This window comes from Prauserella aidingensis, from assembly GCF_024171865.1.
Classification (GTDB): Bacteria; Actinomycetota; Actinomycetes; order Mycobacteriales; family Pseudonocardiaceae; genus Prauserella; species Prauserella aidingensis.
This window is the reverse complement of the sequence record NZ_JAMTCN010000014.1, coordinates 56,261-113,461: the sequence shown is the minus strand read 5'-3', so window position 1 is coordinate 113,461 and position 57,201 is coordinate 56,261. Positions and strand designations below refer to the sequence as shown.

Genomic DNA, 57,201 nt, shown 5'->3' with positions numbered 1-57,201 from the left:
CCGTGAAACGGCGGAAGTTCCTCGCGCACGCGGCCCAGGTCACGATGGGCGCCGCGGTCTTCGGATCGTCGGCGGAGGCCTGGGCGGCGAGCCCCGCAAGGACACCCGCGCCGGGCCGCATCGGAGTCACCGATGTCCGGCAGGTCGAAGCCGCCACCAGGGCTTTGCGTGCGCTCGACTACCAGTACGGCGGCGGTTTCTGCCGTGACGCCGTCGTGGCGCAGCTGTCCTGGGGGCAGCAGATGATGCAGGCCAGCACCACCGACGGGGTCAGATCGCGGCTGTTCGTCGCGCTGGCCGACCTGCACAGCCTCGCCGGCTGGACGTCGTTCGACACCGGGCTGATCGACTCGGCCCGCGGTCACTTCGCGAACGCGCTCAACCTGGCGAAACAGGGCGACAACCACCCGCTCGTCGCGAACATCCTGTACCGCATGGGACGCGTGTACCTGCACCAGGAGGCCCCGAACGACGCGCTGAAGCTGTTCCAGCTGGGGCAGATCGCGGCGCAGGAGTCGGGCTCGGAACTGGCCGTGGCCGTGCTGTGCGCCAACGAGGCGTGGGCGTACGCGATGATGGGCAACTCCGACCAGGCCGTGAAACTGCTGGGCAGGACGCGGGACGAGTTCGCACGCGCCGATCTCGTCAACGCCGAGTCGTGGGTCAAGTTCTTCACGGAGACGGACGTGCACGCGATGGTCGGCACGGTGCACACGGAGCTGGCGCAGTCGGCCGACCCAATGCACACCAAGTACGCCATCCCTGCGCTGAGCAGGGCCATCGACGCCTACAACGACGACATGGCCCGCAGCAAGGTGTTCAACCTGGGCATGCTCGCCACGAACCACATGATCGACGGCGACATCGACCAGGGCGTGCGCACCGGCGGCAAGGCGCTCGACTCGGCGGAGGGGCTCAAGTCCGCTCGCGTCGAGCAGCGCATGCAGCCGCTGAAGACGGAGGCCGCGCGCCGGTCGAACAACCCGGACGCCAGGGACTTCGTCGAACGGATGAACGCATTCTTCGCCTAGTCGGAGGCCCGCTCGACAACGTCCTGGAGGCCGTCTGCGCGCGACTGGGGGCCGATCCCCGCGGCGCCACGTTGCTGCGGTTCACGAACAACGCGGTGTACGCGCTGGCCGATCGGCCGCTCGTCGTGCGCATCGTGGGTACGCCCGCGCTGCGTCATCGCGCACCGAAGGTCGTTCGGCTGGCGCGTCACCTGCAGCGATGTGGCGTACCGGCGGTGAGGCTCGCCGCAGGCATCGACCAGCCGGTGCGAGTGGGCGAACACCTGGCGACGGTGTGGGAGCGGGTCCCTGACACGGACGGGCGCGCTACCCCCGGTGAGCTGGCGGAACTGCTGCGCAGGCTGCACGCCGCCGGCATCCCGGACGACGGGTTCCCGGAGAACGGCGCGGGTGCGTGGGCGCCGCTGGACGACGTCCGGGCACGGGTGGCGGCGGGATCGGACGAGCTGACAGCCGCCGACCGCCGGTTCCTCCTCGACCGGTGCGACGAACTCGAAGCGCAGGCGGCGGAACTCGAGTTTCCGCTGGCCAGGACGTTGATTCACGGCGACGCGCACGTCGGCAACGTGATCGTCGGCCCGGACGGGCCCGTGTTGTGCGACTTCGACTCGGCCTGCCACGGCCCGCCGGAATGGGACCTGGTCCCGGCGGCCGTGGGACGGGAACGGTTCGGCGACCCGCCGTCGCGGTACGCGGAACTCGCGGACCGCTACGGCTTCGACGTCACCGCGTGGGACGGCTTCGAGGTGCTGCGCGGAATGCGGGAACTCAAGCTGGCCACGAGCGTGTTGCCCACGGCCGACCGTGCCCCCCGGGTACGCACCGAGGCGCACCGCCGGATCGCGGATCTGAAGGCGGGGAACCTCCACCGTCGGTGGGCGCGTTACCGCGCAGGGTGACAACCGCCCGTCGTTCAACGACAGAAAGCAACCGTTCGGCGTTTGGCCCGAAAGGCGGTGTTTGTCGTCGACATTTCGGTGGGACCGATCGCGCGTCGGGGCTTGCGACGCGGGACACCGCTCAGCCGAGCGGCGTGCGGCTGAGCGCGACCGCGAACCCGAACGCCAGGCCGAGGACCGTCAGTTCGACGGCCGCCCACGTGGCGAGCGCGGTCCGCCGGTGACGCAGCACCTGCGGCAGCAGCTTCCTCCGCAGGTGCGCGCCGAGCGCGGCGGCTCCGGCCAGGCATCCGGCCTTCACCAGCACGAGCACGCCGTACGCCGTGCCGAACAGCGCGGCGGGCAGCGACAGCTCCGGGTGGCCGCCGAGTTCGACGACCGCGTTGAATACGCCGGTCACCGCGACGCAGGCCAGACACACGGTGGCGAGCGTCGAGAACCGGGGCAGGGCCGTGGCCAGCAACGTGCGGTTGGCGCCCAGGACGGCGGCGACGGCGGCGAGCCCTCCGGCCCAGGTCACGGCGGCGAGGACGTGCAGTTCGACCGAGATCGACGCGTAGTCGTGCAGCGACCACCCCGTCGCGTGCCCGGTGACCGGCAGCGGAAGCAACGCGAACAGTCCGAGCCCGACGCGCACCTCGGCGGGCACGGCGTCCGGCCTGCGCAGCGCCACGACGTTCAGTGCGGCCAGGCCGAGCGCCAGCACCGCGACCAGTACCAGCGCCTTGCCCGCCGCGACGTCGGTGACGTAGCCGGTGACGTCGAGTGTCGCGGGCCGGTACTCGACCGCCTGCAGCACGAGCGCCGCAGCGGCCGCCACGGTCCACAGCAGCGACGCCGCCACCGCGACGGGTTGGGCGGACGCCAGCACGGGGCGTGTCAGCTTCTCCCGTGCTCCGCCCAGCAGTACCGGCAGCAGGGCCATCCCGACGGTGACGACCGCGGCGACGTTCATCACCGCCCTCGCCACCGGGATGCCGGCCGAGACCACCTCGTTCGCCGCCGCGATACCCCGGACGGGGCCGGTCGCCGCGACCGCGAAGCCGATCAGCGCGCCCGCCACCGCGGCGGTGGCCAGGCCGGTCAGCGTGTCGACGCGGGGACGCGAGGTGGTCTCGGCGCGGCTCACGACCGGTCCGACCCGGTGCGCAGCGCGACCGTCACGCCCGCGCCGAGCAGCACGACGGCCGCGACGATCCACACCCACACGGGGATGCCGCCGCCGGCATCGCCGCCGTCGGCGGAGGGCGCCTCGTCGGTGTTCTCCGCGGACGGACCGGCGGTCTGCCCGCCGGGCGGGGTGTCGCCGCCCGGTCCGTGGGAGGTCAGCGTGAACCGGAGCTCCTCGCTGACGGGGTGACCGTCGGCCGAGAGGACCCGGAACCCGACGACGTACTCACCGGCGGGTCCCAGCGGGTGCAGCGGAGCGGAAACGCTCGTCCCGTCGACCTGCACGTCGCCCTTCGTCCATCGGCCGCCGTCAGGCCCGGTGACGGCGATCTGGTTGACGCCCTCGCCCGCACCGCGCTGCACCGGCTGGTCGAACGTCAGCGTGATCCGCTCCGGCGCCTCGTCGAGCGATGCGCCGTCGGCGGGGTTCGATTCGATCAGCTGGTTGTGCGCCGCTGCGGGTGTCGCCGTGACCAGCAGTGCGACGAGCGTGGTGAGCGCCAGGGCGACGGCGCGGAGCCGCCGGGAGGGGCGCCTGCCGGGGTCGATGTCCGCGGTCACGAGTCCACCTTCCCGTTCTTGCGTGCGCGCAGCGTGGCGCCCGCGCCGACACCGACGCCGAGCGCGCCGACCAGCAGGCCCGCGCCGCCGAGCCAGCGTGCCGTCTCGTCGGTACCGCCGTCGGCTGCGTGCCGGTCGGCCGCCCCGGCCTCGCCCGAGGCATTCTCGCCCTCGCCGTGCGAGGTGTGCGCGCCGTGGCCGTCCGACGACTCGGCGAGCGGGACCACCGGCGCCGGACTCTCCGGCTCGGCGTCGCCTTCCTGCGGCTGGTTCCAGTTCGACACGGTGCCGTCCGAGTAGGTCTGTTTCGTCGGCAGCATGAGCTCGTCGGTGTCGTCCGGCAAGGCGCCGAGCTGCACGCCGAACTCCTGGTACGACTCGAGGCCCGCCGGGATGCCCTCGCCGTCCGCCGTCCAGGTGACCTTGGTGACGACGTCGGAGCCGTTCGTGGTGACCTCGGAGGTCCAGCCGGGGACCGGCTGGGTGCGCGCGCTGGAGATCTCGTACTTCTCGGGGACGGTCATCTCCAACTTCGTGGTGCCGGCCTTCTCCTCCTCGTTGGGCACGCGGAGGGTGATCGCGCCGTAGCCGCCCTTCTCGGGGGCATCGCCGTAGATGTTGGCCGTGACGTGCGCGGACGCGGCCGGAGCGCCGAGCACGGCACCGGCGGTGAGGGCGACGCCGAGCGTCGTGGTGAGCGCGGCGCCGCGGGCGTGACGCCGGGTGCGGGAGCGCGGGACGCGGCGGGTGGGGCGGGATGTCGACATGGTGATTCCTCCTGATGGGTCTGACGATGGTGTGACCGCGGCGGCGACGCCGGCGGGCGCGCTGGCGCCTGCGGTCGCCGCGGCGACGTGCCCGCGCGGATGTGCGCGCGGGGTCGACGAACTTCTCGATCAGGAGACGGCGGGCGGACCGCGGCGGCCGTGCACGCGGCGGAGCAGGACCTCGACGACGGTGGTCGCCGCGTCGGGGAGCGCGAGCGGCGGGTGGGCGGCGACGTGCTGCGGCCGCCGGCACGGCCGCCATCGCCACGTGACCACCGGCAGGATCGCGCGGACGGCCGTGCTTGCGCGCGCGAGCACGGCCTCGGCGTGGGCGAGGACGCACGCGGTCGCGACGGTGGCCAGCGCGTGACCGGCGAGCATGGCGGGCCCTTCGCCGCCGTGGCCGGACAGCGTGGTCAACAGGACGTGTGCGGCGAGCTGACCCGATCCGAGGAACAGCAGGATGCCGCGGATGCCGCGCGCACGATGTGCCGTGGCCGTGGCGACCCATCCGGTGAGTGACGACACGACGACCGTTGTCGCCGGATGGGGAAGTCCGCCGCCTGCCGCACCGTGTGCGGTCACCGACAGTGCCGCGGACGTCGCCGCGAGTAGAACACCGCGGACGGCCGGCATGAGGCGTCCGGGCGGCGTTCGTGTGCGCACGCCGTCAGCCTATCGGCCGCAGTGATCGCGTCCCGTTTGGTCGTCGATGCCGGAAGCGCAGGTGAAACATTCCGCGAGAACAGCGAAAACCGTTGCCCATCGGGGCTCGATCCGCAACGGTGCACCGTGCGGGCACGCCCCGTCACGTCATGCGATGTGCTTACGATGCTGCTCCGAACGAGCGAACACGACCTCGTGCGCAGGAAGGTTGGCTCGCGACCAGGAAGGAGAGCGCGTCCGTCGTGCTCGGACGGGCGTGTGCCTATGTCCACACGATCCGGCAAGGACGGCGCGGCGGGTGAAGGCCCGGACGCGCCCGGCGACCCCACCGCAGAGCAGACAGCGGGCAACGGCAAGCGGAACGGTCACGGGGGTTCGGCGACGTCGGACGGCCCCTCGACGTCCGGTGGCCGTGCGGCCGCGGCCGCGAATCCGCCTGAAGCGGCCGGTCCCGGAGGTGTCGACCCCGCAGCCCCCGTCGACGGCACCGTCGCGGCGCCCGGCGAACCGGCCCTGTCCGCCGCCGACCGGGAGGCCGTCACCGACCGGCCGGTGTTCGTCATCGCGGCGATCCTCGCCCTCGCGATCATCGTCTGGGGCGTGCTGAGCCCCGACAGTCTGCTGTCGGTGTCCGAGGCGCTGCTGTTCGACGCCGTGATCCCGTACGGCGGGTGGGTGTTCGTACTCACGGCCAGTGGTTTCGTCGTGTTCGCGATCGCACTCGCGATCAGCCGTTACGGCCGGATCAAGCTCGGTCGGGACAAGGAGCGGCCCGAGTTCCGCACCTCGTCGTGGGTGGCGATGATGTTCAGCGCCGGTATGGGCATCGGACTGATGTTCTTCGGCGCCACCGAACCCGTGACGTTCCTCGCCTCGCCGCCACCCGGCACCGGGCTCGCGCCGAACTCCGACGAGGCGCTGCACACGGCCATGGCGACGACGCTGTTCCACTGGACGGTGCATCCGTGGGCGATCTACGCCGTCGTCGGCCTCGCGATCGCCTACAGCGCGTTCCGTCGGGGGCGGAGTCAGCTGCTCAGCTCGGTGTTCTGGCCCCTGCTCGGCGGGCGGCACACCGGAGGGCCGTTGGGCAAGGCCATCGACGTCATGGCGATCTTCGCGACGCTGTTCGGCTCGGCCGCCTCGCTCGGCCTGGGCGCGCTGCAGGTCGGCGGTGGTCTCGGTGCGGTCGACTGGATCGACAGTCCCGGTAGCGGACTGCTCGTCGGCATCATCGCCGTGCTGACGGTGTGCTTCATCGCCTCGGCCGTGTCCGGGGTGGCCAAGGGCATCCAGTGGCTGTCGAACATCAACATGGTGCTGGCCGCCGTGCTCGCCGTGTTCATCCTGGTCGTCGGGCCGACGGTGATGATCCTGAACCTCGTCCCCAACGCCATCGGTGACTTCGTACGCGAGCTGCCGGAGATGGCGGGCCGCACCGGCGCCACCGGCGGTCAGGCCATGCAGGACTGGCTCTCCAGCTGGACGATCTTCTACTGGGCCTGGTGGATCTCGTGGACGCCCTTCGTGGGCATGTTCATCGCGCGCATATCCCGCGGCAGGACGATCCGCCAGTTCATCGTCGGCGTGATCGCCGTGCCCAGTGCCGTGAGCCTCGTCTGGTTCGCGATCTTCGGCGGCGCCGCGATGGACATCCAACAGCGCGGCACCGACGGTGTCCCCGGCAACGGCGGCGCCGACCTGTACCAGGGCGGGGACGTCTCGTCCGAGGTCGTCACGTTCACGATGCTCGAGAACCTGCCGTGGTTCCTGCCCGCGGCGATCATCGTGATGATCCTCGTGTCGATCTTCTTCGTCTCCGGCGCCGACGCCGCGTCGGTCGTGATGGGCACGCTGTCGCAGAAGGGGTCGGTCGAGCCCAAGCGCAACGTCGTCATCTTCTGGGGCGTGATCATGGGTGCGGTCGCCGCGGTGATGCTCATCGCCGGTGGCGAGACCGGCCTCGACGGGCTGCAATACCTGACGATCCTGATCGCCGTACCGTTCGTGTTCGTCATGGTGGGGCTGTGCGTGTCGCTGTGGAAGGACCTGCGCAGCGACCCGCTGATCCTCAAGGAGGACGAGATGCGCAGGTCACTCGAGGAGATCCATGACGAACGCATCGAAGAGCGCCGGGCGCGGCGCCGTGGACTGAGGGCGCGGCGCCGGTGACCCTGTTCGACTCCATCGCGAGACGGAGTTCGCAGGCCGCCCGGACGGCATGCCGGGCGTGACGGAGACGTACGGCCTCCCCGTGACGACGAAGCCGTTCGGCATGCGACCTACGCGGCGTGGCGTGAGCGGCGCGTGGGTCGCGCCGTTCACGCCACGCCGAGGCGGCGCAGCAGCTCGGACTCGAGGTTGTCGAGCTCGGAGGCGATGGCCTTGTGAGCGGCCTTGCGACGGGTCGACGGCATGTGTTCCGCGGCGCGCACCGAGGCGGTGAGCTGTTCGAGGGTGCCCTGGGCGTGCTGGGCGAACGAGATGTCGTCGTCGGTGACCTGCGGTGCCCGCCGCAGTTCCGCCAGCCCGTCCGCTGCGCCGGCGATGCGGGCGAGCAAGCCGCCGCCGTGGCCGCTGTACTCGGACAGCTGCTCGACCGGGACGCCGATCCTGCGTGCCTGGTAGCGGTCGTACGCTTCGCGAACGGTGCCCGCGGCGCGCACAGCCAGCGGCACCAGGGCGGGGCCGACCGCGGGGATGACGATCTTCGCCACCTTGACCGCGTTCTTTGCCTTCTGCGGCGTCAGGCCCGACTCGTGCTCGTCGACCTTGGCAGCCTTCTTCGCTGCCTTCCGCTCCTTCCTGGCCGCCTTCTTCGACTTGGCCGGCGCGAGCTCGGAGACATCCGAGAACGCGGAGGACTCCGAGGACTCGGACAACGCGTCGTCCTCGTGGCCTGTGTTGCGGGATGTGCGGGCCATCGCCGTTCCTCGCCTCCGGTTGCGGTCGGTTACGTGGTGCCACGGGCTCCCGCCGTCGGGATCGTGAACCCCGGCAGCACCGTGATCGTGTTGACGGTTGAGGCAGAACTTACTGCTCATACCGGGCCGGGAGCACGTCGCCTCCGGGAGTGTCGGGGCCTTCTCATAAAGTGAACACCATGGTTGACGAGGTGTTGCTCGACGCGGGCGTGGTCACACGGTGTCGTCGGCGGGTTCATCTCGACAACGACCCCACGATGGTAGGGACGCCACTCGCACCGCCCGACCCTTCGGCCGAGCAGCGGATCGCTGATGCGGAGGCGCACCGGATCGACGTCTCGGAGCGACTACAGGCGGCTACTGCCCCGATCAGTGGCGACGAGGACCCGGCGGCCCTGGACGTGACGAGTGCTGACTCGGCCGGGGCGGCGTGGGCCGTTATCCCCGCCGACCTGTCTCCTGCAGATCGTGCTGGGCTCACGCTCACTGCGCTCGAAGAAGGGGTCGCTTACATCTGGGGTGGGTTGTTGCCGCGCGATCGGGAGGCCGGGCGTCGCGGTGGCATTCAGCTGCTCGTCCGAACCGTCGACGGGTACGTTCCGGTGCTCGTCGTACGGCACCGCATCACGGACCCCGGCGAGGGCGCGCGGACGACCGAGCTGACGGACCTCGACCCGGGCAATGCGTCGACCGATCCGGACCGGAAGGTGCGATCGCACCCGCGGGACCAGCTGCGCCTCGCTCACACGTACCGGCTTCTCCAGGCCGCAGGGTTCGCCGAGCCGGATCGGGCGATCGGAGGTGTCATCGGGCTCGATGCGGATGTGGTGCTGTGGCACGACCTGGAAGCCGGAACGTGGCCCGGCGGTCGGACCGCGCTCGAAGAGTACGACAGCCGGTTCGCCGATCGCCTCGCTGTGGCGCGTGCTGCCGCTGCGGGAGAGGAACCCCTGGCTGAGCCGTCGCGAATCCTCGAATGCAAGGGCTGCCCGTGGTGGTCGACGTGCGAGGCAGAACTCACGAGGGTGCGTGATGTCAGCCTGGTGGTGCGGGGCGAGGACGCAATGGAGCTTCGTCGTGCCGGCATCGCGACGGTGGACAAGCTCGCCGCACTCGACATCCACGACGAACCGCCGATTCAGTGGACGGGTGTGTCGTTCTCGGATGCCGTGTCGCTTGCGAAGGCGTGGCTTGCGGACCTGACGATGGTGCGGCGGGTCCCGGAAGTGACGGTGCCGCGTGGTGACGTCGAGGTCGACATAGACATGGAGAGTTTCGGCGACTCCGGCGCGTATCTCTGGGGATGCCTGCTCAACGGGGCGGATATCGGGGTCGAGCACGGCTATCACTCGTTCGCCACGTGGGAGCCGTTGCCGACGGACGACGAGGCGCGGTCGTTCGCTGCGTTCTGGGCGTGGCTGACCGACGTACGCCGGCGCACAGCCGCCGCGGGGTTGCAGTTCCGTGCGTATTGCTACAACGCGTTGGCGGAGAACCGTTGGCTGTACGCCTCCGCTGAGCGGTTCGCCGGGCTGCCCGGCGTGCCGTCGGCGGCGGAGGTGCGGGCGTTCGTCGATTCGGACGAGTGGGTTGACCTGTTTCGAAGCGTGTCCGACCAGTTCTTGTGTTCGCACGGCAAGGGGCTCAAGGTCGTCGCGCCGGTGGCCGGTTTCGCCTGGCGTGATTCGGAGGCGGGCGGCGAAGCGTCGATGCGGTGGTATCGCGACGCGGTCGGCATGGACGGTGCGGAACCCGATGTGGCGCAGCGTTCCCGGTTGCTCCGATACAACGAGGACGACGTGCTTGCCACGTACGCCTTGCGTTTGTGGATCAGTGAGCGGGCCATGACCGAGGTTCCGTTCATGGATGACCTGTGACGCTCGGCGTGCCGTGAGCGCTGCCCTATCCGGTGCGGGCGCGATTGCCGGTGGCACCATGGTTGGTCCGGTTCCTGTTGCGGCGGTTGCCGCGACGCCGACGCCGTTTCCGTTCCGCACCCTTTGGCCGGTCGGTGGCGTTCTCGAGATGGATCGGTTTTCCGGTGCGGACGGTTCCCTCCGGTGTCGTAATGCGGAGTGAGCCGTCGGCTTCGAGTTCGAATTCCCATCCGGGTGTGTGCTTGACGATATGGTGCCGCCGGCAGAGCCCGACAAGGTTGCCCTCGCACGTCGTTCCATCGCATCCATGGGGTCGCACGTGGTCGAGGTCGGCGAACTCGGCCGGACGGTGGCAGCCGGGGAATCGGCATTCGCGGTCTCGAACTTTCACGAAGTCGGCGGTCACGGCCGGTGGCCGGTATCGCTTCCTTCCGACGTCCAACGGGGCTCCCGTGTGCGGGTCGGTGATGATTCGCCGCCACGTCGACGTCCGGTCGGACGCGATCCGCTTCGCCACTTCCGCGGGGATCGGACCGTGTCCGGACAGCTGCGCCGGGTCGTCACGGATGCCGATGAGCGTGTCGAAGTCGATGTGGATGTAAATCTCGGCTTTGCCCGTCCGGCCTTTTCGGTAGAAGTCTCGCGGATGACCGTGGGTCGCCGGATTCCTCACGACGTCCGCAGGAACAGTCGGCCAGCAGGAGGTCGGCGAGCATGTCGGCGCGCAACTGGTCCGTCGTCCGCTCTTCGGCGCGGCTGCGCATGGCGCGTGCACTTCGGTCGATCCGGGCGTATACGGCCGAAGCCTGTTCGGCAGGTAGATAGGCGGAAACCGTCGCCATCGCGTCCTCGCGATGGCGTAGCGCCACCTTTCGTTCCGTACGTCGCTGACGTGCTCGTGCTGCGGCGCCGTCGGGGTCCACACGGTGTACCGCGTTGTAGGCGATCCGGCGAACCGATGCAGCGCTGCGGTCCTTCAACTTGTCGGCGACGATGGTGTCCACTCGACCCGCGTTCGTTGTGGACAGTGGTTTCGTCTGGTTCACCACTTTGGACGCCTTGGTTAGGTCGATGTCGCCACGGGCGAGCGCGGCCAAGGTGTTGGGCAGCCGGGATGTCAGCTGACGGGCCCATTCGAGTTCTCGTCGAACCACGTGTTCGGACTCGCCTCGTGCAAGTGCCAGCTCGGCGGTCACATCGGTGGTTCTCGCGTGCTCTTCCGAAAACGCGGCAAGTGTTCTCAGATATTTCGCCTGTGCCTCGCCGATTCGGCGCCAGGCATGCACGACATCGGTGGTTTTCATGGATCCCCCTCGGTTTGTGGGCCGCAACGTTACACACGAAGCCGAGGTTTAGGCAAACCTGTGTTCGAACCACTCGATCAGGTGACACGGGATTGTCTTAGTCCGTGCCACACTCGGACCCGGACCCGCGCAACGACCGTGGTCGCGAGCGTGGGACCGGGTCCGCGAGGTGCCCGTGGGTACAGCGTCATCAGTACAGCGCCACTCGAACTCGTAGGTCAGCCCGAAGTGCAGGCCAGACCTCAGTCACGGTGGCTCCCGTTCAGCCGAGTGTTCGTCTCATCAGCCCCGCAGCGATCGCGACGCTGCGAAGCGGACCTTTCCCGCAGATGTGATGAGGAAGGGACATTCGTTGACGTTGTGGCGTTCGTGTGCCTCCGTGTTCGGGGCACCAGGAACTGTCTGTCGAACATGTGGCATGAACGGTGAGAGACGCACGTCATTTCGCTGGCGAGAACGCGTTGCGCCCCCGAAGCCACGTGGTTTCGGGGGCGCAACGCAGCCCTGTGAACGGCGGCGCGTCGTAACCGACGCGCGAGGCGCCGACGTAACACCGGTATGGAGGCCGAGCAGTCGAGCGCGAGCCGTGAGCGGTCGACCGCCGGTGTCAGCGCGGGGCCATGCGAAGGGAACCGTCGAGGCGGATCACGTCACCGTTGAGGTAGTCGTGTTCGACGATGTCGACCGCCAGCTGCCCGTACTCGTCCGGGCGGCCGAGTCGTTTCGGGAACGGAACCCCCGATGCGAGGCCGGCGCGGAACTCATCGCTCACGGTCGCCAGCATCGGAGTGTCGATGATGCCCGGTGCGATGGTCATGACGCGGATGCCCTGCGATGCCAAGTCACGCGCGGCCGGCACGGTCATGCCCACGACACCACCCTTCGAGGCCGAGTAGGCGATCTGGCCGATCTGACCCTCGATGGCGGCGACCGACGCAGTGTTGATCACGACGCCGCGCTGTCCGTCCTCGAGTGGCTCGGTGTTCGCGATGGCCTCGGACGCGAGCGTCATGACATTGAACGTCCCGACCAGGTTGATGTTCACGACCTTCTGGAACAGGTCCAGGTCATGCGTGCCCTTCTTCGACAGGATCCGAGCGGACGGGCCGATGCCGGCGCAGTTGACGACGATGCGCAGCGGGACACCGCTGGACGAAGCCTGGTCGACGGCAGTCCGGAGCGCGGCACCGTCGGTGACGTCGGCCTCGACGTAGGTGACACCTTCGACGTTCTCGGCCTTCTCGATCGAGGCCGCGAGGTCGAAGGCGAACACGCGGGCGCCTTTGGCGGCCAGCGCCTTCGCGGCAGCGCCGCCGAGGCCGGAAGCGCCACCCGTCACGATGGCTGCGGTGTCCTTGATCTGCATGCTCGTCCTTTCTCGCACGTCTTCGAGCAGGCTGAGCGTACGTGGTCACGCGGTCGATTCGTTGACCAATGTCCGCCTGCTGGTTCCCTCGACGTTCGCTCGCAGGTCACCGGCGGCTGTGACCGTTCCCTCATGAACCCTGCGCGGATCGTCGTGGTCGGAACGGGATACGTCGGACTCACCACGGGCGCCTGCCTTGCCAGCCTTGGTCATCGGGTGACCTGTGCGGATGTGGACAGAGTGAAGGTCGCGCGACTCTCGGCCGGTCGCGTGGACATCGTCGAGCCCGGCCTGCCGGAACTGGTGCGGCGCGGACTTGCGGACGAGACGCTGTCGTTCGTCGTGGGCGCCGCGGATGCGGTGACGGACGCGGATGCGGTCTTTCTGTGTGTGCCGACCCCCATGGGTGCCGGCGGCGCAGCCGATCTCCGAGCTGTGGAAGAGGTCGTGACCGAGCTGGCGGACAGGCTGCCGGCGGGCTGCGCGGTGGTCACCAAGTCGACCGTTCCGGTCGGCACGGCACGACGGATCAGTGCTCTGCTCGGACGGTCCGATGTGCCGGTAGTATCGAACCCGGAATTTCTGCGTGAAGGCAGCGCGGTCGACGATTTCCTGGGGCCGGACCGGATCGTCGTCGGATCCGATACGCCGGAGGCGGCGCAGGCGGTCGTCGACCTGTACTCCGAACTGGGTGCGCCGTCGGTGGTCGCGGACGCGGCCAGCGCGGAGCTGGTCAAGTACGCGGCCAACTGCTTCCTCGCGATGAAGCTGTCGTACGTCAACTCGGTCGCGGAGCTGTGTGAACGGTTCGGCGCGGACATCAAGTCGGTCACGGAGGGCATGGGCTACGACCGGCGCATCGGACGGTCCTTCCTGGAGCCCGGCCCGGGTTGGGGAGGTTCGTGTCTGCCGAAGGACACGAGTGCCCTGCTCCGGATGTCCGAATCGGTCGGTTTCGGTTTCGACCTGCTCGGTGCTGCTATTGCTGAGAACCTCGCCCAGCGGGAGCGTGTCATCTCGAAGATCGCGAGAGCGGTGGGTGGGGACCTTTCCGGAGCTCGGATCGGTCTGCTGGGGCTTGCGTTCAAAGCGGGTACCAACGACCTGCGCGATTCGCCTGCGCTGGGAGTGGCGTCAGTGTTGTGTGCTCACGGGGCGGAGGTCGCTGCCTACGATCCGGCGGTTGCTGAAGAGCAGCCCGGGATGCTCGTCGTCGACAGTGCCTACCGGGCGGCGAAAGGTGCCGACGCGGTCGTCGTGCTCACGGAGTGGCCGGAGTTCTGCAGACTGGATTGGCACGTCATGGCCGAGGCGATGCATGGCGACACAGTGTTGGACACGCGGAACCTGCTCGACCCGACGACGGTGCTCGACGCGGGGTTGAGCTGGCAGGGCATCGGCAGGCCACGCGTTGTCGAATACGCCACGCCTGCCGTCGGGTGAGATGTCGTTAGTTGAGGTAACTACCTGACTGGTCGTAGGGTCGTAGCGTGTCTGCTGCGAATCCTTCCGCGTTCACCACCAGGCCCGAACTCGTCGGGACTCACGGCATGGTCGCGTCGACGCACTGGCTCGCGTCGGCGGCGGGTATGGCGGTGCTGGAAGACGGGGGGAACGCTTTCGACGCCGCCGTCGCCGCGGGCTTCGTCCTCCAGGTCGCCGAGCCGCACCTGAACGGACCGGGCGGGCAGGTGCCGGCGATCTTCGCTCCGGCAGGTGGAGGCCCGCGGGTGCTCTGCGGCCAAGGGGGCGCACCGGCTGCCGCCACGATCGATCACTTCGACGACCTCGGACTGAAACTGATCCCCGGCAGCGGACTGCTGTCGGCCACGGTGCCGGGTGCATGGGATGCCTGGTTACTTCTTCTCCGTGACTACGGCACGAAGTCGCTCCGTGAAGTGCTCGGGTACGCGATTTCGTACGCCTGGAACGGCATTCCGGTTCTTGACCGAATCGCTTCGACGATCGACGCGGTGTCCGACCTGTTCGCGACGCATTGGCCGACATCCGCACAGTTGTGGCTTCCGGGCGGCGATGCACCGACCGCGGGTTCGCTCCACTCGAACCGCGTCCTTGCCCGGACATGGCAACGGCTGCTCGGCGAAGCCGAAACAGTGTCCGGTCGGGAGGAGCAGATCGACGCCGCGCGACGGGCATGGTCTCAGGGATTCGTCGCCGAGGCTGTCGACATGTTCAGCCGCACCGCATTCCGCGACGATTCGGGCCGTGACCACGCGGGGTTTCTCACCGGCGAGGACCTTGCCTCGTGGGAGGCGTCCTATGAGGATGCCGTTGTGGCCGACTTCGGGGAGTGGAGCCTCGTCAAATGCGGCGCGTGGACGCAGGGGCCAACCCTTGTGCAGCAGCTCCGCATCCTCGAGGAACTCGACCTGTCGTATGTGGACGGCAAACCGACGGCACGGACGATCCACCTGGCCACCGAAGCGGCGAAACTCGCCTTCGCGGACCGCGAAGCCTGGTACGGCGACTCCGGCGACGTGCCGATCGACCGCCTTCTGTCACGCGAGTACGCCGCGCACCGCAGGGCTCTGATCGGCGACGAAGCCGGCGACCGGTTGCGTCCCGGCGGGGAGGGCGCCCGCCTGCCGGAGATGATCGAACGGACGCGTGGCACCACCGCCGGGTCCGGCGCGATCGGCGAACCCACTGTCGAACCTCAGGGCCGCACTCGCGGTGACACCGTGCACGTCGACGTCGTCGACGCAGCGGGCAACATCGTGTCCGCGACCCCGTCCGGTGGCTGGCTCCAGTCGTCACCGACGATCCCGGAGCTGGGCTTTTGCCTGGACTCGCGGGCTCAGATGTTCTGGCTCGAGGACGGGCTCCCCAACTCGCTCGCGCCCGGGAAGCGGCCGCGGATCACGCTGTCGCCGTCGATGGCACTGCGGGACGGTGAACCGACCCTCGCGTTCGGGACACCCGGCGGCGATCAGCAGGACCAGTGGCAGCTCTGCTTCTGGCTCGCGCACGTCGGCGCAGGACTGAACCTGCAGGAAGCGATCGACGCGCCGGCGTGGCACACGACGGCTTTCCCGAGTTCGTTCTACCCCAGATCGTGGACGCCGAAGGAGCTGGTCGTCGAATCCCGCGTCGGTGCGGAGACACGTGCGGACCTGACGGACCGTGGTCACGACGTGGTCGACGCCGGGCCGTGGGCGTTGGGACGCCTTTCGGCGGTGTCGCGCGACCCGAACGGCGGGATCCTCCGTGGTGCGGCGAACCCGCGTGGGATGCAGGGCTACGCCGTCGGACGCTGACTCGGCGCCGCCGGAGCGGGAGTCACGGCGTTTCGGCGATCACCCAGTACTCGACGAACATGCGGCCGTCGTGACGGAGGATGTCGTGGCCGTGGAACTCGGCAGGCGTCCCGTTCCGGCGGCCGCGGGCGACCCACCGGGCGCTGATCAGATCACCGTCGACGACCGGTCCGACGTCGACGGCGAAGGTGATCTCGTCGAACATCCCGCGGCCCTCGCGGATCACGGCTGCCAGTTGATCGGGGCCGGTGACCAGCGCAGGGCGCCCCGGCCAGTGGCCGACGAAGTCACCGGTGACGATCCGCGCCGCGATCGATTCCAGGTCGTCGAGGTCGCCGTTCCACAGTTCGTGGAGCCACCGCCTGTACAGGGTCAAGACTCGTCCTCCTCGTGCTCGCCCCGTGGGGTCTGTCCCCATTTTCGCCTGTCAGCGGACTCGTCGGCGGGCCGGACGTGGCGTCGAACGAGCGTGGCGTCACCGAGCGTGTCGCGGACCGTCGTCGTCCGGGCGTCGGGGCGGAATCCGATGTTCGTGAGGGGGAGGCTCGGGTGATTCTCGCGGCGGCAGCCGGGGTGGCCGCGGACGCGGTTCCGGTTCGGGCGGTCGTGGCGGCGACATCCGTTGCGGTTGTTGCTGCGCGTGCTCGGGACCGCCCCGCTCCGCTCCGTTTCGCTCCGGCCTCGCCGGGCCGGGACGTTCCACCGGACGGGAGTCCGGCGTGTGCGACTCCCGCTGTTGCTCCCTGCGCGGACCTGCGCCCGGGCCCGGCGGTTGCTGCGGAGGTCGCCGTTGAGGCTGCGCGGACCGACCCGGAGGCGGTTCCCGGCGGGGATTCACGGTCGGCTCGGCTCCGTCCGGTCGAGGGCGGGGCCGGCCGCCGGGCCGGTCGCCGGGGTGACCGCGCCCGTTGAGTCGAGGATCGGCGCCGCGGCCGTTGTGCTCGGGAAGCGGCTCGGGTGCGGGTCGCGGTCCGCTCCCCGGCGGTCGTGGTTGCCTGGGCCGACGATCCGCGCCCTTCGGCTCCTGCCGGGGAGGCCCCGAACGCCGACCGTCCGCCCGCGACGGCCGCGACTCCGACGGCCGCGATCCCGATGGCCGCGATCCGGATGGCCGCGGCCTCGACGTCAGCGGTTCCGCCGCACCACCTGCCACCGGACCGTCTGCCACCGCACCACCGGCATCCGCGCGGCCGTGATCGACACGGATCCGCTCGGTCGGTTCGGACGCGTCGGCGTTCGGCGGCCCGGACCCGGACCCGGCATCTGCGCGCCGCGTTTCCTCCGCACCGGCATCGCCCGGCGCACCGTTCGACGCGTTGCTCGCCGCGGAGCCGCGCCCCGGCGAGTTGCCCACGCGGCGGGACAGTCTTCGGGCCAGATCGTGGCTCGGCCGTTCCACCCCGCGGTAGCTGACCTCGACCAGCCCCGCCGTGACCAGCAGCGAGATCGGCAACGCGATGGCGAACGGTACGGTCGGGCGCAGCAGGCCCAGCGTGACGAAGATGCCCAGCCCGTGCAGCAGGTAGATGGAGTACGAGCGTTCCGACATGGCGGTCCAGAACCGGAATTGCCGCAGCTTCGGTTCGGCGAAGTAGCCCATCAGGAAGAACATCACGGCGATCGACATCGCGAGGTTGTACGAGTCGTCGATGCGCCCGACGTCGATGATGTCGGCGTACACGTACAGCATCCACGCCAGCGCGCCGAGCACGCCGCCCGCCCACAGCGGGATCTTCTTCGACGTCGTGGCCCAGATGATCTGTCCGATGATCAGGATCGGCAGGTAGGACACGTTGACCGCGAACAGCGACCACGACTCGTTCAGCTCACTGCGGCTCGCCAGCACGACGAACACGAACGTCAACTCGATGCCGATCGCCAGCCACACCGCCCGTCGCAGCACGGGCAGCAGCGCCAACAGGATCAGGTAGAAGAGGACCTCGATGATCATGGTCCAGGCCACCGGCATGAGGACGACCTGCGGATACAGGATGTAGTTCACCAGGGTCCAGTTGGTGAACATCGTCCATGGCGTCAGTTCCTGCGACTGGCCCGTCGACTGCGGTTCGAGTCCCGCCCACAACGCGGCCGACGTCAACAGCAGCACGAACAGCAGCGGCGCGTACACGCGGATGAACCGGTTGAGCGCGAACTTCCGATACCCCTGGCGGATCGCGATCGGTGTCACGATGAACCCGCTGACCAGGAAGAAGAACGGCACCGCGATCTGGCCGATGCCCTGGGTGGCCATGCGCATCGGTTCGCTGCTGAACGTCTCCACGAACTCGATGACCGGTGCGTCCTCGCCCTTGACCTGCACCCACGGGTGCGCGATGTGGGAGTAGACCACCAGCAGCGCCGCGATCGCACGGCCCATGTCGACGAACGAGATGCGGGTCTTGTCGTCGCCTTCGAGCGGCTTCGGCCGAGCGCGTGACGCCCTGTCCAACGCACTACCCCCTCAGCGTGCCGCTCCGTGTCGCTGCCGATCCTCCCGTTCCCGGCTGTGGCGACGTCCGGTGCTCTGGTTCACTCCAACGGTGAATCGGGCAAACGGCAGCGTATCCGCAGTTAGCATGGCTGTGGAATCCCCGTCCGACCGATGAGCTGTGACGCCGCGCATGACCGACACGACCGCCGCGCTTCCGCCGGCGGCGCCTGTGACGCTTCGCCAACGCGCGTGGCGCGCGCTTCGGCCGGTGCTGCCTGCGCTCACGGCGTTCTACGCGATCCAGGTCGTTTCGTACGTCGTCATCGCGCTCGTCGCCGACCGCGCGGGCGTGTCGTTCACGGAACTGGTCGGCAGCTACGACGTCCACTGGTACGCCGAGATCGCCGAGCACGGCTATCGCCAGGACATCCTCCTCGACGCCGACGGCAACCCCGAACCGGTCAGCCTCGCGTTCTTCCCGTTGTTGCCCGCGCTGGCGTCGGTGTTCGGGCTGTTCGGCATGCCGGCCTCGGCCGCGTTGCTGCTGGTGTCGCTGCTCGCGGGCGGGGTCGCCGCGTGGGGGCTGCACGTGTTCGGCACCCGCCTCGGCGGACCGCGCGTCGGCAACCTGATGGCCGTGCTCTGGGCCGTCGCGCCCGGTGCGATCGCGCTGCGCATGGGCTACTCCGAGTCGCTGTTCGTGGCCGTCGCGGTGTGGACGTTGCTGGCGCTCGAACGGCGGCAGTGGCTGGCCGCGGGTGGATTGACGCTGGTCGCGGGCTTGTCACGGAGTACCGCGGTGGCACTCATCGCGGCCGTCGGCGTCGCGGCGTTGATCGCGATCGCGCGCCGCCGCGACGGTTGGCGTCCCTGGGCTGCCGTGCTGCTGGCACCGTTGGGGCTGGCCGCCTACCTGCTGTACGTCGCGTGGCGCGGCGGCCGTCTCGACGCGTGGTTCTGGATCCAGGACCACGCCTGGCACATGGGTTTCGACGGCGGCGAGTTGACCTGGATCACCCTCGGCAGGGTGCTGTCGGGCGAGGAACCGATGTGGTCGGTGATTCTCGCCGTGGTCGTCGTCGCGGGCGTCGGGCTGCTCGTCGCGTCGTGGTTCGTCCGCTCGATCCCGTTGCCCGCGCACGTCTACACCGCGGCGATGACGGTCTCGGCGCTCGGCACCGGCGCGTTCTGGAACTGTCGGGCCCGGTTCCTGCTGCCCGCGATCACACTCGCCGTTCCGGTGGCGTTCCTGCTGGCCCGCGCGCCCCGATGGGTGTCGGCCGTCGTGGTGTCGCTCGCGTGTATCGGCGGCGCCTGGTGGGGCGCGTACCTGTTGGCGTACGCCGAGCTGAACCCGTAGCGACATCGACGCGGCGTAACTGCCCCGTGCGGCTGGGTGTCACGAAAGGGTCGTCGCCGAAAACCCCCAAGGGCACCTTGGTGGCACTCAACGCCACCAAGGTGCCCTTGGGGGCAACAAGCCGACTGCGGAGGGTTACTGGGGGCGGAGCCAGAGGGTGGTGAAGCCGCGCTGGTCCGTGCGGGCGTGGTGGACGAGCGTGTCGTCCGGCTCGTCGTCGGCGAGTGTGCCGTCGGCGAGCAGTTCGACCGGCTGGTATCCCCACTTCCGGTAGGCGGTCAGCACGGCGAACGGGTCGTCGCCGAACTCCTCGATCGCCTCCGGCGAGAACTCGCACAGCACGTCCGGCCGGTCCCGCTCGAGAGTCTCCTGCAGCCCGGCGAGCGCGCGGTGGTCGCGGCCCTGCAGGTCGGTCTTGACCAGGCCGACCGGCTGGCGCAGCACGTCGGTGTGGCCGTCGAGCCGCACGGCCTGCACCATGAGTCCGGCCGTGCCGTCCGGTTCGCGGACCCGGTGGTCTCCGCTGTTGCGCTCGTCGGGGTGGGCCAGCACGAGGTTGCCGTCCCCGTCCCACGCGGCCGCCTCCAGCACGCTGACCAGCCCCGAACGGTCCTTCGGCAGGTTCACGGCCAGGTTGCGGCGCAGGTACTCCGCGTTCGTCGGATCGGCTTCGACGGCGACGACGTTCGTGACGGCGGGTGACGACCGCAGCAGGCTCAACGTGTGATAGCCGACGTGGGCGCCGAGGTCCAGGAACGCGCCAGGACGCCGCTGCGCGAGCTGCGTCAACAGCTGTGCCTCGTCGCGTTCCCACGACCGGTGGTGGCGGATCCACGGCAGCATCACGTCGTCGACGGGCAGCAGCAGCGCGCCGGCGTCGCACACGACGACGTCGCTGCCCTCGGGGATGGGCGCGTGCACGAGCCGCGCCGCCTCCAGCACGGCCTCGAGGTCGCGGCCGAGTCGCTGAATGGCGTGCTCGTCGTTGTCGAACCGCTGGTCCCGCGCCTGGATGAACTCGTGCATCACCTCGTGCCGACGGTCGATGTCGGCCGACAGGTGCGCGAGTCTGTCGGCGACCTTCCCGATGTCGGCCTTGCTGCTGCGGAACTCGTCGACGCCCACGGTCTCGACCTGGCGCAGCTCGTCCACGGTGCGGCGCAGCTGCTCGGCCCGCTTCTCCTGCCTGCGAGCAGCCTCGCGTGCCTCCGCGGCCTCGCTCGACGTCGCCTCCACGGACCGTTCGAGCGCTTCGATCCGCCCCAGCAGGCGCTGCATGGTCGCCTCGGACCCGTCCTGCAGCGCACCGAGCACCCTGCGCTGGTGGACGTCGTAGTGGTCCAGCAGCCGCAGCACGGCCTTGCGCAGCGCGGGTGCGATCGGCGAGCGCGCGGCGGTTCCCGTTTCGGGCCGCCAGCGCAGCGCCTCGCGGGACTGCCGCATCGGTGTCAGCGGATCCTCGGGCGCGGGTGTCTCCTCGGCGGTCCTGCGGCGTTCGAGCCACGTCCGGTGCGCGCGTTCGAGTTCGGTGCGCAGCCACGTCGACGCGGCTTCCATCGACCGTGTGCGCAGGATGTGTTCCCTCGCGGCGCGGCCCCGCCGCGAGGCCTCCGCGGGAACGTCGGCGACCTGGCGCATCGCCTCGGCCGCCACCTCGACGTCGGGTTCGGCCCACAGCGCGCCCGGGTGGTACGGCTCGCAGCCGTCGCCGACCGGCACCAGGCGGTACGGGATCGGCCAGCCGGTGTCGGCGTCGAGGAACTCCGTGGTGCTCGAGTACGCGGTGCTGATCACCGGCATGCCGCGCGCCATCGCCTCGGCGACCGTCAGCCCGAAACCCTCACTACGGTGCAGCGACACGTAGCAGTCGGCGGAGGCGTACAGGTCCGCCAGCTCGGCGGCGCTGAGGTAGCCCTCGACGAGCTCGATGCGGGCGTCGTCGGCGACCATGGTGCGCAGGCGTTCCGCGGCCTGCGGGTGCAGGTCGCCGTTGATCGTCTTGAGCACGAGCCGCGCGTCGGTGCGGCCTTCGAACGCGATCCGGAACGCCTCGACCGCGCCCCACGGGTTCTTGCGCTCGCCGACGCTGTTGAAGTCGAACGCGAACAGGAACCGCGTCGGGTCGCTCGCCTTGCGCACGCGCGCGGTCGGACCGGGGTCGCGCACGGGCACGGGAATGGTCTTCACCGGGACGGGTGCGTGGGCGCCGAACGCGTCGCGGCAGAAGTCGCTGACGGTCCACACCTCGTCGACCATCGAGAACGCCTCGTGCTGCCACTCGGGGAAGTCCTCGAGCTCCCACGCCCACAGGCCGATGCGGTACCGGTCGTGGACGACGTCGGGGTGCGTCGACGCGGCGAGGCGGGTCTGGTCGGCGTTGACGGCGATGATGCTGAGCGGGAACCGCGGGTCGCCTGCCGTGGCGGGCCGCTGGACGCCGGTGCGGTTCGACACCGCCTTCTCCTCGACCACGGACGCCACCTCGACGCCCGCGTCGACGATCGCGTCGTGGATGACGCGGCCCATCTCGCCGAGGCCGAGTTCCGCGGTCAGATAGCCGAGGAGGTTGACGCCGAAGTCCTCGTCCGGTTCGCGCGGCTCGGGTTGCCGGTGGGGCAACGCCCAGTCGGGCAGCACCTGTTCGGAGACACCGGAGTTGTCGCACCAGGCGCGGAAACCCTCTGCGTCGGCACCGGTGGGGTGCGGGAACGCCAGTTGCAGGTCCGTCCGCTCGCGCCAGACGGCCATCGTCATGCGGTTCAGACCCGCGGCGGCCTGCGCGTGGTCGGCGGGCGCCGACAGCCACGCGCGCAGCGCTTCGCCACCGTCCTCGCCGTAGGCGTGCGGCGGCATGGGTTCGCGGCGGCCCGCGCCGCGGCCCGTCTCGTCGGGTGTCTCGGCGGCGATCCACCCGTCGCGGAACAGTCGCCTGCAGCCCGCGGGCAGCGGCGTGCCGTCGCCGAACGTGGCGAAGCCGTACGGGATCGCGTCCAGCGTCTCGGCGTACCCGGACGACTTGAGCGCCGTGCCGTAGGCGTCGCAGAGGGCGCGCAGGTCGGGGTTGTCCGACAGCAGCACCCGCGGGTTGCGGGCGCAGTGGAACGTCAGCAGCCACGGCTTCTCGGGGCGGTACCCGGAGAAGTGGAAGAACCGCAGCTGGTGGTCGCCCGCGGTGATCGTGCCGTCGTCGGCGCGTTCGACGGGGCGTTCGTGCAGGTTCCAGTACGCGACGTTGAAGCCCGGGTCGGTGAGCACCACGTGCCGGAACAACGCGGGCACCTGGTCGACCCAGCGCTGGTCGGTGAACAGTTGCTCGGCGGGTGCGACGATCGCGTCCTGCCGCAGCCTGCCCGCCCAGAACTCGAGGAACTCCTCCGAACCCGGCCCGACACCGACGAATCCGAGGTTGAAGATGCCGGTGCCCATGATGACGGCGTCGTCGGGCTCCTTGCCGTCACGCGGCAGCGGCGCGGTGAAGTGCGGGGTGAGCACGATGCTGTGCTCGAGGGCCAGCTCGGCGACCTCGGGCATCGGCGAGAACACCTGGATGTCCGGGTCGAGGTAGATCACCACCGACGAACCGGCCCGCAACTCCCGCAGCAGGTACGGCTTGACGGCGGTCGCCAGCTCGGTGATCGAGTAGACCGTCGCCATGCGCAGGTACGTCTCGGAGTCGATCCCGAACGCCGACGGCCCGACGATGCGCATCCCGTCGATGACCGTCTCGTCGTCGCCGGGGGCCTCGGTGTCGATGCCGCGGTCGCTGTCGATGACACCGACGACGAACTGGTGCCCCGGGTGGTGCTTCAGGTACGACGCGGCGAGCACACGTGCCGCGGGCAGGTAGTTGCGGGCGACGATGGTGCACGCGGTGACCACGGTCAGGTCGCCGCTGGCCTGGGTCGGCTCACTCATCGGCGGGCAGGTTGTCGAGCTGGGTCTTCAATGTCGCCTCGAACTTGTCCCGGATGGCGCCGAGTTTCTCCTCGCCGGACCAGCCCTCGATGCGCACCAGCACGTCACCGGACAGGTAGTGCGCACGCATCGTCGCGGGCTGGACGATCTTGCCCTTGTCCTTCTTCTGCTGGATCTCGGTGACCTGCACCGAACCCGGAACGCCGTTGACCGACGTGTTCTTCTGGTTGTTCTTGAGCTGGATGTCGCGCAGTTCGCCCACCGCTGCCGACGCGGCGTCCTGGTCGGCGACCTTCACCATGAGCACGACCGTCTTGACCTTGCCGCCGTCGTGCCGGTACACGGCGTACTCGGCCTCGCCGGGGCCCGCGCTCTGGTAGGCGGACGACTCGTCGTCGGTGAGCAGGTTGATGCTGGCGATGTCGTCCCACGAGTCGAGCGACGCGCTGTCCTCCAGCTCGCCCTGCTGGCCGTCGAGCGGCATGTCGTCCTGCGGCGGTGGGGCCTGGCTGCTGCTGTTGCCGCCGCCCTGCTGACCCTGGTTACCGCCGCCCGCCTGGTTGTCACCGTCACCGGAGCCGAACAGGAAGAACGCACCCGTCGCGATACCGGCCAGCAGCACGACGGCGCCGAGGATCGCGAAGATCTTGCCCTTGCCGCCCTTCGATTCGCTCTCGAACGAGTCCTCGGGGCCCTGGCCCCAGTCGGCCGAGTTGCCGGGCGAGACGGGCGGGAACTCGCCGCCCCACGGCGGGCTCTGGTCGGCCTCCGGTGCGTTCCACGGCTGGTGCTGCGCCGGCTGCGGGAAACCCGCGGCGGGGGAGGCCTGCGGCTGGTACGGCGGCTGTGGCGGAGCCACCGGCTGGACGGCCTGCGTCGCCTCGGCGTCACCGGGCCGGACCGCCTGCGTCGCCTCCGGGTCGGACGGGCGCACCGCCTGCGTGGCCTCCGGGTCGCCGCTCGGCTGGGCGGCCTGCGGGGGCTGGCCCGCCTGCCCGGGCGGCGGGGTCACCGGGGCGATGACCTGCGTCGAGTTGCCGTCACCGCCCTGGTTCTGGTTCTCCGGTGGCTGCGGATTCTGCGGCTGCTGCGGGTCCTGCTGCTGAGGAGCCTGGGGGTTCTGCTGCTGCGGCTGCTGCGGGGCCTGGGCCTGCGGTGCTTGCGCCTGGGGTGCCTGCGGCGCCTGGGGTTGCTGGGGCGGCTGTGCCTGGGGCTGCTGCGCCGCCTGCTGCGGGGCGGCCTGCTGCTGGGCGGGGTCCGGCTGAGCGGGCTGTTGCGGCTGAGCGGGCTGCTGGGGCTGTGCCGGCTGTTGCGGTTGGCCGGGCTGTGCCGCCGGCTGTCCGGGTGCCTGCCCCGGCGTCTGAGACTGCGCGGCGCCCGCGGCTTCGTCACCATGCGTGACGGCCGACGACAGCACCTGGTCGCGCCGCACGCGGTAGTCGTCAGCGGAGAGTCTGCCGGCTGCAAGCTCCTCGTCCAGCTTGCGCAACTCTTCCTGCCAGGACACCACGTACCCCCTGGTCGATCAGCGCCGCCGGCTCGGGCGGCCGCTTCCTACGATGTGTTCGAACTGCGCTCATTCTGCACGGTGTGCAGGCCGTGAGGAGGTGTGGGTCATTTTGTGACCTCGCCGATTCCGGCCGGTCACCGGAACGCTTCTTTCGAACGGCGGGCACGCCGGATGCGGGTCGCGGAACCCCACCGCCGCGGTCTCACGAGGACGCGGGGAGCGCGTCCTGCAGCGAGGTGAGGGTTTTCTCGAGGTGGCGAGTCAGCTTTCGCTCGTCGCCGCCGGTCGGCTGGGAGACGCCGATGCCGACGGCCTTGTTGCCGGACGCGTACCAGACGATGCTCACCCGGCCGTCGGACCGCTCACCGGTGAACGAGATGAATCGCGGGTCGTCGTGCAGCCGCCCGTTGCTGAACCCTTCCTTGACCAGGGTCGTGTTCATGGCGCGCTGCAGGCCCACGGCCTTCTGCTCGCTCGGGGTGCGTGCCACGAGGAGGCTGTAACCCTGCTTGCCCTCGGCGGAGGCGCGGTAGACGAGGTCGGCCACGCCGAACGTGCGCATCGACTCGGCGTCGACGTCGGTGACGAACCCGAGGTCGAGGGCACGGTCGACCGACATCGTCGAGTTGTCGGGACTCGGCTCACCGGGCAGTTCGGGGAGGCGGTCGCTGAGCGAGGCCTCGTCGTTGTCGTCGGGGCCGTCGTCGGGGTCGGCCAGTGTGCCGGACGTCGGGGCGGGTGAGGCCGTGCCGTCTCCGGAGGTGCCGAGCCACCATGCACCGCCGACGACGCCACCGAGGACCAGGAGGATCACCAGCGGTACGACGAGCCAGGTGCCCTTGCGCTTCTTCGCGGGTGCCGAGAAGTCGGGGTAGGCGCTCGCCTGGGCCGTCTCGTAGGCGTCGACCGGTCGGCCCGCGCCGACATCGCCCTGGTCGGCCGGGCCGGGGGAGCCGTTCGCCGGTGTGTGCGGCACGAACAGGGGAGCGGGCGCGCGTCGGGCCGTCGAGGGGGCGTAGCTCAGCGGGGTCGGGGCGGGCTTCGTCGACGGAGCCGGCGCGGCCGTCGATACCGGCTGCGACGACGGGCTCTGCGGCGACGGGCTCTGCGGCGACGGGCTCTGCGGCGACGGGCTTTGCGACGACGGGCTTTGCGACGACGGGCTTTGCGACGGACCCGGCCGGTTCGCGTCGGGTCGGATGTCGGCGGAGTCCTGGCTCGCGGACAGCTGTGCGGCCGCTGCGGGGTTGGCGGCCGCCCATGTCGGGCCGTCGGCGGCCTGCTCCCCGGACCCGGTGGCAGGGCCGGCGGCGCTCTGTTGTCCCGAAGAGCCGGCGTCACCGGTGTCGCGGGTGTCACCGCCGTCACCGTCGGAGGAGGCCTCGGCGAGGATCTCCTCTCGTTTGCGCCGGTGTTCGGCCTCGGTGAGGGCACCGGCGGTGAGCTGGGCATCGAGACGTCGCAGCTCTTCTTGCCAGCTCATGGCGGGCTCTCCTGTGGGTCTTCGTACTCGGGTGGGACGCAGTGCTCGGGTGGGGCGCGGGCGGGGCCGCTCGCCGTTTCCGGCGGCCGGCGCGTATGCCGAGCACAGTACTGGCCGATGCACGGTTGTTATCAGCGGTTCGTACGAGAATGTGTCGCCTACCATGGCCGTATGTCGCTTTTCGGTCGAGACAAGACGCGCCGGGTCTCCGCGGACGAGGCCCTCCCGGGCCGCAGCGAGCCGCTGGTGACGCCCGAGCTGCACGCGGTGTATCCGGATCGGCGCATCAAACCGCCGTTCCCGGAAGGGATGCGCACCGCGGTGTTCGGCCTCGGCTGCTTCTGGGGCGCCGAGCGGGTGTTCTGGATGACCGACGGGGTGTACTCGACGGCCGTCGGCTACGCGGGCGGGCACACGCCGAACCCGACGTACGAAGAGGTGTGCACCGCGCTGACCGGCCACACCGAGGCGGTCCTCGTCGTCTACGACCCGACGCGGGTGAGCTACGAACAGTTGTTGAAGGTGTTCTGGGAGGGCCACGACCCGACGCAGGGCATGCGTCAGGGCAACGACGTCGGCACCCAGTACCGCTCCGCGATCTACTACGACGGCGATGAGCAGCGCGCCGTCGCCGAGTCGTCGCGGGAGGCGTTCCAGCAGGCGCTGCGCGCGGCGGGCCAGGGCGAGATCACCACGGAACTCGCGCCGCTGGGCGAGTTCTACTACGCCGAGGACTACCACCAGCAGTACCTCTACAAGGTGCCGAACGGCTACTGCGGCCTCGGCGGGACCGGGGTGTCCTGCCCGGTGGGGCTGGGTGTGGAGTCGTAACGACGGTCATCCAACAGTGACTCCAGCTGTTCTACGTCGACCTGCTGGCCGAGTACGGACCGTTACTGCTGACAGAATTCCGGAAGACCCGTATGCGGGAGTCGCGGGAGGTGCACCGGGCTCGTGTTGCGATGCGGCGGTGTGCAACTGAGGGACATACTGTCGCGGAACACAGCGGGGAGTGATGGCCATGGCCGAGCGCACTGCATGGCAGCAGCTGCGGGACGAGAGGATGGCCGAGTCCGGAGCGGCCGAGGCGTACGATGCGGCTCGGTTGGCATTCGAGCTCGGCAAGACCGTGCGTGCCTTGCGGGAGCAGCAGGGCTGGACGCAGACCCGGCTCGCGGAGGCCGCCGGAATGACCCAGCCTGCGGTCGCACGGTTCGAGGCCGGAGGCACGATGCCGACGATCCCGGTGCTGGAGCGACTTGCCTCTGCGCTGGAGGCCGAACTGGTCGTCCAGTTGGAACCGAGGACATCAGCCGCGTAAGAGGTGTGGTCCGGCCCCGGCGGGTCACCACCACCCAGTGGCGGCGGTCAGCGCCCAGAAGACGGCATGGCACAGCAGGGTCGTCAGCGCCAGCTGCCGGAACGCGGGGTCACGGCGTCGGGTTTGCCAGTAGAGCAGCGGGGCGGCGATGAGTGTCGGCTCGAGAGCGGACACGACGAGTCGACCCGGCTCGCTGTCGTGAGGTGATTCGGCGAGGACGAGCGCGGCGACGTAACCGAGCGGGAGCCACATCGACGCTGCCAGCAGGACCCTGCCGAGGTGGCGGAGCCCGGGGCGGCTCCGGGTCGACCCCGTTTCCGGTGGGGCGTCGGGGGACGGGTCGTTGCCGGCGTCGTCGGTGGTGCCGTTGCTGCCGGTGCTGCGGTCGTCGGGGCAGCGGCGAGTCGTCATTCGCTGGTCCTCGTCGAGCATGTCGTGAATGTCGTCGGTGGTCGTCGGCACATATCGGACGGTGGTCGCCTCTCGTCACCGAGTCGGTCTCCGCCGACAGGCCGATCACCACGTGGGTCGATTGTCCCCACCGCCACGCTCCTCCACGGCCGAATCGGAAACATCGACGACACGGACATCGCTGTCCGCGACCATTTCGGGGAGGCGGACTTCCGCCCGTGAGGCAGGGCTGACGCTGGTCGCCGAGATGCTGTCCCGAGTAGCGTCAGCAGTCCCTGTCACCGCACCAGCTCGACTCGGCTTCGTCCGTCTTGCTGACCTGTAGGGTCACTTCGTCTGCGGTGCTGAGTTCCGTGCCGGCGGTGGGGTCCTGTGCTGCGACCACCCAGTTGGCGGGGTTCGCTACGAAAGCGTGGCCGTCGTTGGGTCTTGGCAGGATGTCGGTGACGCCGAGCTGGTCCAACGTGTCCATGGCCTCCATGAGGTTCTGGCCTTCCACAGAGGGCATTGTCACCGTCGTGGGAGATGCTGGCTCCGATGACAGGTCAGCCGGTGCGACCGACTCGGCGGACGTGGTGACGGTGGTCGGGGCAGGGCCACCGGGCGCTTGACAGGCCGCAGTGGCCCCGATGACGAGAGCGGACAGGATGCAGGCGGCCACAGGCTTGAGCATGCGTCTCCCTTTCCGGAACGACGGGCAGGACAGGAGCTCCTGAGTGGACATGTGTGGCGCCGGGGACGGAGCCGGCGCTATGGATGCAGACTCTGAGCTCATCGCCAGTCGGCAGGTGATGCGTTACCGCCGTGAGCACGTCGTGACCTGAGTGGGCATAATCCGAGCTCCCGGCCCGGCGTGCTGTCCGGTCGTCGCTAGTCGCACGTACCGCCGCTGACCGGGCAGCAGAGCGGATCGTACGGCTGCTCGAGCTTGGTGATCAGCTCCTCGTGGTCGGGCCAGTCGGCCCGCAGCCACCGTGCGACGCAGAGCACGGTCACCGTCGAGGCACCTGCAGCCTTCAAAGTCAGCGCCGCCGACTGTCCCTTGTCTCCGGAAACCCAGGTGTCGTCCACGACCAGGACGTGGCCCCCGGAAACCGCGCCCTCGAACGTGTCGGAGAGTCGGAACCGATCCTGTCGTGGCGTGCGGTCCGGCGGTTCCTCGTAGCCGGGACCCGGTTCGAGAAGTATCCGTGTAGGCGCCTTGTCCGGCGTGACGACCTGGCGGGCAAGGTTCACCACCGGGTGCGTGGGGCCGGGATGGTTCCCGGACGGCACAAAGGTCAGGGCGTCCCACCACCCGGTCTCGCGAGCGATACAGGGGCCGTGTACGGCTGTGGCGGCGGCCATCATGAGCTTGAGGTCCTGCACGCACTTCGGCGCGGGTGGGGACCTCTTGTACATGTACATGTGGTGTTCAGACTGGTGGCGGGGGTTCCTTCTGCCTTGTGCGTAGGCCAGCGGGACGACAAGGTCGGCCAGGTGGCGTCCGTGAGTCGTGCGCGCGTTGCGGCACTGAGGACAGAGACCAGAGGTTGCCGGGCCGGTGCACGCCGTGCAGACGCCGGCAGCTCCGCGGAGTGTATTGCTGAAGAATCCGCCGACCTGCGTCCGGACTCGCCGGACAAGACGCGTCGTGAGTTGGGAGTCGGTCACTGCGCAGCTGTGAGCGCGATCAGCTCGTCGATGTCGCGGTCCGCCGCTGCGATGTCCTCGGCCTTCGACATCACGTCCGCCGTCCCCCTGGCCACATGTACGCCGGGGCGGTCCACGAGGGCGCGGGCCCAGGCGTTGGTCTCGACAACATGGTCGGTGAGGATCACGGTGCGGCCGTGGGCGACGGCCTGGCGTGCCTGGATGCGGGCGCCGCTGTACTCGCCGGCCTCGACGATGATCGTGGCCCGTCCGTAGCCGGACATGACCGCGTTACGCATCGGAAAGCTGTGTTTGGTGGGAGCGGCATCGGGCCAGAACTGGGACATGACCAGCCCCTGTGTGGCGATCTGCTGCTGGAGCGGTGCGTTGTCGGAAGGGTAGCTGCGGCGAATGCCGGTTCCGATGATCGCGACCGTCCGCCCGCCGTCTTCCAGCGCCTGCGTGTGAGCGGCGGTGTCGATACCGTGCGCCAGTCCCGAGATGACGGTGATGTCTCGTTGTACGAGTCCCTGGGTGATCGCGCGGGCGATATCCAGGCCCCGATGGGAGGCCTTCCGCGACCCGACCACCGACATGCCGACGTCGTCAGGCACGAGCTTTCCTCGATGGAACAGCACGGGCGGGACCTCGTGGATCTCCCGTAGCTGCGCCGGGAAGTCGCAGTCCAGGAACGTCATGAAGCCGAGGCCTTCGGCTCGCCACGCGGCGATGTCACGTGCGGCGGCCGACAGCTGCTCGTGGGGTCCCTGAGGCGTGGGGAACAGCTCGGCGGGGCAGCGCTCGTTCCACACTGCCAATGCGCTCGACCGCGTCGCGACGTCCTCGGTCAGACTACGCCAGTTCTCGCCACCCGGGCGTGCGCGTAGCAGCGCAACCAGCGCCGCACGCTCGGTGTCATCCCCGGTGTCCTGCACGTGGCCAAGCCTACGACTCCGGTCGTGCGCTGCGCCTGGACCGCCCCACGACGCGCCGTATCCGAACATACGTTCCAGTGTGCCACAGTGGAAGCGAGATCGTCGCGTTCCGATGAGGTGAACCTGCGGCTTCCGGAAACAGCACGTCCGGAGTCGTCATCAGCCGGGTGACGCCACGCTCCTCCACAGGCGACAGTTGCTCACAGGGCGACGGTTTCGCGGGCCAGCAGTACGGCGCCGTCGAGCTCGGCGCTGGTCAGTGAGCTCGCCGTCAGGCGGCAGGCGGACTGCGACAGTGACGAGCGCCGAACGGCCTGTTCCAGCGGGCGCCACAGTACGTCGCCGACACCGGCGACCGCGCCGCCGAGGACGACGAGGTCGGGATTGAGCACGTTGAGCAGGTAGCCGATCCCGCGCCCCAGTGCGGTTCCGGCGCGCTCCACCGCGGTCACCGCCGCGGTGTCACCGCACGCGGCGGCCGTCAGCACGTCGTCGATGTCGCAGGTGGGCGCGACGTCGGTGGCCGCGACTTCGGCGGCCTCGCGTGCCGACTGCAGGATCGCGGGTTGCGAGGCCACGCTCTCGAGGCAGCCGATGTTGCCGCAGGCGCACCGCCTGCCGTCGTCCTCGACTCGGCAGTGGCCGATCTCCCCGCCGATTCCGGCGGCCCCCGCGAACAGCCGGGAATCGAGCACGACCCCGGCGCCGATGCCCTCGCTCACCATGATCCGGACGAAGTTGGCGACTCCGTTGCCCCAGCCGAAGCGTTGTTCGGCCAGCGCACCGGCGTGGGCTTCGTTGTAGATCACCGCCGGGACACCGAACAGCTCCTCGACCCACTCCCGCAACGGCACGTCGTGCCAGTCCAGGTTCGGCGCGAGCAGACAGTGGCCGGTGCGGTGGTCGACCAGGCCGGCGACCGAGACCCCGATCGAAGTGATCCGCTCGACGGGCACGCCCGCCTGTTCGGCCGCCCCGCGGACCAGCGGCCCCAGCTCCCGCACACCGGCCGCGGGGTCGCCGACCGCGCTGGGCACGGCCGCCTGCACGAGGGTCCGGCCGAGCGCGTCGGCCACCGCTACCGAGCTGCGCTGCACGCCCAGGTGCACGCCGACGTAGGCGCGCGCGTCCGGGTTGAACACCACGAGGTTCGGCTTACGGCCGCCGACCACACCGGCTTCGCCCACGCCTGCGGGGATCAGCAGCTCCTCCTCCAGCAGGCCGTCGACGATCGATGCCACCGAGGGCTTGGTCAGGCCGGTGGTGCGGGCCACCGCCGCGCGCGAGCGGGGGCGCCCGTCGCTGAACAGCTCGAGCAGCTGCTGCCGGTTCATCTGCCGGACCGTCCGCGGATCGGCCATGCTGCGAAACCTCCTCGTGTGGCCTGCGCGGCCGTGACCGGCCGCGAGCACCACGGTCCATGGTGATCTGCGCCCATCGGCTCGGTAGCAGGCGGCTCCGACCTTGACAGTGGTTGGTAAGTATACGATCCTTACCAACCCGTCGGAGGGCTCGTTTCCCCACTGCAATGGAGCATTGATGTCCGTCCATTCCGCCGCGCATCCGCCGGGTTCGGGCCCCGGTTCCCACTCGCTACGCACAGCGCACTTCGCCGTGGTGGCCGCGCTCGGTGGTTTTCTCTTCGGTTACGACACCGCCGTGATCAACGGGGCCGTCACCGCCATTCAGAGCGAGTTCGAGATCGGTTCCGTCGTCACCGGACTGGCCGTGGCGACGGCGCTGATCGGTTCGGCGCTCGGGGCGTGGAGCGCCGGAACGCTGGCCGACCGGTACGGCCGACTGGCGACGATGCGCACCGCCGCCGTGCTGTTCCTGCTCAGCGCGATCGGCTCGGCACTGCCGCTGACGGTCTGGGACTTCACGTTCTGGCGGCTCATCGGCGGTGTCGCGGTCGGCATGGCCTCGGTGATCGCACCCGCCTACATCGCCGAGATCTCCCCGGCCGGCAGCCGAGGGCGCCTCGGCTCGCTGCAGCAGCTGGCCATCGTGCTGGGAATCGCGATCTCCCAGGTCGTCAACTGGATCATCGCCGGCGCCGCGGGCGGCTCCGAGGAATCACTGCTGGGGCTCGACGCGTGGCAGTGGATGCTGGCCGTCGAGGCCGTCCCGGCGGTCCTCTACGGCGCGCTCGCCTTCACCATCCCCGAATCGCCCCGATACTTGGTTGCTCGCGGACGCATCTACAGCGCCCACGAGGTCCTCAGCACCACCGAAGGCGGCGACGTCAACGCACGGCTCGCCGAGATCCGGGAATCCGTGGCCAACGACCACCGGCCGCAGGTGCGGGACCTGCGCACCAGGCGCACGGGCCTGCTCCCGATCGTCTGGGTCGGCGTCGTCCTGTCCGTGCTGCAACAGTTCGTCGGGATCAACGTCATCTTCTACTACTCGTCGGCGCTGTGGCAGTCGGTCGGGATCGACGAGTCCGATTCCCTGTTGCTGAGCTTGTCCACCCAGATCTTCAACATCGTCGGCACCCTCATCGCGCTGGTACTGCTGGACCGGGTCGGCCGCCGCCGGCTGCTGATGACCGGCTCGGCAGGCATGGCGATCATGCTGGCCGTCGCCACCTACGCCTTCAGTCATGCGAGCACAGTGGACGGTGAGCCGAACCTGGCCGACCCCTACGGCCCGATGGCACTGATCGCCGCGCACGTGTTCGTGTTCTTCTTCGCCATCTCGTGGGGTCCGGTCGTCTGGGTGCTGCTGGGCGAGATGTTCCCGAACCGCTTCCGCGCTCCGGCGCTGGCGGTGGCCGCCGCCGCCCAGTGGCTGGCGAACTTCGCCATCACCGCCTCGTTCCCGCCGCTGTCCGAGATCAACCTGTCGATGACCTACCTCGGCTACACCGCGTTCGCGGCCGTGTCGGTGTGGTTCGTCTTCAAGTGGGTGCCCGAGACCAAGGGGCGCACGCTCGAGGACATGGACCGCACCACGCTGACGCGGGCGAGCTGAGCACGACCGCGTTTCCCTTCCAACCCGATTCCAACCCGACACGAGGAGACATCATGGACCTGACCCCCACGCCCCAGGACCGCTTCGCCTTCGGCCTGTGGACGATCGGCTGGCGGGCCGACGACCCGTTCGGCGCCCCGACCCGCGACCGTCTCGACCCCGTGGAGGCGGTGCACGGACTGGCCGACATCGGCGCGTACGGGATCACGTTCCACGACGACGACCTGATCCCGTTCGGCACGCCGGCCGCGGAACGCACCGCGATCATCGAGCGGTTCCGCAAGGCGCTGGCGGAGACGGGCCTGGTCGTGCCGACCGCGACGACCAACCTGTTCGGGCACCCGGTGTTCAAGGACGGCGCGCTGACCGCCAAGGACCGGGACGTGCGGCGCTTCGCCCTGCGCAAGGTGGCGCGCAACATCGACCTGGCCGCCGAACTGGGCGCGCAGACCTACGTGTTCTGGGGCGGCCGTGAGGGTTCGGAGGCCGAAGCCGCCTACGATCCGGCCGCAGCCCTGGAGCGCTACCGCGAGGGCCTCAACGCCCTGACGCACTACGTCAAGGAGCAGGGCTACCAGCTGCGCTTCGCCGTGGAACCCAAGCCGAACGAGCCGCGCGGCGACATCCTGCTCCCGACCATCGGGCATGCCCTGGCGTTCATCCAGACGCTGGACCACCCCGAGATGGTCGGGGTCAATCCCGAGGTCGGCCACGAGCAGATGGCCGGGCTCAACGCCGTCCACGGCTACGCCCAGGCGTTGTGGCAGGGCAAGTTGTTCCACATCGACCTCAACGGTCAGCACGGGCCGCGCTACGACCAGGACCTCGTGTTCGGGCACGGCGACCTGATCAACGCGTTCTTCCTCGTCGACCTGTTGGAGAACGGCGGTTACGACGGTCCCCGTCACTTCGACTACAAGCCGCTGCGCACCGAGGACAAGGCGGGCGTGTGGGAGAGCGCGCGCGCCAACATGCGCACCTACTTGACGCTGCGCGAGCGGGCGCGGCAGTTCCGCGCGGACCCCGAGGTGGCCGAAGCGCGCAAGGCCGCCCGTGTGGACCAGCTGTCGGTGCCCACTTTGGACAAGGGCGAGACGGTCACCGGTGTCCTCTCCGAGGAACTCGACGTGGAGGAGGCGGCCCAGCGGGGCGCGGCCAACGCGCGCCTGCAGCAGTTGGCCGTGGAGCACCTCATGGGAGCGCGCTGACCATGCCTCTCGTCGCGGGTGTCGATTCGTCGACGCAATCCTGCAAGGTGCTCGTGCGTGACGCCGAGACCGGTGCGCCGGTGCGTGAGGGTCACGCCGAGCACCCCTCGGGAACCCAGGTGGATCCCCGGCACTGGTGGACGGCACTGCAGACCGCCGTCGACCGGGCCGGGGGCCTCGACGACGTCGCCGCGGTGTCGGTGGCGGGCCAGCAGCACGGGCTGGTCTGCCTCGACGAAGGCGGCGAGGTCGTGCGCACGGCGTCGCTGTGGAACGACCTCGCACCCGCCGCGGCGGCCGAGGAGCTCGTCGCCGAACTCGGTCCGCAGCAGTGGGCCGAGGCGGTCGGGATTGTGCCGCGCGCCTCGTTCACCGTGGCCAAACTGCGGTGGCTGGCCGAGTCCGATCCCGAGTCGGCTGCGCGCACCGCGGCGGTGTGCCTGCCGCACGACTACCTGACGTGGCGGTTGGCGGGCAGCGGCGATCCCGCCCGCGTCACCACCGATCGGGGAGACGCCTCCGGAACCGGGTACTGGTCGCCCCGCTCGAGCCGCTACCGCGAGGACCTGGTCGAGCGCGCGTTCGGCTCGGTGCCGCACCTGCCGCGGGTGTGCGGACCGGCCGAACCGGTGGCCACCACCGCCGACGGTCTCGTCGTCGGGCCGGGCACCGGCGACAACATGGGCGCGGCCCTCGGACTGGGCATCGGACCGGGTGACGTCGTGGTCTCGCTCGGCACCTCCGGCACGGTCTTCGCCATCGGGCAGCAGCCCGTTTCCGACCCGGGTGGGGACATCGCCGGCTTCTGCGATGCCACGGGCCGGTTCCTGCCGTTGGTGTGCACCCTCAACGCGGCGCGCGTACTCAGCAGCACCGCCGAGCTGCTCGGTACCGATCTCGACGGGCTGAACCGGCTCGCCGTGCAGGCCGAGCCCGGAGCCGGCGGGCTGACGTTGTTGCCGTACCTCGAGGGTGAGCGCACCCCGAACCTCCCGGACGCCGCGGGCACGATCACCGGGCTGCGCATCACCAACATGACGCAGGCCAACATGGCCCGGGCCGCGGTGGAGGGCATGCTCTGCGGGCTGGCCGACGGTCTGGACCACCTGCGCGAACACGGCGTGACGATCAACCGCGTGCTGCTGACCGGCGGTGCCGCCCGCTCGCCTGCGGTGCAGCACGTCGCCCCGGCCCTGTTCGACGCCGACGTGGAAGTCCCCGAGTGGGACGAGTACGTCGCCATCGGCGCCGCACGGCAAGCGGCCTGGGCGTTGTCCGGTGCGGAGGAGCCGCCACCCTGGGACGTCGTTCGCACCAGCCTGCCCGCCGGCGATCCGGCGACGATGCGACCGGCGCGCGAGTCCTACCGCCAGGCCCGCGAACGGATGCACTCGGTCTGATCCGAGGTACTCGGTCGGCGGTGTCAGAAACGCGGGCGTGGCGTGCGTGAGGAGCGAAGCCGCTGCCGGGAACGTTCAGTCGGCGGGAACCCACGTGATGCTGGTGGGGCGCTGATGGGTGCGGAGGAACTCTTCCAGCGCGGTGAGCATGTCGGGGAGCGGGACCTCCGCCCCGGGCGGTAGGTACGAAGGGTGCAGACCGGCGAGCTGGTAGTCGACTTCGTCCTCGTTGGTGCCGCCTGCCGGGACGTACTGGCCGTCGCGCTGACCGAAAGTCAGTGCAGCGACACCGGGTGCCGTGCTGACACCGAATTCGAGTTCGACGTGGTCTTCGTGGCGCACGTCGGTCGGTCCGGCCGCGACGACCCAGAAGTGGGCGGCCTCCAGGTCTCCTGCAGCGAACTCGCGAACTCGGTCAATGAACCGGCTCACGTCGGGCACGTCGTCGACACGAAAGCCCGTCAGGTCGAGGAGATTGTTCATGAGGCTGTCCCCTTGTAGGTGCGCTTGAATGGCTTGCCGTCGACGTCTGTGCCGAGCACGGTCAGCGAAAACCCCGTCGGGAGGATAGCCGGCAGGTATTCGTGACAGCCGCCCGTCGCGCCGGGTTCGGACCCGCAGGGAGCGTGGTTCAGGGTGAGCTTCCCGTTTCGTTCCCCAAGCTTGATCATCATCGTGGCTGCCTTCATTTCAACGTGGTGGGCCAGTCGACGTGTGACTGCGTCCGGGATGTCTCGCTTACGCATCTCATTCCGTACCTCGGCGGTCCACGGGTCGTCACGGTTGGGCGTGATGTGTCCGAGCGCGCGGCCGTCGAGTTCGGGGTAGGCGACGACGCGAGGATTGCGCTCGCCTCGGCGCACTCGGCGTGGGAGGTGCTCATGGACAGGGACGGCTTCGGCCGGATATCGGTCGCCGTGGGGGTTTCGGTATTCGTCGTGCGTAGTCGAAGGTGGCGGCGTGCTTGGCTGGCTGTTCTCAGCCTTGAAATCGCTGCAATGTGGCGTCGACGCCCTCCTTGAGCTGCGCCGTCGCTGCCATGGCAGTTCCAAGGGCTTCTGTGGCCTGAGCTGCTTGGCCGTGGAGCATGGTGCCTGCCTCGGTGTTGCCGAGCGCAGCCAGAAGCTGCTGCACGATGCTGTCCACTTCTTGGGTTTGGGCGAGGATGCCGCCTTGGATCTCGTGGCATCTGCCTGACGCCGTGTGCAGCGCTGCCAGGGTTTCTTCATGGGAGGCCATCGCTGTCCTTCCTCCGGACTTCGTCGTGGTCGTGGTGTTCGCCGAGGGTTGCGGCGAGGGCTGTCTTGATGCCGTTGATCTGGACCTGCATCTGATGGAGGGTGCGTTCGATCGCATCCAGGCGTGCTGTCGGCAGGCCGGGGTTCCGGGCTCCCTGGGGTGACGTGGTCAGGCAGCGCTCGCAGGGCATGCCCGAGGGGTTGTCGAGCCGTTCCAGTTGGCCTGGGCCGAACGACGCGCCGCAGAGGGCGGTGATCCGGCGTGGAGGTGCCGGGGTGGCGGGGATCGGGAACACGTGACTGACCCGCTGGGACGCGTTCACCAGTCCGGGGATCGGCCGCGCGAGCATCACGCCGTCCGTCATCGCCCTGCCTCCGTCCCGTGGAATCCGGTGGGAGCGAGCGCGGAGGGGGTGGGCAGCTCGCTCCCACCGGGGTCGGGTTCCGGCCACGGGGCACGCCGCGGGCGGAGGTAGGACGGGACCCCGGCCGGAGTAGGGATGGCACGGGCAAGCAAGCGGCGCACGATCCCGGGCCGGCCGGAGTGCTTGTCGCGCCGAGGAGAGTTGTGGTCTTCCTGGCCGTTGAGCACCGCACGGCACCTCGAACAGCGCGGACCGTTCGGCAGGATCGCTGCCGATGCCGTGACGGTGTGGCCGCAGATGGCGCGGTATTCGCCTGCTCCACGAGCCCTGCCCGTGGCGAAGGACTCGTCCTCGACCGCGTGGTCGTTGCCGTCCGCTGAGCAGCGAAACCATGTGGTGAAGAGCTTCCGGCGAGTGGCCGCCTCTGCAGCTGTCATAGGAATCGGTCCGTTACGGGTTCTGGTTTGAGCGGGCGCTGCCGACGTATCGGCGCCACCCGCAGGGTCGCCACCACTGTTCTAGACGTCTAGAGGAGTTGCAAGTCGGCTTATGTGAGTGGTTGCTTTTGCGAACGCCTTTACTGGGCCGGGACGTCGTATTCGAGTAAGTAGGCGGGTGCGACCTTCACCGTGTCGCATACCTCTACGGCGAGGTCGTTGACGTCGTAGGCGGTTCTGACAACGGTCAGCACAGGGATGCCGGGTCCGATCTCCAGCGCTGTTCGCTCGTCCGGCGTCGGCATTCGGGCGCCGACTTCCTCGCTGAAGCGGGCGAGCGTGTGCCCTGCCTCTTCGAGGCGCGCGTAGATTCCGCCGGGCCCCGGGTCGGGTTCCTCGATCGGTGTTCCATCGGCGATATCGACCGGGAGGTACGACGTCGCGATCTCCACGGGACGTCCGTTCGCCAGGTAGCGACGGTCACGGACGAGGACCTCGTCGCCGGCCGTCAAGCGCAACCGCTCCGCGATGGTTTCGGTGGCGGTTGTCCGGGAGATCTCGATCCGGTCGACGCCGGGTTGATAGCCGGCCTTGTCGGCTTCGGCGATGAAGGCGGCCTTTCCGGCATCGCGGTGTCTGCGGGCGAAGCGGTCGGACGCGAGCCGTCGAACCGGTGGCATCGGCCGGACGAATACGCCCCGACCGTGTTCGGGGATGACGAGGCCTTCGCCGCGGAGCTCTTGTATCGCCTGCCGGGCTGTCATGCGAGCCACGCCGAAGTTCTCCATCAACGCTGCTTCGGACGGCAGTTTGGCCCCGGGTTCGAGAGTGCCGGACTCGATCGCCGAACGCAGCATGCCCGCGATCTGCTGGTATGGCGGTCGCGGGTCGGATCGGTCGATGTCGCCAAGTTGCAGCATGGCGGCTCTCCTGCAGGCGTCTAGGTGTGTTCTAGTCTGGCACACGGTCGGACGAACCATGAACAGCTGCGCCGGCGACAGGGCAGGAGATGCGATGGGTGAGATGCCGAAGCACTCGGTCAGCGTCGCCGGCGTTGTCGTCGATTCCGACGACCGTGTGCTGGTGATCCGTCGCCGCGACAACGGGCGCTGGGAGATGCCCGGTGGCGTGCTCGAGCTGGGGGAGTCGTTCGAGGATGGCGTGCGTCGTGAGGTCGCCGAGGAGACCGGCATGACGGTCGAGGTGGAGCGGCTGACCGGCGTCTACAAGAACCTCAGTCGCGGCATCGTTGCGCTCGTGTTCCGTTGCAGCCCCGGCGGCGACCTCGTCGCGCAGACCGACGAGGCGCGCGAAGTCCGCTGGATGGACCGTGACGAGGTCACCCGATCCATGAGCCCGGCCTTCGCGATCCGCGTCCACGACGCGTTCGACACGCAGCCGCACACGCGCGCGCACGACGGGGTGCAGCTCGTAGCGGGGTTGTAGCTGATCTGCGGACGGACCCGCGACGGCTGGTCGTGTAACGCGAGCGGGACTCGCTGCGAATCCCACCTGCCGACGCTTGACGGAGGGGGTCACTAGAGTTGCGTGCTGTGATTACGGGTGAGCTGAAGAGCAAGGTCGACCGGGTATGGGACACGTTCTGGTCCGGCGGGATCTCCAACCCGCTGGAGGTGATCGAGCAGATCACCTACCTGCTGTTCTTGCGGCGGCTCGACGACCTGCAGACGCTGCAGGAGAGCAAGGCCAGGGGCCTGGGCGAGCCGATCGAGAACCCGACCTTCCTGCCCGAGCAGGAGCACCTGCGCTGGAAGCGGTTCAAGAACGACGACCCGGCCGCCATGTTCGAGGTGGTCTCGGAGCAGGCGTTCCCGTTCCTCCGGAAACTGGGCCAGTCCCCGGACGGCGACCGCTCCACGTACTCCGACCACATGAAGGACGCCCGGTTCACCATCCCGACGCCTGCATTGCTGACGAAGGTCGTCGGCATGCTCGACGACATCCCGATGGAGAACCGCGACACCAACGGCGACCTCTACGAGTACCTGCTCTCCAAGATCGCCAGCGCGGGTACGAACGGCCAGTTCCGGACGCCGCGTCACATCATCGAGGCGATCGTCGAGATGATGGAGCCGCAGCCCGGCGACGAGATCTGCGACCCGGCGTGCGGCACGGCCGGCTTCCTGGTGGCCGCTGGCGAACACATTCGCGAGCAGCATGGTGATGCGCTGTACGACGAGGAAAAGCGCACACACTTCCACCGGTCGATGTTCCACGGCTACGACTTCGACTCGACGATGCTCCGTATCGGCAGTATGAACCTGCTCCAACACGGCATCGAGGCGCCCGACATCCGTTACCGGGACTCGCTCTCCGAGGGTGCGAGTGAGGACAGCGGGAAGTACTCGTTGATCCTTGCCAACCCGCCGTTTGCGGGCTCGCTGGACTACGAGACCACATCCAAGGACCTGCAACGGGTCGTCAAGACCAAGAAGACCGAGCTGCTGTTTTTGGCGCTGTTCCTGAAGCTGCTCAAGCCAGGAGGCAGGGCGGCCGTGATCGTGCCGGACGGCGTGTTGTTCAACTCGTCGAAGGCGCACAAGGAGCTGCGTAAGACGCTGGTCGAGAACCAGAAGCTCGATGCCGTCGTGAAGCTGCCCTCCGGTGTGTTCAAGCCATACGCGGGAGTGTCGACCGCAATTCTCTGCTTCACCAAGACCGACGACGGCGGCACGGACCACGTGTGGTTCTACGACGTGGAGGCCGACGGGCGTTCGCTGGACGACAAACGGCAGCCGATCGAGGCCAACGACCTGCCCGATGTGCTGGAACGCTGGAAGCTCCGCACCACCACCGAGCGGGACCGCGCCCGCACGGAGAAGTCCTTCACCGTGCCCAAGGAGGACGTCGCGGCTCACGGCTATGACCTCTCGATCAACCGCTACAAGGAGGTCGTCCGCGAGGAAGTGGAGCACCGAGCACCGCAGGAGATCATCGCCGACATCGAACAGCTCAATGACGAGATCGCCAAGGAGATGGCAGAACTGAAGGCGATGCTGGGATGAAATTCTGTTCTCTTGGAGACATTGCTGAAATCGACCGGAAGACAGCCTCTCCCTCATCTTTGCCTCCGAGTACGCCATATTTGGGATTGGAGCATATCGAGCGAGGTGGGAGAATTATCGGAAACGGCACGGTTGTCGAGGCGGGCCTTACTAGTGCGAAGCATTTATTTACACCGGATCATGTTCTATTTGGCAAGCTTCGACCCAATCTCGGCAAGGTGGCCACTCCGAGCTATTCGGGCGTCTGTAGCACCGACATACTTCCCATTCGCCCTAGCGTAGAACTCGACCGACGATACTTGGCGTTGTTTTTAACAACCCCGCATATGGTCGACCATGCTTCTTCGCGAGCAACTGGTGCAAATTTGCCGCGGCTTAGTCCGGAAGTTCTGAAGACTTTTCAGGTTCCGCTGGTTTCGATCGATGAGCAGCGGCGGATTGCCGGGATTCTCGACCAGGCTGACGCGATCCGCGCCAAGCGTCGCCAGCTCCTCGACCACCTCGACACCCTCACGCAATCCATCTTCCACGACATGTTCGGCCGTGCTGATATTGCCCTCCACGAGTTCGCTTCCGTGGTTGACTTTATGCGGAGTGGCGTGTCCCCATCGACGCGCGGCAACGTTGAGGGGACCGTGCTGACCTTGGCGTCTGTGACCCAGGGGCGGTTTGATCCTTCCGCTCGAAAGTCAGCCAAGTTCGGGGCTCGGCCTAGCGAGACTACTAGAATCGACGAGCGCGATTTTCTAATTTGTCGCGGAAATGGCAACAGGTCCTTGGTTGGCGTGGGTGTTCATCCGTCGTCAAGTCGACATGATTTGGTTTTTCCTGACACGGTAATAGCTGCTCGGCTCAAGCTGGATAAGGTGAACGCAGAATATCTTGAAGCTGCGTGGAAACAATCGAATATTCGTCATCAGATTGAAGCTGCCGCGAGGACGACCAACGGTACGCACAAGGTGAACCAGGCAGTACTGGGTGCCGTCATGGTTCCACTTCCATCGATGGACCGCCAACGTGAGTTCGCAGCTCGCGTCGAGCAAGTGAACGCCCAGCGGGCGGTTGTGCAGCGGGCGCTGGACGCGGATAATGAACTCTTCGAGTCGCTGCAGGCGCGGGCGTTCCGGGGGGAGCTCTAGAAGATGGGGAACTTCGACTTCGTCGGGGTCGCGTTGCCGGTCGTCCACGACGATTGCACCCAGGCGGAGTCGTACCTCGCCACCGACCCACGTTCCGCATGCTTCTACAGTCGCCGCGCAATCGAGCGGCTGGTCAAGCACCTCTTCGACGTGCGCGACCTCAAGACGCCGCGCGGTAAGGACCTGAACGCCCGCCTCCACGACGCCGCGTTCACAACACTCACCGGACAGGCGATCTCGAAGAAGCTCGACCTCATCCGACGGGCCGGCAACGCAGCCGTCCACGAAACCCGCGCCGTCCGGCCGGAAACAGCCGGCGCCGTCCTCCGTGAGCTGCACCACGTCATGGTGTGGGCGGCGTTCCACCACTCGCCCCAGCCGCAGGCCGCACCGGTCGAGGCCACCTTCGATCCGCAGCTCGCGGCCAGAGCGGCGCCGCTGTCTCACGACCAGGTTCGGCAACTCGAAGAGAAACTCGCCGAGCAGGACGCCGAACGCGCCAAGGAACTGGCCGAGAAGGAAGAACTTCTCGCGAAACACGAAGCGGAGATCGCCGAGCTCCAACAACAGATCTACGCTGCGCAAGCCGCCAACGTCGCCATCGACGACCGGCAATACGACGAGGCCGGCACCCGCGAGTTGCTCATCGACCACGTGCTCGACGAAGCCGGGTGGGCACTCGACGACGACCACGACCGCGAGTACCCCGTCACCGGCATGCCGCCTGACGGGGGCCGCGGCTACGTCGACTACGTGCTGTGGGGCGAAGACGGCCTGCCCCTGGCCGTCATCGAAGCCAAACGCACCAACAAGAGCGCCGAAGTCGGCCGCAACCAGGCCAAGCTCTACGCCGACTGCCTCGAAACCCAGTTCGGCCGCCGCCCCGTCATCTTCTACACCAACGGCTACGAACACTGGATCTGGGACGACGCCGCCGGCTACCCACCCCGGCAGATCCACGGCTTCTACACCCGCGACGAACTCGAACTGCTCATCCAACGCCGGCACACCCGCAAACCGCTCGCAGCCGCGCCGATCAACCGTGACATCGCGGGACGTCCATACCAGGAACGTGCGATCAAGGCCGTCGGCGCGACGTTCGAAGCCAAACAGCGTCAGGCACTGCTTGCCATGGCGACCGGTTCCGGCAAGACCCGTACCGTCGTCGCGCTCGTCGACCAGCTGATCAAGGCCAACTGGGTGAAGCGAGTCCTGTTCCTAGCCGACCGCACGGCACTTGTCACGCAGGCCGTCAACGTCTTCAAACAGCAACTGCCCTCGGTGCCCGTTGTCAACCTGCTGACGGAGCGGAACACCAACGCGCACGTGTGCGTGTCCACGTACCCGACCATGCTCAACCTGATCAACGAGTTCGGAGGGGGCGGAAAGTACGGCCCCGGCTACTTCGACCTCGTCGTGATCGACGAAGCCCACCGGTCGGTGTTCGCCAAGTACGGCGCCATCTTCGAATGGTTCGACAGCCTGCTACTCGGCCTCACCGCCACGCCCAAGGACGACGTCAACCGCAGTACCTACCGCCTGTTCAACCTCGAAGACGGCGTGCCCACCGACGGCTACCCGCTCGAAGAGGCCGTCGCCGACGGCTGGCTCGTGCCGCCGAAAGGCATGTCACTCGGCACGAAGTTCATGCGGCAGGGCATTCGCTACGGAGACCTGTCCCAAGAAGAACAGGACGAGTGGGACGCGCTCGACTGGGGCGAGGACGAGGCCGCCCCCACGGAGATCGACGCCCAGGAAGTCAACCGGTTCCTGTTCAACAAAGACACCGTCGACAAGGTGCTCTCCACGCTCATGACGGACGGCCACAAGGTCGCAGGCGGCGACCGGCTCGGCAAGACCATCATTTTCGCCAACAACCAGCGCCACGCCGAGTTCATCCAACAGCGCTTCGACGAACAGTGGCCCGAACACGCCGGACAGTTCGCCCGCGTCATCACCCACCGGACCGAATACGCGCAAAGCCTCCTCGACGACTTCTCCCAGGCCGACAAAGCCCCGCACATCGCGATCTCCGTCGACATGCTCGACACCGGCATCGACGTCCCCGAGGTCGTCAACCTCGTGTTCTTCAAACAGGTGTGGACCGCGTCCAAGTTCTGGCAGATGATCGGCCGTGGCACCCGCCTGCACCCGGACCTCTTCGGCCCAGGCAGGGACAAGGAGAACTTCTACGTCTTCGACTTCTGCGGAAACCTCGAGTTCTTCAGCCAGAACATGCCCGCACCCGAAGCCGCGGTGCAGAAGTCGCTGACGCAGAAACTCTTCGAAGCACGACTCGACATCATCGGCGCCCTCGACCAGCAGCACCATGCTCCCGACGTGCGCGAGCGCGCAGCCCGCACGTTGCACGAGTTCGTCGCCGGCATGAATCCCGACAACGTGCTCGTCCGGCCGCACCGGCAAGCCGTGGAGCGGTTCGCAACGTGGAGCGTGTGGGAATCCGCGTTGTCCGAACAGGACCGCACGGCCGTACGCGAACTGGGCTGCCTGCCGTCCGCCAACCTTGACTCCGACGAGTACGCCAAGCGCTTCGACCTGCTCATGCTGCGCCGCGAACTCGCCCAGCTCGAAGGTGACACGGCTACGGCCGAACGCCTGCGCGAGAAGGTTCAGGAACTCGCCGACTCCCTCGTGCGCATGATCCGGAGCGTGCCCTCCGTTGCCGAGCAGCGCGAACTCGTCGAAGCGGTCGCCGGGGACCGCTGGTGGGTCGACGTCACCCTGCCCATGCTGGAACAGGCACGGCAGCGGTTGCGTGGCCTCGTTCGCCTTGTGGAACCGACCAGGCGTGACCCGGTGTATGCCGACTTCACCGACGAGCTCGTCGCGCCCACCGAGGTTGCCCTGCCCGGTACGACGCCCGGGATCAACCAGGAACGTTTCCGAGCCAAGGTGCTGGCGTGCCTCGAACAGCACGAGGACCACGTCGCCCTCCAGCGGCTGCGGAGGAACCGCCAGCTCACCGGCGAAGACCTCGCGGCACTCGAAGAGATCCTGCTGTCCTGCGGCGTCGGTGACTCCTCCGAACTCACGGCCATCGCGGAGCGCACCGGTGGTCTCGGCTTGTTCATCCGCTCCCTGGTCGGTCTCGACCGGGTCGCAGCCCAGGAGGCATTCGCCAACTACCTCGACGACGAACGGTTCACCGCACAACAGATCCGTATCGTCAGCATGATCATCGACGAACTGACCTCGAACGGCGTTGTCGAACCTCGGCGGCTGTACGAGGCGCCGTACACCGACTACGCGCCGACCGGCATCGACGTCGCATTCCCTTCCGAACACGTCGAGTACATCGTCGGCACTCTTCACCAGATTAAGGAAACGGCGCTTCCAGCCGACGTCGCTTGATCGGCCCCCGGCAGCTTGGGATGGCCTGAACGCAGAACACGCGGGGCTGAGTGCAGGACACGCGTGCCTGAACGCAGGACACGCGGGGCTGAGTGCAGGACATGCGGGGCTTATCGCTCGGGTTCGCCGATGGCGAGGGTGATCAGCATCGCGAGGCGTTTGCGTGGTTCGTCGAGGCGCAGATCGGCGAGTTCGGACATCTTGCGCAGGCGGTTGCGGACGGTGTTGGGGTGGACGTCGAGGTGGTCGGCCGCGACGTTCAGGTCGCCCTGCGCTTCGAGCCACGCGTGGAGTGTGGACAGCAACCGTGTCCCGTGTGCATCGTCGTGCCGGGCGAGGTGTGCGATCGGACCGCGCGAGGGCATTCGTCCCGCCGTGGCCGCGGTTCGGAGACGCTGCAGCAGAATCTCGTCCCAGGCTTCGTCGTAGCACACCGGCTCACCCTCGGCGCGGGTCGCGTGCAGGGCGAGGCTTTCGTCGGCCTCCTGTCTGCTCGCCGGGATCTCGCCGGGCTCGGCGGGGCCGCCGACGCCCGCGGCGAGACTGGCGTGGCGGGGCAAGCCCTGCGCGAGCTCATGCAACCAGTTGAGCGCGGGTGCGGGATCGTCGTCGCAGGGAAGCACGGTGTAGACGGTGTTGCCGAACAGCGTCGTCCTGCCGGGGCGCGACCAGCCGAAACCGGTGGTGGCCCGTTCGAACGCGAGCAGAATCGCGGCGTTGCGCTCGGCCGCCGTGTGCGCCTGCAGCGCGATGACACGGTGCCGCCGGGGCGGAAGGCCGAGTTTGCCGATGAGGGCGGCCGCGTCCGGCGTGCCCTCCAGTAGCTCGATCACCAGTTCCGACTCGACCTGCCGTTCCAGGTCGGCGCTCACCCGGGAGCGCAGCAGATGCAGCGCCACCGTGTGGGCGCCGTCGGCGAGCACCCGCGTGCGGACCGGGTCGAGCGGGCCGTCGCAGGTGACCCACAGCGATCCCAGCAGCTCACGGCCCGCGCGCACCGCGACGACGGTGCGGTCCTGCAAGCCGTGTTCCGGGGCGCCGGTGACGTGAAGCGGTTCGTCGGACATCGCCAGATGGCTGAACACGCCGCGCTCGTCGAACAGCGCCCGCACCCGTTCCGGCACCCGCCTGCCGAGGATCGTGTCGAGCCGGGCCGCGTCGGTGTCGTGCTGGACGCTCGAGTAGGCCATGACCCGGGAGAGCTGGTCCTCGATGGTCACCGGTCCGCCGACCCCGGCGGCGATGCTGTCGGCGAGGGTGAACAGGTCGCTCGGCCCGCGGCCCGCTTCGGTTTCCCGCCCCTCCAGCACCAGGCCGTACACGACGCCGGCCACCTGGCTCCACTACACGTCCGCGGGCACCAGCAACAGGCAGATCCCGGCGGACCGCGCGGCGCCGACGACGTCCTCGTCGAGGTCACCGTCGGCCCTGATCAGTACGGCCCTGGCCTGCGCGGCGCGCCCCAGCTCGAGGGCGCGGGCGCCGTCGGGGACGCCGACCGCCAGCAGCGCGTCGCCCAGGACCGGACCGTCGCCCGCCGGGTCGTGCATCGCCACGCTGTGCAGCTCGGCGTCCCTGTCCCGGTTGTGGCCCGCGGCGCGCACGTCGTAGCCGCCCAGCACGTTGATGAGGCGATCCAGCCTGACCATCCACGACCAGCCCTGCACGAATTCGCCGGGGCGCGCCCGGATGAGCCGATCGTACGCTGGCTGATCCGAACAATCCCGCCAGCCGAGGTTGTTGAGTTCGTACAACCTGGTGGCGGCCCGGTTCGGTCATGCTCACGGGAGTGGAACCGGACACGGGAAGGTACTCATGCTCAACGTCGCGGGCAGCTCGGATCAGCCGCGGACGGCGGTCGTCGTCGGCGCGGGCGTGGTCGGGTTGTCGACCGCCTGGTTCCTGCAGGAACACGGGGTCGAGGTGACCGTCGTCGATCGTCGGGGTGTGGCCGCGGGGTCGTCCTGGGGCAACGCGGGCTGGCTCTCGCCCGGACTGGCGCTGCCGCTCAACGACCCCGGTGTGCTCCGCTACGGGCTGCGCTCGTTGTTCGACCGCGCGGCGCCGCTGCACGTGCCTGCCAGGGTAGATCCGGCGCTCTGGCGGTTCCTGCTCCGCTTCGCCGCGCGCTGCACCAGGAGCGGCTGGGACCGCGTGGCCCGCGCGAACCTGCCGCTCAACGTCGAGAGCCTGAAGGCCTACGACACCCTCTCCGCAGGCGGCGTGGAGACCGGAGCGGTGCAGGCCCCGATCACCGCCGCGTTCGAGAACCACGACCAGGCCACCGCGCTGATCGACGAGTTCGACCGGCTCGGCGACGCCGGCCAGGACGTCTCCTACCAGCGGTTGAGCGTCGGCGAGCTGCGGGACCGGCTGCCGCAGGCGTCCGGCCGGCTCGGCGAAGGCATCCGCCTCGACGGGCAGCGCTACCTCGACCCCGGCGAGTTCGCCGGCAGGCTCGCCGACGCGGTGCGCGAGCGGGGCGGTGTCATCCGCGACGGCTTCGACGTGGTCGACGTGCGGCCCCACGATCACGCCGTGACGGTGGCGTCGACGTCGTCGGCCACGGTGTCGGCGCACGTCGCCGTCCTGGCGGGTGGCGCATGGTTCGGCCGGCTCGGTCGCCGGTTCGGGATCCGCGTGCCGGTCCGTGCCGGTCGTGGCTATTCGTTCACCGTTCCTACCGACGAGCCGGTGACCGGTCCGGTGTACCTGCCGGGAATCCGCGTCGCCTGCACGCCTTATCAGGGTGCGCTGCGGGTTGCGGGGACCATGGAGTTCCGCCACGTGGACGACGCGCTCGACCCCGCGCGGATCGACGCCGTCGTCGAATCCGCCCGCCCGCTGCTGACCGGGGTCCGGTGGGAGGAACGCCGCGACGAATGGGTGGGCGCCCGCCCGGTCACCCACGACGGCAAACCCGTGATCGGTGCGACGAACGCACCGGGCGTGTACGCGGCGGGAGGCCATGGCATGTGGGGCCTGACGCAGGGCCCTGCGACCGGGCGGCTGCTCGCCGAGCAGATCGTCACCGGAAAACGGCTGGACGCGCTCCACGAGTTCGACCCGCTCCGCTGACCACGGCGAAAGCTGCAGCCATGACCGAGTACGAGGGCCGGCGCTCCCGCGGGCCACAACCGAACGACGACGAACGCGCCGAACTGGAATGGCTGCGCGTCGAGAACCAGCTGTTGCGCACTCAACGGGACGTCCTCGAGCGCATCGCCACCGGATTCGCCGAGGACCTGGGCATCGCCTGGCCCGGTGACGCGCCTGGATCGAGCGGCTCGATCCGGAAGGACACCCGACGACCGTCCAGCCGCTCTCCCGAAGCCTGAGACATCCCAGCCTGTGACTGCTCCACCACGTGTTCGGCGAGTCCTCAGGGCGGTGTCCAGTCCAGGGTGGCGTCGAAGGCGCGGAGTGTCAGGGCGCCGGGGACGGCGCCGGCCAGCACGTTCCGGGCCGTGGTCGTCGCGCGGCCACGCAGACCGGCCGCGATTCCCGCGCTGCGGGAGCGGCGGGCCACCCGATGCACGCGGCGCAGCCGCCTTCGCTCGTAGGCCCGCAGTCGCTCGGCCGTGTCGCCATCGGTTGCGGCGAGGGCGCTCGCGAGTTCGACGGCGTCCTCGAGTGCCTGGCACGCGCCCTGGCCGAGGTTGGGTGCCATGGCGTGTGCCGCGTCGCCGACCAGTGCGACCCGTCCGCGGGTCAGGGTCGGCAGCGGGGCGAGGTCGACCAGCTCGTTGACCAGCAGTTGCGACGGTTCGATGTCGGCGAGCAGCTCCGGCAACGGCGCGTGCCACGAGGCAAACCGGTGGCGGAACCACGCCAGCGCCTCACCGGGGTCGTCGGGTACGCCCGCGGAGACGGGAACGGCCAGATACGCGTAGCGCCGCCCGTCGGCCAACGGCGCGATCCCGGCGTAGTCGCCGCGGCCCCAGGACTCGCCGCCCCGCACGTCTTCCGGCTCGGACACGTGGCCGATCAGCCGGGCGGCGACCGTGCCGGTCGAACGCACCCTGGCACGGGGCCAGAGCGACCCGCGCACGGCGCTCCACACTCCGTCGGCGCCGACCACCACATCGCCACGGACCGACTCGCCGTCGCCGAGTCGCACCACCGCGTCCGAATCCCGCCCGGCCGGGTCCCGCTCGACGGCCCGCACCTCCGAGGACGTGCGAATCCGGACGTCGCGACACGCCTCCCGCAGCGTCGCCAGCAGTTCGCCGCGTTCGACGATCACGATGCCGTCGCCGAACCGGGCGGCGAGCGCGTCGGTGTCGGTGCGGGTCAGCCACCGGCCGTGACTGTCGCGGATCCCGCCCGCGGCCTGTACCAGCCCGAGGTGACGGATGCGCTCACCGAGTCCGAGCGCGTCGAGTGCCCGCAGCGCGTTGGGCCACAGCGTGATCCCGGCACCGATCTCGGAGACCGACGGTTTCCGCTCCAGCACGGTCACCTGCCACGAGCGGCGCCGCAGCGCGACGGCCGTCGCCAACCCGGCGATACCGCCGCCCACCACGACCGCGTGTTCCGACATGCGGTCATCATGCCCGCCCGTCTCCCACCGCCGCCCAACCGGACGCGCTTCGCGCGGCTGCCTACGCCCTGCCGTCTCCCACCACCGCCCAACCGGACGCGCTTCGCGCGGCTGCCTAAGATTCAGGCATGCCCGATACGCAGTACGAGAACTTGCTTCAGCACGTGCTGGAGAACGGCGCCCACAAGGCGGACCGCACCGGCACGGGCACGCGGTCGATCTTCGGTCACCAGCTGCGTTATCGGCTGTCCGACGGGTTTCCGCTGATCACGACGAAGAAGGTGCACTTCCGCTCGATCGCCTACGAACTGCTGTGGTTCCTGCGCGGCGACGCCAACGTCAACTGGCTGCGGGAGAACGGCGTCACGATCTGGGACGAGTGGGCCGCACCGGACGGCGACCTCGGCCCGATCTACGGCGTGCAGTGGCGCTCGTGGCCCACGCCCGACGGCGAGCACATCGACCAGATCAGTGAGGTGCTCCGCACGCTCCGCGAGAACCCCGACTCCCGGCGGATCATCGTGTCCGCGTGGAACGTCGCCGACATCCCGCAGATGGCGCTGCCGCCGTGTCACGCGTTCTTCCAGTTCTACGTCGCCGACGGTGAGCTGTCCTGCCAGCTGTACCAGCGCAGCGCGGACCTGTTCCTCGGCGTCCCGTTCAACATCGCCAGCTACGCGCTGCTGACGCACATGATCGCCGACCAGGTCGGGCTGCGGGTCGGCGACTTCGTCTGGACCGGCGGCGACTGCCACATCTACGACAACCACCTCGAACAGGTCCGCACACAGCTCTCCCGCGAGGCACGGCCGTTCCCCACGCTGGCGCTGAAGCCGGCCGGCAGCCTGTTCGACTACACCTACGAGCACTTCGAGATCCAGGGCTACGACCCGCACCCGGGCATCAAGGCGCCGGTGGCGGTGTGATCGGGCTGATCTGGGCGCAGTCCGCGAACGGTGTCATCGGCCGTGACGGCACCATGCCGTGGCACCTGCCAGAGGACTTGAAGCACTTCCGTGCCGTGACCGAGGGCGCGACCGTGCTCATGGGCAGGCGCACATGGGAATCGCTGCCGCCGCGGTTCCGGCCCCTGCCGGGACGCCGCAACCTCGTGCTGTCCCGCACCCCGCAGGACGGTGCGGAGACGTTCTCCGAGTTGGCGCAGGCGCTGGACGCGGCGTCGGGGGACGTGTGGGTCATGGGCGGCGCGGCGGTGTACCGGGCGACGTTGCCCATCGCCGACCGCGTCGTGGTCACCGAGATCCGCGAGCACTTCGACGGCGACACGACGGCGCCGGACGTCGGCAGGCCGCCGGACACCACCGGGCCGTGGCACGAGTCGTCGACCGGGCTGCACTATCGGATCCTCGAATGGGTGGGAGCGGGCGAGCGGCAGGGGAGCGCCGCGGCCGAGTGATCGCCGTGTCGCGTGTCAGCGCGACGTGTCGTCGCCGGCTTACTTCTTGCCTGTGCGCAGCAGCGCCGGACAGACGACGGTGGCCACGAGGAGGACGGCGGCCGCGGTGAGTGTGGCGACGCCGAGGCCGTCGACGAACGCCGTGTCGGCGAGTCCGGTGAGGTGGCCGGCCGGTGCGGGTGGCAGCTGTTCGGCGATGCCGGTGGCCGCGCCGAGGCCGGACGCCGCGGTGTCGGCGACCTCGGGAGGCACGTCGGCGGGGAGTCCGTCGCGCATGTGCGACCGGTAAACGGCGGTGCCGATGGAACCGAGCACGGCGATTCCCAACGCGGCGCCGAACTCGGCCGATGTCTCGGACAGTGCGGACGCGGCACCGGATCGGGACGGCGGCGCCGAGGCGACGACGACGTCCGTCGCCAGCGTCATCATCGGGGCGATTCCGGCGCCGATCGCGGCCGAGGACACGACGGCGAGGAGAAGCCCACCGTCGGCGGGCACAGTGCTGAACGTTGCCATGCCCGCGGCGGCGAGCCCCGCACCGGCTCCGAAGATCAGCGGATAACCCAGTCTGCCGACGAGTGCCGAGGAGAGGACGGCCATCGCCCCGACGCCCACCATCACCGGCAGCATCGCCAGCGCGGCGACCAACGGCGAGAGTCCGTGCACGAGCTGCAGGTACTGGGTGTTGTAGAGCATCACGCCGACGAGCGCGAACATCGACAGTCCTGCCCCGATGATGGCGCCCGTGAACCGGGGATCACCGAACAGGTCGAGGTCGACGAGCGGATTGCGCAGCCGTCGTTGCCGGACGAGGAACAGCACGCCGATGCCGAGTCCGCCGACGAGCGCGACGATCGTCGGCAGGGTGACCGTCAGCTCCTCGGCCGCCGTCTTGACGGCCCACACGACCGGCAGGATCGCCCCGAACGACAGCACGACGCTCAGCGGATCCAGCCGTGCCGTGCTCGGGCTGCGGTACTCGGGCACGAGGCGCGGCACGGCGGCCAGCAGCACCACGATGACCGGTGCGTTGATCAGGAAGACCGAGCCCCACCACAGCGACTCCAGCAGCAGCCCACCGACGACGGGGCCGACGGCGATGCCGCCCGACAGGCCTGCCGTCCAGATCCCGATGGCACGGGTGCGCTCGCCGGGGTCCGGGAACATGGTGCGGATCAGCGACAGGGTCGACGGCATCAGTGTCGCGCCGCCGATTCCCATCAGGGCCCGCGCGGCGATGAGCAGCTCCGGTGTCGGTGCGAAGGCCGCCGTCACCGACGCGGCGCCGAACAGGCAGGCACCGGTCAGCAGGAGTCTGCGCCTGCCGATCCGGTCGCCGACGTTGCCCATCACGATCAACAGGCCGGCCAGCAGGAAGCCGTAGGAGTCGACGATCCACAGCGTCTCGCTCGGGCTCGGCGTCAGTTCCCGGGTGATCGTCGGGACGGCGATGTGCAGGATCGTTACGTCCATCGAGGTCAGGATCACCGGCAGGGTCAGCGCGGCGAGGCCGAGCCACCGGGATCGCGGGCCGCTTCGAACGGTTGTCATGACTGCTCCTCGTTGCTCGTGTGGTCGTCGCCGGGGTGATCGCTGCCGTTGCGAACACTGTTCGCAACGAGAATAGCGAACAGTGTTCGCAATGCAATAGGGTTGGGCCCGGAGGTGGCAGCAGTGAGTCCACGAACGCGCCCGGCGGGTCCGCTCTCGCGCGACGGGATCGTGGCGGCGGCGATCACGCTCGCCGACCGCGACGGCCTGGACGCGGTGTCGATGCGTCGCGTCGCCGAGCACCTGGGAACCGGGCCCGCGTCGCTGTATCGGCACATCTCCCATCGCGACGAGCTCGTGACGGCGATGGTCGAACACGTCGTCGCCCAGCGCGATTACCCCGACCCGGCGGACCTGGACTGGCGCGAGTGCATGCACGTGCTGGCACGGCAGGACTGGGCGGCCATGCTCGCCCACCCGTGGATGATCACGGCCACGGCGACCGTCACCCCGCCGTTCGGGGCGGCGTCGCTCGCGTCGATGGAGTGGGCGCTGACCGCGCTCGCGCAGCTGGAACTGCCGCTCCAGGAGGCGGCACGCGCGATCATGACGATCAACAACTACGTCCAGGGCACCGCTCGCGTCGTCCTCGGTGACCGGCAGGCGGGCGCGGAGGACGATCCCGGCCGCAGCTGGCAGCGACGGCTCAGGGACGTCGACCTCGGCGACTCACCGCACCTGCAGCGGCTCATCGCCGATCCGCTTCCCGACGGTGATCGGCACTGGTTCGAGGACGGCCTCGACGTCATCCTCGACGGCGTCGAAGCCCGCCACGCCAGGCGGTCCGGCCGAGGTGCGGCAGGGTGAACCCGACCCCCGAGCCTCAGCGGGGCGGTTCGCGGAGGTCGGGGCCGGTGTAGTCGGCGAGTACGGAGCGGGGGACCGGGCCCTTGATCCTCGTTCCGGTCTGCCGTTCCTCCCAGGCGTGCGCGAGGATGCCGACCGATCGCGACAGCACGAACAGGCCTCGCGCCAGTTCCGGGGTGAACCCGAGTTCGCCGTAGATGACCGCGGTCGCCCCGTCGATGTTCATGGGGATGGGCTTGCTCGACCTCGACGCCAGCTGCCGTTCGACCTCGACGGCCGCGGCCAGGTGCTCACCCGCGACGACGCCGTCGTCGCGGGCCTGTTCGACGAGGCCGAGCAGCGGGTCACGGCGCGGGTCACGCGGGTGGAAACGGTGGCCGAATCCGGGCACGTAACGGTGCTCGGCCAGCACCTGTTCGACGGCCGCTTCGACGGACCCCGCTCCGGCCGTGCGGTCGAGGACGTCCTGCAACACCTCCATGCACTGCTGCCCCGCGCCGCCGTGCACGTCGCCCAGTAGGTTCACCCCCGTGGCCATGGCGTTGTTGAGGCCGACGCCGCACGTGGCGGCCATGCGCGCGGCCGCGATCGACGGCGCCTGCGGGCCGTGGTCCACCGCCGCCGTCAACGCCGCCTCCAGCAGTCGCGACTCGGGCGGCGTCGGCAATTCGCCCCGCACCATCAACCAGGCGACGTCGACGAAGGAGAACCTGCCGATCAGCTCCTCGATCGGATAGCCGCGCAGCGCGATCTCACCGGGCCGGATGCGCACCAGGTTCGTCGCCCAGTAGGCCGCAGCCTCGTCCCGTCTGCCGCCGTCGGTGCCGCCGTCATCCCGTCCGCCGCCGTTGTCGTTGTCGCCCGTCACGGTCACACCACTCCAGCGCTGCGCAGGTCGGTGATCTCGGCGGTTCCGTAGCCGAGTTCGGTGAGCAGTTCGTCGGTGTGCTCGCCGAGCAGCGGTGGCGCACCGCTCGGCGCGGCGGCCTTCCCGTCCACGTGTACGCCGCTGCCCAGCACGCGCACCGTGCCGGAATCGCGGCCGGGGAACGGCAGTTCGTGCACCAGTTCCCGCTCACGGACCTGGTCCAGTTCCAGCACGTCCGGGACGTCGAGCACCCGTGCCGCGGGAATCCCCGCCGCGGACAACGTCCGTTCCCAGTACGCCGCGGGGCGTGCGGCGAGGCCGATCTCCAGCTCCTCGCGGAGCGCATCGCGGTTGGCCTTGCGGTCCTCGCGGGCGGCGAACCTCGGATCGATGCTCAGTTCCGGACGGCCGACCTCGGCGCACAGCGCCTCGAACTGCTCCTGTTTGTTGGCGGCGATGTTGAGGTGGCCGTCGGCCGTGCGGAACGTGCCGGACGGTGCCGCGGTGGCGTTCTCGTTGCCCATCGCCTGCGGTTCGACACCGGCGATCAGGTAGTTCGACATCGCCCAGCCCATCGCCGTCATCGCGGTGTCCATCATGGACAGATCCAGGAACGCCCCCTCGCCGCTGCGTTCCGCACGCGTCAGCGCGGCGCACACCGAGAACGCGGCGGCCATGCCGCCGAGCGTGTCCGAGATCGGGTACCCGGCGCGCAGCGGTGCCGTTTCCGGCGTCCCGGTGGCGCTCATCATTCCGGACAGGCCCTGGATGATCTGGTCGTAGGCGGGCCGATCGGCCATCGGGCCGTGCTGGCCGAAACCCGAGATGGCGCAGTAGACGAGCCGCGGGTTGAGTTCGCGTAACCGGTCCCGGTCGAAGCCGAGTCTGGCCAGCACGCCGGGCCGGAAGTTCTCCAGCACGACGGCGCTGCTCCGGACGAGCTCGGCGAAGACCTCCTTGCCCTCTGCGCTCTTGAGGTTCAGTGTCAGCGACCGCTTGCCGCCGTTCTGCGCGAGGAACGACGTGCCCAGGTGCGCCTCGTTCAGCTCCGCGTCCGCGCCGAGCTGGCGTGCGAGGTCACCGCCTCCCGGTGTCTCGACCTTGACGACGTCCGCTCCGAGCAGGCCGAGCTGGTAGCTGGCGTACGGACCTGCGAGGACGTTCGTCAGGTCGAGTACCCGCACGCCGTGCAACAGTCCGTCGGTCACGCTCGTCCTCCGATGCCGATCCGCGAGATGCGCCGCGCGGCGTCCCGTACCGCTACGGCCCACTCCGCGACCGCCTCGTCGGTGAACCGCGGAGTGGGCCCGCCGAGGGCGAGCGCGGCGAGCACCGCGCCGTCGGAGCCGACAACGGGAGTGGCGACGCCGGAAGCGCCGACCTCCCGTTCGCCGTGGCTGACGGCATGGCCACGCTCCTGCACCTCGGCGGCCTCGCCGCGCAGGTCGTCGACGGTCCGTCCTCCGGGGTCGAGCGCTGCCACCGCGGCGAGCGACCGTTCGTCCGCCCCGGTGAGCAACACCTTGCTCGCCGCGCCGCCCCAGAGGGGGAGTTCGTCGCCGACGCGCACGATGTGCCGCACGCTGCGGCGGCCTTCCCGTTGCTCCACGCAGATCCGGGCCGCGCCCGAGCGGACGTAGAGGTTCACGGTCTCACCGCAGGAGTTGGACAGGTCCCGCATTACCTGCCGGGCCTGCTCGGGGACCTGCCACGTCGTCCTGGCGAGGTTCGCCCAACGCAGCAAACCGGGCCCCGCCGACATCCGGCCGTGTTCACCGGCCCACAGGAGGCCACGCTGCTGCAGCGTGTCGACGAGCCGCAGCACCGTGGTCTTGGCCAGTCCGCTGGCCTCGGTGAGTTCCCGCACGGTCCAGGTGGCGTTGTCCTCGGTGAACAGCGCCAACAGGTCCAGGGCGCGCGCCACGCTGCGGACCGGTGAGGCAGGCGCGGCGCCGGCAGGACCGTCGTCCTCCGGGGCGGCGTCGGCGGTGGGCACGCGACATCAACTCCTGC

The 57,201-nt window shown here is 69.3% G+C and carries 50 protein-coding genes and 1 pseudogene (1 of these 51 running past the window's edge); 21 read left to right on the top strand and 30 right to left on the bottom strand.

The genetic code is table 11. The annotated features are described in order from the left end of the window. On the top strand, window positions 1-1,031 hold the 3' portion of the coding sequence (locus LY13_RS15595) for an NsdA family TPR-like regulatory protein (RefSeq protein ID WP_372493834.1). Its footprint begins 388 nt before the window's first position; the window shows 1,031 of its 1,419 coding nt (coding positions 389-1,419); its start codon lies off the left edge, out of view; its stop codon occupies window positions 1,029-1,031. Then, window positions 1,019-1,930: an aminoglycoside phosphotransferase family protein gene (locus LY13_RS15590; protein ID WP_253829194.1), complete on the top strand. Its 912-nt coding sequence runs from the start codon at window positions 1,019-1,021 to the stop codon at window positions 1,928-1,930. Before LY13_RS15595 ends, LY13_RS15590 begins: the two co-directional genes overlap by 13 nt. Before the next feature lie 121 nt (window positions 1,931-2,051). Here the strand turns inward: LY13_RS15590 and LY13_RS15585 are convergent, their stop codons facing one another. The 4 genes from LY13_RS15585 to LY13_RS15570 all read right to left on the bottom strand — a co-directional run bounded on the left by LY13_RS15585 (window position 2,052) and on the right by LY13_RS15570 (window position 5,094). Beyond that, on the bottom strand, window positions 2,052-3,059 hold the full coding sequence (locus LY13_RS15585; protein WP_253829171.1) for a CopD family protein: 1,008 nt from the start codon (window positions 3,057-3,059) through the stop codon (window positions 2,052-2,054). Further along, on the bottom strand, window positions 3,056-3,661 hold the full coding sequence (locus tag LY13_RS15580) for a copper resistance CopC family protein (protein WP_253829170.1): 606 nt from the start codon (window positions 3,659-3,661) through the stop codon (window positions 3,056-3,058). Before LY13_RS15580 ends, LY13_RS15585 begins: the two co-directional genes overlap by 4 nt. Next, window positions 3,658-4,428, bottom strand: coding sequence for a YcnI family copper-binding membrane protein (locus tag LY13_RS15575; RefSeq protein WP_253829169.1), 771 nt, complete (start codon window positions 4,426-4,428; stop codon window positions 3,658-3,660). Before LY13_RS15575 ends, LY13_RS15580 begins: the two co-directional genes overlap by 4 nt. Before the next feature lie 129 nt (window positions 4,429-4,557). Continuing rightward, complete coding sequence (locus LY13_RS15570; protein WP_308216343.1) at window positions 4,558-5,094, bottom strand: hypothetical protein; 537 nt, start codon at window positions 5,092-5,094, stop codon at window positions 4,558-4,560. A 264-nt stretch (window positions 5,095-5,358) separates the two neighbouring features. Here LY13_RS15570 and LY13_RS15565 point away from each other — a divergent pair, with 264 nt between their 5' ends. Beyond that, window positions 5,359-7,266: a BCCT family transporter gene (locus tag LY13_RS15565; protein ID WP_253829168.1), complete on the top strand. Its 1,908-nt coding sequence runs from the start codon at window positions 5,359-5,361 to the stop codon at window positions 7,264-7,266. Window positions 7,267-7,415: 149 nt separating this feature from the next. On the opposite strand, the gene LY13_RS15560 is transcribed toward LY13_RS15565, so the two are convergent. Then, window positions 7,416-8,018 (bottom strand): DUF6474 family protein, encoded by a 603-nt coding sequence (locus tag LY13_RS15560; protein WP_253829167.1) that lies wholly within the window; start codon window positions 8,016-8,018, stop codon window positions 7,416-7,418. A gap of 179 nt (window positions 8,019-8,197) precedes the next feature. Between LY13_RS15560 and LY13_RS15555 the strand changes: the two genes are divergently transcribed. After that, entirely contained in the window at window positions 8,198-9,895 is a 1,698-nt protein-coding gene (locus LY13_RS15555; RefSeq protein ID WP_253829166.1) for a TM0106 family RecB-like putative nuclease, read from the top strand. Window positions 9,896-9,920: 25 nt separating this feature from the next. Here the strand turns inward: LY13_RS15555 and LY13_RS15550 are convergent, their stop codons facing one another. The 4 genes from LY13_RS15550 to LY13_RS15535 all read right to left on the bottom strand — a co-directional run bounded on the left by LY13_RS15550 (window position 9,921) and on the right by LY13_RS15535 (window position 12,778). Then, window positions 9,921-10,301, bottom strand: a complete 381-nt coding sequence (locus tag LY13_RS15550; protein WP_253829165.1) for an HNH endonuclease signature motif containing protein — start codon at window positions 10,299-10,301, stop codon at window positions 9,921-9,923. A 154-nt stretch (window positions 10,302-10,455) separates the two neighbouring features. Continuing rightward, complete coding sequence (locus tag LY13_RS15545) at window positions 10,456-11,199, bottom strand: DUF222 domain-containing protein (protein WP_253829164.1); 744 nt, start codon at window positions 11,197-11,199, stop codon at window positions 10,456-10,458. 607 nt (window positions 11,200-11,806) lie between these two features. Beyond that, on the bottom strand, window positions 11,807-12,565 hold the full coding sequence (locus tag LY13_RS15540) for an SDR family NAD(P)-dependent oxidoreductase (protein WP_253829163.1): 759 nt from the start codon (window positions 12,563-12,565) through the stop codon (window positions 11,807-11,809). A 45-nt stretch (window positions 12,566-12,610) separates the two neighbouring features. Beyond that, window positions 12,611-12,778, bottom strand: a complete 168-nt coding sequence (locus LY13_RS15535; protein WP_253829199.1) for a hypothetical protein — start codon at window positions 12,776-12,778, stop codon at window positions 12,611-12,613. On the opposite strand from LY13_RS15535, the gene LY13_RS15530 reads away from it, so the two are divergent. Then, window positions 12,698-14,008 (top strand): UDP-glucose dehydrogenase family protein, encoded by a 1,311-nt coding sequence (locus LY13_RS15530; protein WP_253829162.1) that lies wholly within the window; start codon window positions 12,698-12,700, stop codon window positions 14,006-14,008. The two genes, LY13_RS15535 and LY13_RS15530, sit on opposite strands and share 81 nt — an antisense overlap. A 107-nt stretch (window positions 14,009-14,115) precedes the next feature. Next, window positions 14,116-15,843, top strand: coding sequence for a gamma-glutamyltransferase family protein (locus LY13_RS15525; RefSeq protein WP_253829192.1), 1,728 nt, complete (start codon window positions 14,116-14,118; stop codon window positions 15,841-15,843). 22 nt (window positions 15,844-15,865) lie between these two features. Here LY13_RS15525 and LY13_RS15520 read toward each other — a convergent pair whose 3' ends face one another. Both LY13_RS15520 and LY13_RS15515 read right to left on the bottom strand, forming a co-directional pair. After that, window positions 15,866-16,219 carry a nuclear transport factor 2 family protein gene (locus LY13_RS15520; RefSeq protein WP_308216342.1) on the bottom strand — a complete coding sequence of 118 codons (354 nt, stop codon included), beginning with the start codon at window positions 16,217-16,219 and terminating at the stop codon, window positions 15,866-15,868. 99 nt (window positions 16,220-16,318) lie between these two features. Continuing rightward, the gene (locus LY13_RS15515) at window positions 16,319-18,292 is read right to left on the bottom strand and encodes an acyltransferase (RefSeq protein WP_253829161.1); all 1,974 of its coding nucleotides are present in this window, start codon (window positions 18,290-18,292) and stop codon (window positions 16,319-16,321) included. A gap of 172 nt (window positions 18,293-18,464) precedes the next feature. Here LY13_RS15515 and LY13_RS15510 point away from each other — a divergent pair, with 172 nt between their 5' ends. Then, the gene (locus LY13_RS15510; protein ID WP_253829160.1) at window positions 18,465-19,634 is read left to right on the top strand and encodes a putative hexosyltransferase; all 1,170 of its coding nucleotides are present in this window, start codon (window positions 18,465-18,467) and stop codon (window positions 19,632-19,634) included. Between the two features lie 135 nt (window positions 19,635-19,769). Here the strand turns inward: LY13_RS15510 and LY13_RS15505 are convergent, their stop codons facing one another. The 3 genes from LY13_RS15505 to LY13_RS15495 all read right to left on the bottom strand — a co-directional run bounded on the left by LY13_RS15505 (window position 19,770) and on the right by LY13_RS15495 (window position 26,542). Then, window positions 19,770-23,549 (bottom strand): FkbM family methyltransferase, encoded by a 3,780-nt coding sequence (locus tag LY13_RS15505; RefSeq protein WP_253829159.1) that lies wholly within the window; start codon window positions 23,547-23,549, stop codon window positions 19,770-19,772. After that, entirely contained in the window at window positions 23,542-25,056 is a 1,515-nt protein-coding gene (locus LY13_RS15500) for a flagellar basal body-associated FliL family protein (protein ID WP_253829158.1), read from the bottom strand. The genes LY13_RS15505 and LY13_RS15500 overlap by 8 nt, the downstream gene beginning before the upstream one ends. 205 nt (window positions 25,057-25,261) lie before the next feature. After that, complete coding sequence (locus LY13_RS15495) at window positions 25,262-26,542, bottom strand: SHOCT domain-containing protein (protein ID WP_253829157.1); 1,281 nt, start codon at window positions 26,540-26,542, stop codon at window positions 25,262-25,264. A gap of 171 nt (window positions 26,543-26,713) precedes the next feature. Between LY13_RS15495 and msrA the strand changes: the two genes are divergently transcribed. After that, on the top strand, window positions 26,714-27,373 hold the full coding sequence (gene msrA / locus LY13_RS15490) for a peptide-methionine (S)-S-oxide reductase MsrA (protein ID WP_253829156.1): 660 nt from the start codon (window positions 26,714-26,716) through the stop codon (window positions 27,371-27,373). Window positions 27,374-27,563: 190 nt separating this feature from the next. Next, on the top strand, window positions 27,564-27,863 hold the full coding sequence (locus tag LY13_RS15485) for a helix-turn-helix domain-containing protein (RefSeq protein WP_253829155.1): 300 nt from the start codon (window positions 27,564-27,566) through the stop codon (window positions 27,861-27,863). Between the two features lie 24 nt (window positions 27,864-27,887). Here LY13_RS15485 and LY13_RS15480 read toward each other — a convergent pair whose 3' ends face one another. The 5 genes from LY13_RS15480 to LY13_RS15460 form a co-directional block, all read right to left on the bottom strand. Then, window positions 27,888-28,325, bottom strand: a complete 438-nt coding sequence (locus LY13_RS15480; RefSeq protein ID WP_253829154.1) for a hypothetical protein — start codon at window positions 28,323-28,325, stop codon at window positions 27,888-27,890. Between the two features lie 214 nt (window positions 28,326-28,539). After that, window positions 28,540-28,782, bottom strand: a complete 243-nt coding sequence (locus LY13_RS15475) for a PASTA domain-containing protein (RefSeq protein ID WP_301299080.1) — start codon at window positions 28,780-28,782, stop codon at window positions 28,540-28,542. A 362-nt stretch (window positions 28,783-29,144) separates the two neighbouring features. After that, the gene (locus tag LY13_RS15470; RefSeq protein WP_253829152.1) at window positions 29,145-29,675 is read right to left on the bottom strand and encodes a hypothetical protein; all 531 of its coding nucleotides are present in this window, start codon (window positions 29,673-29,675) and stop codon (window positions 29,145-29,147) included. Between the two features lie 248 nt (window positions 29,676-29,923). Then, the gene (locus LY13_RS15465; RefSeq protein ID WP_253829151.1) at window positions 29,924-30,841 is read right to left on the bottom strand and encodes a DNA-processing protein DprA; all 918 of its coding nucleotides are present in this window, start codon (window positions 30,839-30,841) and stop codon (window positions 29,924-29,926) included. A 200-nt stretch (window positions 30,842-31,041) separates the two neighbouring features. Next, window positions 31,042-32,202: an ROK family protein gene (locus tag LY13_RS15460; RefSeq protein WP_253829150.1), complete on the bottom strand. Its 1,161-nt coding sequence runs from the start codon at window positions 32,200-32,202 to the stop codon at window positions 31,042-31,044. Between the two features lie 178 nt (window positions 32,203-32,380). On the opposite strand from LY13_RS15460, the gene LY13_RS15455 reads away from it, so the two are divergent. The 3 genes from LY13_RS15455 to xylB are packed head-to-tail and all read left to right on the top strand — an operon-like array spanning window position 32,381 to window position 36,425. Next, window positions 32,381-33,817, top strand: a complete 1,437-nt coding sequence (locus tag LY13_RS15455) for a sugar porter family MFS transporter (protein ID WP_253829148.1) — start codon at window positions 32,381-32,383, stop codon at window positions 33,815-33,817. A 53-nt stretch (window positions 33,818-33,870) separates the two neighbouring features. Further along, the gene (xylA, locus tag LY13_RS15450) at window positions 33,871-35,025 is read left to right on the top strand and encodes a xylose isomerase (protein WP_253829147.1); all 1,155 of its coding nucleotides are present in this window, start codon (window positions 33,871-33,873) and stop codon (window positions 35,023-35,025) included. Window positions 35,026-35,027: 2 nt separating this feature from the next. Continuing rightward, entirely contained in the window at window positions 35,028-36,425 is a 1,398-nt protein-coding gene (gene xylB / locus LY13_RS15445; protein WP_253829146.1) for a xylulokinase, read from the top strand. A gap of 75 nt (window positions 36,426-36,500) precedes the next feature. Here the strand turns inward: xylB and LY13_RS15440 are convergent, their stop codons facing one another. The 5 genes from LY13_RS15440 to LY13_RS15420 all read right to left on the bottom strand — a co-directional run bounded on the left by LY13_RS15440 (window position 36,501) and on the right by LY13_RS15420 (window position 39,322). Next, window positions 36,501-36,908, bottom strand: a complete 408-nt coding sequence (locus LY13_RS15440) for an Imm1 family immunity protein (protein WP_253829145.1) — start codon at window positions 36,906-36,908, stop codon at window positions 36,501-36,503. Then, window positions 36,905-37,288 carry a DddA-like double-stranded DNA deaminase toxin gene (locus LY13_RS15435; RefSeq protein WP_253829144.1) on the bottom strand — a complete coding sequence of 128 codons (384 nt, stop codon included), beginning with the start codon at window positions 37,286-37,288 and terminating at the stop codon, window positions 36,905-36,907. The genes LY13_RS15440 and LY13_RS15435 overlap by 4 nt, the downstream gene beginning before the upstream one ends. Before the next feature lie 115 nt (window positions 37,289-37,403). Beyond that, a complete protein-coding gene (locus LY13_RS15430; protein WP_253829142.1) occupies window positions 37,404-37,664 on the bottom strand; it encodes a hypothetical protein in 261 nt (86 codons plus the stop codon). Further along, complete coding sequence (locus tag LY13_RS26005; RefSeq protein WP_308216341.1) at window positions 37,651-38,028, bottom strand: hypothetical protein; 378 nt, start codon at window positions 38,026-38,028, stop codon at window positions 37,651-37,653. Before LY13_RS26005 ends, LY13_RS15430 begins: the two co-directional genes overlap by 14 nt. A gap of 577 nt (window positions 38,029-38,605) precedes the next feature. Beyond that, the gene (locus tag LY13_RS15420) at window positions 38,606-39,322 is read right to left on the bottom strand and encodes a GntR family transcriptional regulator (RefSeq protein WP_253829141.1); all 717 of its coding nucleotides are present in this window, start codon (window positions 39,320-39,322) and stop codon (window positions 38,606-38,608) included. Here LY13_RS15420 and LY13_RS15415 point away from each other — a divergent pair. From LY13_RS15415 to LY13_RS15400, 4 genes are all read left to right on the top strand, one after another. Then, entirely contained in the window at window positions 39,294-39,911 is a 618-nt protein-coding gene (locus LY13_RS15415; RefSeq protein WP_253829139.1) for an NUDIX hydrolase, read from the top strand. The two genes, LY13_RS15420 and LY13_RS15415, sit on opposite strands and share 29 nt — an antisense overlap. A gap of 107 nt (window positions 39,912-40,018) precedes the next feature. Continuing rightward, complete coding sequence (locus LY13_RS15410; protein ID WP_253829137.1) at window positions 40,019-41,491, top strand: class I SAM-dependent DNA methyltransferase; 1,473 nt, start codon at window positions 40,019-40,021, stop codon at window positions 41,489-41,491. Next, the gene (locus LY13_RS15405) at window positions 41,488-42,630 is read left to right on the top strand and encodes a restriction endonuclease subunit S (RefSeq protein ID WP_253829135.1); all 1,143 of its coding nucleotides are present in this window, start codon (window positions 41,488-41,490) and stop codon (window positions 42,628-42,630) included. The genes LY13_RS15410 and LY13_RS15405 overlap by 4 nt, the downstream gene beginning before the upstream one ends. A 3-nt stretch (window positions 42,631-42,633) precedes the next feature. Beyond that, on the top strand, window positions 42,634-46,002 hold the full coding sequence (locus tag LY13_RS15400) for a DEAD/DEAH box helicase family protein (protein WP_253829134.1): 3,369 nt from the start codon (window positions 42,634-42,636) through the stop codon (window positions 46,000-46,002). A 110-nt stretch (window positions 46,003-46,112) separates the two neighbouring features. On the opposite strand, the pseudogene LY13_RS15395 reads toward LY13_RS15400, so the two are convergent. Further along, a pseudogene (locus LY13_RS15395) lies at window positions 46,113-47,651 on the bottom strand (PucR family transcriptional regulator). Window positions 47,652-47,817: 166 nt separating this feature from the next. On the opposite strand from LY13_RS15395, the gene LY13_RS15390 reads away from it, so the two are divergent. Both LY13_RS15390 and LY13_RS15385 read left to right on the top strand, forming a co-directional pair. Beyond that, on the top strand, window positions 47,818-49,080 hold the full coding sequence (locus tag LY13_RS15390; RefSeq protein WP_253829133.1) for an NAD(P)/FAD-dependent oxidoreductase: 1,263 nt from the start codon (window positions 47,818-47,820) through the stop codon (window positions 49,078-49,080). Window positions 49,081-49,100: 20 nt separating this feature from the next. Next, complete coding sequence (locus tag LY13_RS15385) at window positions 49,101-49,340, top strand: hypothetical protein (RefSeq protein WP_253829132.1); 240 nt, start codon at window positions 49,101-49,103, stop codon at window positions 49,338-49,340. A 44-nt stretch (window positions 49,341-49,384) separates the two neighbouring features. On the opposite strand, the gene LY13_RS15380 is transcribed toward LY13_RS15385, so the two are convergent. After that, window positions 49,385-50,545, bottom strand: coding sequence for an FAD-dependent oxidoreductase (locus tag LY13_RS15380; RefSeq protein WP_253829131.1), 1,161 nt, complete (start codon window positions 50,543-50,545; stop codon window positions 49,385-49,387). A 128-nt stretch (window positions 50,546-50,673) separates the two neighbouring features. Between LY13_RS15380 and LY13_RS15375 the strand changes: the two genes are divergently transcribed. Next, entirely contained in the window at window positions 50,674-51,471 is a 798-nt protein-coding gene (locus tag LY13_RS15375) for a thymidylate synthase (RefSeq protein ID WP_253829129.1), read from the top strand. Beyond that, window positions 51,468-51,962, top strand: a complete 495-nt coding sequence (locus LY13_RS15370) for a dihydrofolate reductase (RefSeq protein ID WP_253829127.1) — start codon at window positions 51,468-51,470, stop codon at window positions 51,960-51,962. The genes LY13_RS15375 and LY13_RS15370 overlap by 4 nt, the downstream gene beginning before the upstream one ends. 39 nt (window positions 51,963-52,001) lie before the next feature. On the opposite strand, the gene LY13_RS15365 is transcribed toward LY13_RS15370, so the two are convergent. Next, entirely contained in the window at window positions 52,002-53,513 is a 1,512-nt protein-coding gene (locus LY13_RS15365; protein WP_253829126.1) for an MFS transporter, read from the bottom strand. A gap of 123 nt (window positions 53,514-53,636) precedes the next feature. On the opposite strand from LY13_RS15365, the gene LY13_RS15360 reads away from it, so the two are divergent. Beyond that, window positions 53,637-54,320, top strand: a complete 684-nt coding sequence (locus tag LY13_RS15360) for a TetR/AcrR family transcriptional regulator (protein ID WP_253829124.1) — start codon at window positions 53,637-53,639, stop codon at window positions 54,318-54,320. A gap of 16 nt (window positions 54,321-54,336) precedes the next feature. On the opposite strand, the gene LY13_RS15355 is transcribed toward LY13_RS15360, so the two are convergent. Genes LY13_RS15355 through LY13_RS26000 form a run of 3 tightly spaced genes read right to left on the bottom strand, consistent with a single transcriptional unit; the run spans window position 54,337 to window position 57,184 of the window. Then, the gene (locus LY13_RS15355; protein ID WP_253829123.1) at window positions 54,337-55,188 is read right to left on the bottom strand and encodes a citryl-CoA lyase; all 852 of its coding nucleotides are present in this window, start codon (window positions 55,186-55,188) and stop codon (window positions 54,337-54,339) included. A gap of 2 nt (window positions 55,189-55,190) precedes the next feature. After that, on the bottom strand, window positions 55,191-56,396 hold the full coding sequence (locus LY13_RS15350; RefSeq protein ID WP_253829122.1) for a CaiB/BaiF CoA transferase family protein: 1,206 nt from the start codon (window positions 56,394-56,396) through the stop codon (window positions 55,191-55,193). Then, entirely contained in the window at window positions 56,393-57,184 is a 792-nt protein-coding gene (locus LY13_RS26000) for an IclR family transcriptional regulator (protein ID WP_253829121.1), read from the bottom strand. Before LY13_RS26000 ends, LY13_RS15350 begins: the two co-directional genes overlap by 4 nt. Window positions 57,185-57,201: the final 17 nt, after the last annotated feature.

What these genes read in the sequence shown, in the direction of transcription:
- LY13_RS15475 (WP_301299080.1), bottom strand. Translation starts at nt 28,782, where the DNA reads ATGCCCTCTGTGGAAGGCCAGAACCTCATGGAGGCCATGGACACGTTG.
- LY13_RS26005 (WP_308216341.1), bottom strand. Translation starts at nt 38,028, where the DNA reads ATGACGGACGGCGTGATGCTCGCGCGGCCGATCCCCGGACTGGTGAAC.
- LY13_RS15470 (WP_253829152.1), bottom strand. Translation starts at nt 29,675, where the DNA reads ATGTACAAGAGGTCCCCACCCGCGCCGAAGTGCGTGCAGGACCTCAAG.
- LY13_RS15380 (WP_253829131.1), bottom strand. Translation starts at nt 50,545, where the DNA reads ATGTCGGAACACGCGGTCGTGGTGGGCGGCGGTATCGCCGGGTTGGCG.
- LY13_RS15440 (WP_253829145.1), bottom strand. Translation starts at nt 36,908, where the DNA reads ATGAACAATCTCCTCGACCTGACGGGCTTTCGTGTCGACGACGTGCCC.
- LY13_RS15545 (WP_253829164.1), bottom strand. Translation starts at nt 11,199, where the DNA reads ATGAAAACCACCGATGTCGTGCATGCCTGGCGCCGAATCGGCGAGGCA.
- LY13_RS15540 (WP_253829163.1), bottom strand. Translation starts at nt 12,565, where the DNA reads ATGCAGATCAAGGACACCGCAGCCATCGTGACGGGTGGCGCTTCCGGC.
- LY13_RS15530 (WP_253829162.1), top strand. Translation starts at nt 12,698, where the DNA reads ATGAACCCTGCGCGGATCGTCGTGGTCGGAACGGGATACGTCGGACTC.
- LY13_RS15510 (WP_253829160.1), top strand. Translation starts at nt 18,465, where the DNA reads ATGACCGACACGACCGCCGCGCTTCCGCCGGCGGCGCCTGTGACGCTT.
- LY13_RS15430 (WP_253829142.1), bottom strand. Translation starts at nt 37,664, where the DNA reads ATGGCCTCCCATGAAGAAACCCTGGCAGCGCTGCACACGGCGTCAGGC.
- LY13_RS15365 (WP_253829126.1), bottom strand. Translation starts at nt 53,513, where the DNA reads ATGACAACCGTTCGAAGCGGCCCGCGATCCCGGTGGCTCGGCCTCGCC.
- LY13_RS15385 (WP_253829132.1), top strand. Translation starts at nt 49,101, where the DNA reads ATGACCGAGTACGAGGGCCGGCGCTCCCGCGGGCCACAACCGAACGAC.
- LY13_RS15560 (WP_253829167.1), bottom strand. Translation starts at nt 8,018, where the DNA reads ATGGCCCGCACATCCCGCAACACAGGCCACGAGGACGACGCGTTGTCC.
- LY13_RS15565 (WP_253829168.1), top strand. Translation starts at nt 5,359, where the DNA reads ATGTCCACACGATCCGGCAAGGACGGCGCGGCGGGTGAAGGCCCGGAC.
- xylA (WP_253829147.1), top strand. Translation starts at nt 33,871, where the DNA reads ATGGACCTGACCCCCACGCCCCAGGACCGCTTCGCCTTCGGCCTGTGG.
- LY13_RS15495 (WP_253829157.1), bottom strand. Translation starts at nt 26,542, where the DNA reads ATGAGCTGGCAAGAAGAGCTGCGACGTCTCGATGCCCAGCTCACCGCC.
- LY13_RS15575 (WP_253829169.1), bottom strand. Translation starts at nt 4,428, where the DNA reads ATGTCGACATCCCGCCCCACCCGCCGCGTCCCGCGCTCCCGCACCCGG.
- LY13_RS15420 (WP_253829141.1), bottom strand. Translation starts at nt 39,322, where the DNA reads ATGCTGCGTTCGGCGATCGAGTCCGGCACTCTCGAACCCGGGGCCAAA.
- xylB (WP_253829146.1), top strand. Translation starts at nt 35,028, where the DNA reads ATGCCTCTCGTCGCGGGTGTCGATTCGTCGACGCAATCCTGCAAGGTG.
- LY13_RS15535 (WP_253829199.1), bottom strand. Translation starts at nt 12,778, where the DNA reads ATGACCAAGGCTGGCAAGGCAGGCGCCCGTGGTGAGTCCGACGTATCC.
- LY13_RS15400 (WP_253829134.1), top strand. Translation starts at nt 42,634, where the DNA reads ATGGGGAACTTCGACTTCGTCGGGGTCGCGTTGCCGGTCGTCCACGAC.
- LY13_RS15375 (WP_253829129.1), top strand. Translation starts at nt 50,674, where the DNA reads ATGCCCGATACGCAGTACGAGAACTTGCTTCAGCACGTGCTGGAGAAC.
- LY13_RS15455 (WP_253829148.1), top strand. Translation starts at nt 32,381, where the DNA reads ATGTCCGTCCATTCCGCCGCGCATCCGCCGGGTTCGGGCCCCGGTTCC.
- LY13_RS15525 (WP_253829192.1), top strand. Translation starts at nt 14,116, where the DNA reads ATGGTCGCGTCGACGCACTGGCTCGCGTCGGCGGCGGGTATGGCGGTG.
- LY13_RS15485 (WP_253829155.1), top strand. Translation starts at nt 27,564, where the DNA reads ATGGCCGAGCGCACTGCATGGCAGCAGCTGCGGGACGAGAGGATGGCC.
- LY13_RS15405 (WP_253829135.1), top strand. Translation starts at nt 41,488, where the DNA reads ATGAAATTCTGTTCTCTTGGAGACATTGCTGAAATCGACCGGAAGACA.
- LY13_RS15555 (WP_253829166.1), top strand. Translation starts at nt 8,198, where the DNA reads ATGGTTGACGAGGTGTTGCTCGACGCGGGCGTGGTCACACGGTGTCGT.
- LY13_RS15390 (WP_253829133.1), top strand. Translation starts at nt 47,818, where the DNA reads ATGCTCAACGTCGCGGGCAGCTCGGATCAGCCGCGGACGGCGGTCGTC.
- LY13_RS15460 (WP_253829150.1), bottom strand. Translation starts at nt 32,202, where the DNA reads ATGGCCGATCCGCGGACGGTCCGGCAGATGAACCGGCAGCAGCTGCTC.
- msrA (WP_253829156.1), top strand. Translation starts at nt 26,714, where the DNA reads ATGTCGCTTTTCGGTCGAGACAAGACGCGCCGGGTCTCCGCGGACGAG.
- LY13_RS15505 (WP_253829159.1), bottom strand. Translation starts at nt 23,549, where the DNA reads ATGAGTGAGCCGACCCAGGCCAGCGGCGACCTGACCGTGGTCACCGCG.